The organism is Hymenobacter setariae (assembly GCF_007713685.1).
GTDB classification, from domain to species: domain Bacteria; phylum Bacteroidota; class Bacteroidia; order Cytophagales; family Hymenobacteraceae; genus Hymenobacter; species Hymenobacter setariae.
Genome location: NZ_VMRJ01000004.1, coordinates 57672 through 115342 on the forward strand (window position 1 = coordinate 57672; position 57671 = coordinate 115342).

Here is a 57671-nt window from a genome sequence, read left to right on the forward strand (position 1 = left end):
AGGCCACTGGCTTTCAGGGCTATGTAGCCCAAGAATTCATACCTAAGCAAACCGACAAGCTGGCGTCGCTGCGGCAGGCCGTGCGCCTTTGCGACGTGTAAGCGGTTAGGCACCACCTAGGACGAACTACCTCTCAGCCTGGGCCGGGCACTGTGCTGGGTCCAGGCTTTTTCCTTACTCCCCCATTCAGTAGCCTTATGAAACATCTCTTTCTTCCTGCCGCGCTGCTAGTCAGTGTCGCAGCCTACGCGCAAGGCAAACCCGAGGACACCGAAGTGTACGAGCCGGTGCCCAAAGTAGTAGCCGCCACCCCCAACCTGGCCCCACCGCCCGCCGATGCCATTGTGCTGTTCAACGGCAAGGACCTCAGCCAATGGGTAATGACCGAAGACCGCAACACGCCTGCCAAGTGGAAGGTAGGCGGCGGGATGTTTACGGTAGATAAAACCACCGGCAACATCGAAACCAAGCAATCCTTCACCAACTACCAGCTGCACCTAGAGTGGCGTGTACCGGCCAACATCACTGGCACGGGGCAGGCCCGCGGCAACAGCGGCCTTTTCCTGGCTTCGCTGGGCAAAGGAGACCTAGGGTACGAGCTACAGATTCTGGACTCGTACAACAACAAGACTTACGTAAATGGCATGGCGGGCAGCATTTACAAGCAGCGCGTGCCGCTGGCTAACCCCTGCCGCAAGCCCGGCGAGTGGCAGAGCTACGACGTAATTTGGCTGGCCCCCACCTTCAAGGCCGATGGCACAGTGGCCACGCCAGCCCGCGTTACGGTCATCTTCAACGGCATCGTGGTGCAAAACAACGTTGAACTGGCTGGCCCCACGCAGTACATTGGCCCGGCTGCCTACCGGCAGGCCCACGGCGCCTCGCCCATCAAGCTGCAGTCGCACGGCGACAAGAGCGAGCCTAATAGCTTCCGCAACATCTGGATACGCGAGCTGGAGGCCCGTCCCTAGGTTCTCATTCTGATTACTTAGGTACTTAGGTCAACAAAAAGCCCGCCTGCTACTGTAGCAGGCGGGCTTTTTGTTGTGACTATGACCTTAGCTTAATAGCCCGGGTTCTGAGTCAGGTTGGGGTTTACCGCCAACTGCTGATTCGGAATGGGGAAGATGAGGTACTTCGGGTCGCTGCTCGTGGGACCTTGCTCAATCGGCCCTAGGTAGGTGCCGAAGCGCACCATGTCCTGGCGGCGCCAGTTTTCTAGGTAGAGCTCGCGGCCGCGCTCGGCGTAAAGCGTGGGCAGGTCCACGTTGGCCAGAGCGCCAGCATTACGCGACGAGTGGGTGCGGATAGAGTTAACCAGCGCCGTGGGTGTATTGCCAAAGGAGCCGGCCGAGGTAGCCGTGCCGCCGCGCAGGATAGCTTCGGCTTTCATCAGCAATACATCAGTAAGGCGGAAGTGCACCATATCATTATCAATCGCGCTAGCCGAGTTGTTCGTGAAATCAGGCGGATACTTCATGGGGCGAATACCGGTAACCTCTAGGTTAGAGCCTGTTTCGATGATGCTCACCGCGCTGGTGAAAGCCAGCGGCGCGCCACTGCGGTCGGTGAGGGCAGCGTCGGTTTGTAAGTTATACTGCTGCCCAATGAGGAAGCCCACGTTTTGCCGGTTGCCGGGGTTAGCCGGGCCATTGGTGTAGCGGTACACCGTGCCACGCCGGATGTCATTTGCTCCGAACGTGTTGTAGAACGAAGGCAACGCGCACGGCCCGTTGTAGCCGCTGGGTACCATGTTGTAATGCGAAATAAAGCGCCAGAGGTCGTACTGCGCACCACTGCTCACGCCACCAACATTGAGCTCCGTAAAAATATTTTCGGTGCCGATATTCGTATTGTCAGGGGCAAAGTTGTCGAAGTAATTATTTGCCAACCGGTAGCGCCCGGTGTTAATAATTTGGTCGGCCAGGGTAATTACCTGGTTCATGTCAGTTGCCGCAAACGTAGGCGCCTGGCGGTTGGCATATACCCCCTTGTTGAGGTAGCACTTCATGAGCAGGCAACGGGCGGCATCCTTATTAGCGCGATACACTGGGGCATCGGGCAGGCTATTAATAACAGCCGTGACCTCGCTGATAACATAGTTCAGCGCATCGGTACCCTTACGCACTCGCGCGTTGTTCGAAACACCTTCTCCTGGGTCGCGATAGGGCACTTGGTCATAAAGGTCCAGTGTCCAATAGATAACAAAGGCGCGCAAAAACCGGGCTTCGGCCTGCTGCTGCGCGCTAGCCCCAAACTCAGGCCGAAGCATGTCGGTAGCCGCAAAAATTACGCCGCCTAGGTTAGCAAAAGCATCCCGCACTTGGGCATGGTTAGCATCCCACGTGTGCAAGTGCAACTGACGCCACACACCGTTGTCGTCCCAGTCGCCAGCCCGGGTGGGCATCAGGCGCTCATCAGTGGTGACTTCTGAGAGGGCAAAAACCTGAGTGGCACCTTGAAAGGGGCTACGCATGGCGTTATACACCCCATCAAGCAGGGTAGCAACATTACTACTGCTCAGCTGATTAGGCGAAACAGCTGCCTGAAATTCTTCGTCTATCTTGCAGCTATCAACTAAAGGAAGCAAGGCTAACAGGGCCGCCGCACCGAGTATCTTTTTCATATTAATAAGCAACTATGGGTGGGATTACAGAGAGAAATTGATGCCGAATGTGAAGGTGCGAGCTGTGGGGAAGCCCGTGTAGTCTATGCCCGCCGAAGGCACTACCCCAAAAGCCTTATTGGTATTCACTTCGGGGTCGAAACCGCGGTACTTAGTGATGACAAACAAGTTTTGTCCGATGGCGTAAATGCTAGCCCCTTTAAACGCTTTGCCTAGGTCGCCAAGCGCATAGGAGAGCGTCACGTTGGCGAGCTTCACGAAGCTGCCGCTTTCTAAGTAGCGTGTAGAGGGCGTTACAGCATTGGAAAGCGACTCCTTTATGCCCGATTGGTACTCGGCCAGCGCAATGTTTTTCCCCGAGCGAATCTGGCTTACGTTGAGCACACTGTTGAAAGTGTTGTTGTAAATCTGATTGCCAAATACACCGTTGAAGTTAGTTGTCAACGAAAGCTTAGCATAGCGGACAGTGGCGCTTAGGCCCGCAGTAGCAGTGGGGTTAGGCTTGCCTGCGTAGCCAGCGGGACCGAAATCGTTGTATAGACCAGTACTGGGATTTAGGCCAGGGTCTTGACGCAGGATGAAACTGTTGAGCGGCTGGCCGTTCTGGATAGTTTCAATCGTTACCCCCGACAGGCCTTGCCCGCTGAGTGTGCCAGTCTGTATGATTTGAGTAGCTGGCAAACCCGACACCTCGTTTTTGATGAATGTAACGTTGGCATTGAAGTTAAGTCCAACCTTTTCATTATCAATTGCATTAACGCCCAATTGAAGCTCTACGCCCTTGTTGACGATAAGCGCATCGCTCAGGTTATTCCAGATAACACTGCTACCACCTGGCGCTGCTGGGAATCCCGGAATGTTAGGGTACAGCAAATCGGTAGTACGCTTGTTAAAGTAGTCAGCCGTCAAGGTTAAGCGATTGTTGAACAGCGCAACGTCGATACCCGCATTGTACTGCTGGTCGGCCTGCCATTTCAGGTCGTCGTTGCGATTGGTGAGCTGGCCTGTGCCCTGCCCACCCGCCAAGAACACAAACTGGTCGCGCGAGGAGCCTGCCGGAAACTCCTGGTTACCGGTGCGGCCATAGCCCACCCGCAGCTTCAATTGGTTGAGCGATGCAAACTTATCTTTCAAAAAGCCCTCCTGGCTGATATCCCAGGCTGCTGATAGCGAGGGGAAATAGCCGTAGCGATAGTTGGCGCCAAACTTAGTGCTGCCATCGCGACGCAACGTGGCTGTCAGCAAGTAGCGGTCCTTATAGTTAAGAATAGCGCGGCCCAGGAACGACTGCAACTCAGTAACAGGGTCGGCAAACGATGAGATGTTTCGTCCCGAAGGATTCGAGAATTGCAGGTAATTGGTATAATCCAACCCATACGTACCGAAGCCAATCGGCGTACCGTTGGCCGATACCGGCCCCCGCCCGCTGATATTAGTGCCTGCGTAATTGAACTTGGTATACTCGTAGCCCAATACCGCGTTCAGGTTAAAATCTGCGCCCAGCTTCTTATTAAAATTGAGCGTATGGGTCATCTGCTGAGTTTGTAGCTCAGTAGTGCCGACGGCAGCATACCCCACCTGCTGGTAATCCGAAATATTGAGGCGCTGGTCGAACGACGTACGACGAATACCGGTGCTGTAATTAATAGCCAGCAAGGCACGGTACTCCAACCAGTCGGTGAACTTATAGTAGGGTGAAATGGAGGCTAGGGCCGTGCTTACACGTGCGTTATCGTTGGTGTACTGCGACATGGCCACCGGATTGATAACCGAGCTACCTAGACGCGACACAGGCTGCCCGTTAGCGCTGTAGAGCGAGTCGGTAGGGTTCCACTGCAAGGCCTGCCCGATGAGGCTGCCCCGGAAGTCACCATTGTTGGTGATGGGAGCCAGCTGTTCGCGCGTCTGGCTAGCTGTGATGTTTACATCAACTCCTAAACGCTTGCTTTCCAGAAACTTCAGGTTAGTTGCCAGGTTAGCACTAAACTTTTGGAAGCCTGACTTTTTAACAATACCCTTCTGGTCGAGGTAACCGAGCGAGAGGCGATAGCGGCCATTGTCGCCGCCGCCGCTCAGGGCGGCGTTGTAGTTTTGAATGGCGCCGGTTTGCAGAATGGCACCTAGAGCGTCGTTACTAAGCCCTCTGTCGTTGCTGGCTGGCGCTCCGTAGTAAGTTAGCGCTTGGCGGTACTGGTCGGCATTGAGCACCTTGATACGGCGCATGATATTGGAAAAACCACCCGACACACCAATATCCAGCCGGGGGTCACCCACTTTACCGCGCTTGGTAGTAATAAGAACTACACCATACGCCGCCCGCGAGCCATAAATAGCCGTAGCGGAGGCGTCCTTAAGCACCGTCAGCGACTCGATATCGGCTGGGTTTAAGAAGTTCAGAGGATTGCTGTCGGGGCTATCGCCAAAAGCGGTGCTCGAGCCTGGACGAGCCGAGCGGCCGTCGAGCGGTACCCCATCGACTACGTAGAGTGGCTGGCCAGTACCCGTAACGGCCGAGTTACCGCGGATTTTGATAGTCGAGGCGCCACCGGGCTGACCGCTATTCTGAGTTAGCTGCACCCCCGAGGTTCGGCCCTGCAAGAGCTGGTCAGGCGATGTGAAGGTGCCCTTGTTAAAATCCTTGGTACCTAGCGTACTGATAGCCCCGGTTAAGTCTTCCTTGCGGGCGGTACCGTAGCCCACTACTACTACGTCACCGAGCGCCTGGGCATCGTCCTTGAGCGTTACGCTTACTGCATCCTTACCTGTTATATCGACCTGCTGCGTGGCGTAACCCACAAAGGAGAACGACAGTTTGGTGGCATTTGCGGGCACTTGCAGTTGAAAGCCGCCATCTGGGCCGGTGCTGGTGCCGGTGGTGGTGCCGGGCACGAGCACCGTGACGCCGGGCAGGCCAGTGCCAGTGCCGTCGAGCACCTTACCTGTTACCTGGCGGGCAGTTTGCGCATAGCCAGCAATAGGCAGAAAGAGGGACAGCAGCAGCAGTTTACCGCTTAGAATCGGCCGGGGGGCCGGCTGCTCATAAGCATAATTACTTGAGTAACTGGTGTTACGCATGGGTAAAATATGAAAGGGTGGGAAAACAGAAACAACTACAAAGGAGGCCAAACTACCCACAAACGATTTCGGAAAACGTTTCCGGAAATGTGTGCGGCAATGGCTATTCTTGACTTGTTGAGCGTGAGTGCGGTAAAGGTATAGGTCGCAATGCTTTTCCTCGCTACTCCTGGCTAGGAAATACTTGAATTAGGTCGTCTATTTTTTAACTGCCAATCTGGCCAGTAACGATACCTAGGACGCAGGTGGCCTTCACTATTGACGTCGCAAAGTAGCTACATCTAATTAGCTTACTGCAGCTTAACTACCACCGCCTGCCAGGGCTGCAATGCTAGCTGGCTATCCATTTTTAGCGTTGGGTAGTTGTTGAGCCAAGAGGCACTAGTTGGTTTCAGGCCGTTAGGCAGGCTCCAGGTGCGCGCAGCAGATGAAAAATTGAGTACCACCAGCACTTTCTCAGCCCCTAGGGTGCGGGTGTAGGCGTAAATATGGGGGTTAGCTGCGTCGAGCAGCTGGTACTGCCCGTGCACCAGTACCGGGTGGTCTTTACGTAGCGCAATGGCCTGGCGAAAGTGATTTAATACCGAGCTAGAATCCTTCTCTTCGGCCGCTTGGTTGATGGCTACGTAGTTGGGGTTGACCTTTAGCCAGGGCGTACCGGTGGTGAAGCCCGCATTGGCGGTGGCATCCCACTGGAAAGGCGTGCGGCTGTTGTCGCGTGAGAAGCGGGCTAGCAAATGGAAGAACGCTGCTTGGTCGCCGCCCTGCTGCTTGAGCAGCTGGTAAGCATTGCGGGCGGCCACATCGCGGTAGTCGGCAATACCGTTGAAGGTGCTGTTGGTCATGCCCAGTTCATCACCGTTGTAGCAGTAGGGCGTGCCGCGCATGGTGAGCAGGAAGGTATTGAGCAGCTTGGCCGAAGCGGCGCGGAAAGCCGGGCGGTCGTCGCCAAACTTGCTCACCATGCGGGGCTGGTCGTGGTTGCCTAAGTCAATGGCTTGCCAGCCTTTCTGGGCAAAGGCGCTGTCCCAGTGCGTGAACACGCGCTTGAGGTCGGTGAGCTTGTAAGTGTCAGCGTCGCTGCCCACGCCGGTGCCTTCGAAGGTATACGTCATATCGAGCTCCTTGCGGGCGGGGTCCACGAAGAGCATGGCTTCGGTGGTGTTGCGGCCCGCGCCTTCGGCCACGCTCATCACGTTGTACTTGCTCAGCACCTCCTGGTTTATCTCTTTTAGGTAGTCGTGAAGGCGGGGACCGTGGTTGTAGGCATTGGTAAACGTGGCCTGTGTGACGCCGGGTATGGGCGGAAAGCTGGGGTCCTTAGCTACAAATTGGAAGGCATCCATGCGAAAGCCGTCGATGCCCTTATCGAGCCAGAAGCGCATAATATTATGCACTTCTTGTCGCAGCTTGGGATTATTCCAGTTCAGGTCGGGCTGCTTTTTAGAGAAGTAGTGCAGGTAGTAGCTCTTGGTGGGCGCGTCGTACTGCCAGGCGTCGTGCTTTACGTCGAAGGTGCTGAAGCGGGCCGGCGGCGTGCCTTTTTCGGCGGGCCACCAGTAATAATAGTCCCGGTAGGGGCTGGTGCGCGAGGCCCGCGCCGATTTAAACCAGGCGTGCTCGTCGCTGCTGTGGTTCACCACCAGGTCCATCACCAGCTTGATGCCGCGTGCATGCATGCCTTTGAGCAGCGCGTCGAAGTCTGCCATGGTGCCAAATTCCGGCATTATCTCGCGGTAGTCGCTGATGTCGTAGCCATTATCATCGTTAGGTGAGGCGTAGATGGGGTTCAGCCATACGGTACCCACGCCGATGCTTTTGAGGTAGTCGAGGCGTCGGACAATTCCTTTTAAGTCCCCTACCCCGTCGCCGTTGCTGTCCTGAAAGCTGCGTGGGTAGAGCTGGTACACCACCGTTTCCTTCCACCAGCCCGGCTTTTTGTCGAGCATAGCGGTGCTAGCGGGCTTGTTAGCCGCAGCCGGAGAATTGGCGCTTTCGGTTTTTGAAGTTTGGTTGCAGGCCGTCGTCAGGGCCATCAGTCCACCTAGCATCGCGTACTTATTCTTCATTACCTAGGGCAGTATAATCTATTGATGAACAGCCAGGAGTGCTTCGACCTGCGGCAACGATACGGCTGGGGTAGCGCCTTGGTAAGTGGCTACCAGCGAGCCCGCTGCGCAGGCAAAAGCCAGGCACTCGGCCGGCGCCTGGTCGGCCAGCCAGCCCTTGAGCAGCGCGGCCAAAAAGGCATCGCCGCTGCCAATAGTATCCTGCACGGTTACGCTGGGGCTGGCGCTATGGTAGAGCTGCTGCCCGGTCCAGAGCACGGCCCCATCGGCGCCCTTGGTCACGCACACGGCTTGCAGCTGAAAGTGCTCGGCTAGCCAGCGCAGGGCCGTTTCTTCGGCGGGGCTGCCCCCAAACCACCCCATGATTTCGGTCAGCTCGTGGTGGTTCATCTTCACGAGGTTGGCCTGGCGCAGCAGGTAAGTCACCACATCGCGCGAATAGTGCGGGGCGCGCAGGTTTACATCAAACACCTTGAAGGGCGCAGCGGGCAGCAGCCGATACAGCGTTTCGCGGGTGGTGGGGCTGCGGGCGGCTAGGCTGCCAAACACAAAGGCATCGGTGGCCTCTACCAGCGCACCTAGGGCGGGCTCGTACTGGATATAGTCCCAAGCTACGGGCTGTACTATTTTGTAAACAACCTCGTTGCGGTCGCCTACATTGGCCTCGACCACACCAGTCGGGTGGGTTTCGCCGCGCTGCACGTAGTGGGTGCTCAGGCCTTTGCCTTCCACAAACGCTACTAGCTGGGTCCCTAGGTCGTCGTGGCCCACGCGACTGATAAGCTGCGACACGAGCCCAAACTGGTGCAGGTGCACGGCCACATTGAGGGGCGCGCCGCCGGGCTGAGGGCCGCTGGGCAGCACATCCCACAGCATTTCTCCGAAGCAGGCAATAGGCATGAGGGGGTGGGAGTATGTAGTAAGGGTGAGGAGTAAGTCGCTGTCATTGCGAGCGCAGCGAAGCAATCGCACCTGTTAAGCTCGTCCTAATGGGCTTGCTTCGCGGCGCTCGCAATAACAACTGGTAGTTAGTGCATGACCAGCGTGCGCTCTACGCCTTCCAGGCTGGTGCCCTTGGTTTCGGGCATGAAGCGCCACACGAAAATCAATTGGAGCACCATCATGCCGCAGAAGATGGCGAAGGTGTGGCCGCCGCCGAGCTTATCGGCAAAGGCGGGGAAAGTGAAGGCGATGACCGTGGCCATGACCCAGTGCGTGGAGCTACCTAGGGCCTGCCCCTTGGCCCGCACCGCGTTGGGGAAAATCTCGGAGATGAAGACCCAGATAACGGCGCCCTGCGAGAAGGCGAAAAAGGCGATGTAGCCAAACAGCAGCCCCGGTACCAGCAGCGTACCAAACTGCTGCGTGTAGAAGGCCCGCGCCACCAGCCCTAGGGTAATGATGAGCCCAACTGAGCCCACAAACATGAGCGTGCGCCGCCCAAACCGGTCGATAACGTTGACGCCCAATAATGTAAAGATGAAATTGACCAGCCCGATGCCCGCCGACGACAGCAGCGCCGCCTCCTGGCCCTTGCCCGTCATTTCGAAGATGCGCGGGGCGTAGTAGATGATGGCGTTGATGCCCGACACCTGGTTGAAGAAGGCGAAGGCCACCGCTAGCAGTACCGGGGTGCGGTACTGCGGGCTCCAGAGCGACTCGCTTTGCTCGGCGGCGTGCGCTTGGCTGGCCAGGATGGCGGCCACGTCGTCGTCTACAGTATCGGGGTTGACGATGCGCAGCACCTCGCGGCCCTCCTCTACGCGGCCGTGCAGCAGCAGCCAGCGCGGGCTTTCGGGCACCCGGAATAAGAAGAGCAGAAACGCGATGGAAGGTACCGCCTGCACGCCTAGCATCAGGCGCCACGAGTTTTCGCCGACGCCAGCCAGCAGGTAGTTGGAGAGGTAGGCGACCAGAATGCCAAAGACAATGTTGAACTGGAACAAGCCCACTAGCTTGCCCCGTGACTTGGCGGGCGAAATCTCGGAAATGTAGAGCGGCGCCGTTACCGACGAAGCCCCTACCCCTAGGCCACCTAGGAAGCGGAATACCAGAAACGGCACCCAGCTCGGGGCCAGCGCCGCGCCCACCGCCGACACCAGGTAGAGCACCGCAATCCAGCGCAGCGTTTGGCGCCGACCTAGGCGGTCGCTCGGGATGCCGCCGAATATGGCCCCGAGCACGGTACCAATAAGGGCAATGGAAATGGTGAAACCGTGCTCGACCGCGCTCAGGTGCCAAAGTTGCTGGATGGCTTTTTCGGCGCCCGAGATAACGGCCGTATCAAAGCCGAACAGGAAGCCGCCCAGTGCCGTGACGATAGACCAGAAGAGTACTTTGCGCTGTGACATTGGGTGGGGAGAAGTGCGTATCGGAATCGATTGCAACAAATGTCCAGTGCCGCCGCCCAAGTCGCCGTACTTGATTATCCCAAATGCGTTAAAAATTAGTGCAATTCATTACACAGACACAATCAATTGATTTTCAGAATAAAATCAAATCCATATAAGACAGGATGCAGGTGCCACATTCATTTTTGATTCAGGCCGTTCAAAATTGAATCAAGTGCGCGCCGAGGTGTGCAAGGTCCGGAACTCAGTAGGCGACACTTGGTACTTAGCCTTGAAGGCGGTGGCGAAATAAGTGGGCGACGAGAAGCCGGTTTGGTAGGCTACCTCGGCCACGGTAGTGCCCGCTTGCAGCAGCAGCTGGCGGGCCTTGGTGAGGCGCAGGCTCTGGAGGTAGTCCGTAACGCCGGTGCCGAGCAGGGCCTTCACCTTACGGTAGAGCTGGGTGCGCGACAGCCCCAGGCGCTGGGCAATGTCATCAACCCCGAGGCCCGGCTCATCGAGGTGGGCCTCCATGATGGCGGTGAGGTCGGCCAGGAACTTCTGGTCGCCGCGCTGGGGCACCACCGTAGCGGTGTCCACGCTGAGCTGGCGGCGGAAGTGCTCGCGGAGTTGGTCGCGGTTGCGCAGCAGCGTGCGCAGGCTTTCGAGCAGGAAGGTGGGGTTGAAAGGCTTGGTGAGGTAGAGGTCAGCGCCCGCCTGCACGCCGGCCACCTGCTGCTCGGGCGCATTTCGGGCCGTGAGCAGCACCAACGGAATGTGTGAGGTGCGCCAATCGCCCTTAAGCTGGGTCACTACTTCCAATCCGCTCAGCTCGGGCAGGTTCACATCGCACACAATCACGTCGGGTAGGGTTTCGGCGGCCAGGCGCAGGCCTGCGGCGCCATCGGCCGCCGTACTCACCTGGAAGTGGGGTCGCAGCTTTTGCTCCAGAAACTGGCGCAGCTCGTCGTTGTCTTCAATGATGAGGGCCGTGACGTCGGTAGCGGCGAGCGCCGTTTCGGCCAGTAGCTCGGTGGGCTCGTCGGCCGACGGGTGGTGGTTGCTAGGTCCTACTGGCACGCCGTCGAGGAAGGTGGCCGGGCGGGCCAGCGGCAGCGTCACCTCAAAGGTGCTGCCGTAGCCGAGCTGGCTCTTAAACGACAGCTTGCCCTCATGCAGCCGCGTCAATCCCTCGGCTAGCGCCAGCCCCAGGCCCGAGCTGTTGGCCGAAGGCTGGCTGCCCTGGTAAAACCACTCGAGAATGTGAGCTTGGTCGTCGGCCGCGATGCCCCGGCCGTTGTCTTCTACACTGATACGCACGGTATCAGTGTCGGGCACGCGCTGCACACTTACCGTTATCTGGCCGCCGTCGGGGGTGTATTTAAAAGCGTTGGAGAGCAGGTTGAACAAGACCTTATCCAGGATGTCGCCATCAAACCAGAGCTTGATAACTGGCTCTGCGGGCAAAAACCGGAACGTGATGTTGCGCTGCCGGGCTATTTTCTCGAACACATCCATGATTTCGCGCACGAAGCCGACCAGGTTGCCTTTGGTAGCGCGCACGGCCATTTTGCCCACGTCGATTTTTCGAAAATCAAGCAGTTGATTCACCAACTGCAAGAGGCGCTGGGCGTTGCGGCGCACCAGCGTCAGGTCGTGGCGCTGGGCTGGCGTGAGGTCGGTGGCCGTGGTCAGTAGCTCCTCCACCGGCCCTAGGATGAGGGTGAGCGGCGTGCGCAGCTCGTGCGAGAAGTTGGTGAAAAAGCGCAGCTTGGCCTCGGTCGAGCGGCGGGCTTCCTCGGCCAGCTCGGCAATGCGATTACGCTGCGAGCTTATTTCGGCGTTTTGCCCTTCCAGCACCCGCCGAATGCGGCGGTTGAGGCGCGCCGAGCGCCAGGCCAGCGCCCCCAGCACCACCGCACCCAGCAGGCTGGCCAAGAGCAAATACACGGTGGTAGCTTGGCTGGCATAGCGCTGCTGCTGCTCCAGCAGGCGCCGCTGCTGCTGCTGAATGTCTTGCTGCTGCATCGCCAGCTGCTCGGTTTGGCTGCGCATGGCACCCACGTTGGTCGAGTCTATGACCATCGTACCAAGCAAGTTTTCCTTCTCGTAGGGCAGGTGGCGCAGGATGCGCAGCGCCGTGCGAATGGCCTGCTCGCCGCCGGTGGGGTACAGCAACGTGGCTTGCAAGGCGCCGTCGGCTACCAACTGCAAGCCGTTGCCGGGCCCCGCCAAGCCATCGACCCCGATGATGCGCAGCCGCGACCCTAGGCCGAGCTGCCGGGCTACCTGCTGGGCGGCCTGCGCCATCTGGTCGTTGTGCACGAATAGTAGGTTGGCCTCGGGGTGGGCGCGCAGCACAGCCGGCAGTTGCTGCCGCACCGAGGCCGGGCGCCAATCGCCCTGCATTTGGGCCACCAGCCGTAGCCCTGGGTAGGCCGCCAGTGCCTGCGCAAAGCCCCGGTGGCGCTCGGCGGCCGGCGACGAGCCGGGCGTACCCAGCACTTCTATTACGTTACCCTTCTGGCCGAGCAGCTGCGCCGCGTAGTGGCCGGCGGTGCGGCCCACTTCTAGGTTGTTGCCGCCCACGTAGGCCGTGTACAGGCGCGACGTGGTACGCCGGTCGAGGACGATAACGGGCGTACCCTGGCTATAGGCCGCTTCGGCTAGGTCAGTAAGCGGGCCCGACTGGTTCGGCGAGATGATGAGCAAATCGACGTGCTGACGCAGCAGCTCCTGCACTTGGCGCCGTTGCAAGTCACTGTCATTGTGAGCGTCCAGCATCTGAAACTGAACATTGGGATAGAAGCCTAGCTCCTTCTGCATACCCGCCAGCATGGCCCGGCGCCAGGCATCGCTGGTAGTGCACTGCGAAAAACCAATGCGGTACACGGGCTCTTGCGGAGCGGCGGCGCAGCCCGCCAGCCCAAGCAGCAACCAGGCAAAATGCCTTCTAAAAACGAGTCGGGATACGGTAATCAACGGGGTGGGAAAAGGTAGCAGCCGCGACCTAGGGTGATGCCCGGTCCGCGCCGTACCTATCGAAAGGTGGGCGCTAGCGGCTTATAAACGAGGCTCAAGGTAAGCGCAAAAGCCAGAGTTGGCCGCGGGCCAGGGCCGCCGTTGGCTGGCAGCAGCGCGCTGCCTTATCTTGCTGACCGCTGGGTGCCACTCGCTACCTAGGGCCCGGCTTGTTTTGCCTGCGGGGCTGGCGGCCGTATTGCTACCCCCGCGCCTACCATCTTCTTCTATGTTCCCACCCCTACTCTCCTGCCTCAAAGGGCGCCTTTGCGCTTGGCTACTCGCGCTAGCCGCTCCCCTCCCACTGGCCGCCCAGGCGCAAACGCCCGACCCTTGGCGCATCAGCGCTGACAAAATCGACCCTAGCAACTACTACGGCGTGACGGTGGCCAACGGCATGCTCGGCATTGTGTCGGCGCCAACGCCGTTTCAGGTCAAAAATGTGGTGCTGGCCGGCGCCTACGACCAGTACGGCCGCGGCCGGGTCAGCAACTTCTTGAACAGCTTCAACCTGCTGAACATGTACCTGGAGATAGGTGGCCACCGCCTCAACGCCCAGGATGCGACCAACTTCCGGCAGCAGCTCGACATGCAGCGGGCGTCGCTGACTACGACCTTCGATTATAAGGACCAGGCTACCATTAGCTACACGTATTACGCGCTGCGCCACCTGCCCTACACGGTGCTCATGGACGTGAGCATCACGGCTAAGAAGGACCTAGGTATCACCGCGGCTAGCGTGATGGAGGCACCCGACGCCCTGCGCGACGTGCAGAACTACTACAACGAGATTGACCGGCCGCACGTCACGCTCAGCCTACTCACGTCATCAGCCAAAAGCCCCACTGGCAAGCTGCTGATGTGCGCTAGCAACAGCTTCTTATTCAGCGAGCCGCACGGGCAGGAGCCGCGCATCATTCATGAGATGTGGGACAACAGCATGCACCTCATGAAATTCAGCAAGACGCTGCGCGCCGGCCAAACCTACGCTTACGCCGTGGCGGGCTCCAGCATCACGTCGGCCCACCACCCCGACCCGCTCAACGAGGCCGAGCGCCTCACCATTTTTGCTCGCCTTGAAGGCCGTCAGCGCCTACTCGACTTCCACACCAAGGCCTGGCAGGATTTGTGGCGCAGTGATATCCAGATATCCGGCGATGCGCAGGCCCAGCAAGATGTGCATAGTATGCTGTACCACCTCTACAGCTTTTCGCGGGCCGGTACCGACTATTCGCCCTCGCCGATGGGCCTTTCGGGCCTAGGCTATAATGGCCACGTGTTCTGGGACAGCGACTTGTGGATGTACCCGGCGCTGCTGGTGCTGCACCCCGACATTGCCAAGTCCTTGGTTGAGTACCGCTTTAACCGGCTAGAAATGGCCCGGCGCAATGCCTTTGCCCACGGCTATAAAGGCGCCATGTACCCCTGGGAAAGTGCCGACTCGGGCGTGGAAGAAACGCCTGTGTGGGCCCTGAGCGGCCCGTTTGAGCACCACATTTCGGCCGACGTGGGGCTGGCCGCTTGGCAGTATTACTGCGTGACGCAAGACAAGGAGTGGCTGCGCGAGAAAGGCTGGCCCATTCTCTCAGCTACCGCTGACTTTTGGGCTAGCCGCGTCGAGCGCAACGGCCCTGGTCACTACGACATTAAGAACGTGGTGGCGGCCGATGAGTGGGCCGAAAACGTAGACAACAACGCCTTTACCAACGCCGCCGCCCAGGCCAACCTACAAGCCGCTACCGCCGCTGCCAAAATCCTAGGTCGCCCAGCTAATGCCGACTGGGCCTTGGTCGCCCAAAATATTCCCATCCTAAAAATGGCTGATGGCGTGACCCAAGAGCACGCCACCTACCACGGCGAAGGCATCAAGCAGGGCGACGTGAACCTGCTGGCCTACCCGCTCAAGACCATCACCAACCCAGCCCAAATCAAGAAAGACCTCACCTACTACGAAACCCGCGTGCCCAACGAAGGCACGCCCGCCATGACGCAGGCCATCTTCGCGCTGCTCTACTCCCGGCTCGGCGACGGCGCCAAGGCCCAGCACTTCTTCCAGGATGCCTACACGCCCAACCTGCTACCGCCCTTCCGCGTCATCGCCGAAACCAAGGGCGGCACCAACCCCTACTTCGCCACCGGCGCGGGCGGCGTGCTGCAAGCCGTGCTCATGGGCTTCGGCGGGCTCGACATCACGCCCACGGGCATTGTGCAGCGCCAGAGCACGTTGCCCAGCGGCTGGCAGTCGGTGAAGATTACGGGTGTGGGGCCGCAGCGCAAGACGTATTCGGTAGGGAAGTAACGTCTGATTACCAAACGACTGTCATTACGAGCACAGCCAAGCAATTATACCTGAACAGACCTAGGGCGGAGTCGTTCAGGTATGATTGCTTCGCTGCGCTCGTAATAACAACGCCTTTTGTTAACTAATAAGCCAGTAGCTCACCCAACGCTACCCCAACTTTTTCAGCAGAGGGCAGCATCTGCTTTTCCAACTCCACATTGAGCGGAATGGCCGGCAGGCTGGCGGCGCCTAGGGTACGCACCGGCGCATCAAGGTCGAAGAAGCACTGGCTCTGAATGCGCCCGGCCAGGCTTTCAGCGAAACTGTTAAGCAGCGGTTCTTCGCTCAACACCAATACTTTGCCGTGGCGCCGCACGGCCGCCTGCACGCCCTCCCAGTCGAGCGGGTTGAGGGTGCGCAAATCCAGGATTTCGACTAAGCCAGGATGCTGGCGGCTGGCCGCGCGGGCCCAATGCACGCCCATGCCGTAGGTGATGACCACGCAGGTACCCCCGCGCTGCTGCTGCGCCGCATCGGCCGCTTGGGCCACTGCCGCCTGCCCTAGAGGGATGACGTAGCCCGCGGCGGGCTCAGTGGTTTTGGCGTCTTCGGTGCCGGGCACTTTGCTCCAATACAGGCCTTTGTGCTCTAGCAATACCACCGGATTGGGGTCGAGGAACGATGCCCGTAGCAGGCCTTTCATGTCGGCCGCATTGCTAGGGTACACCACCTTGATGCCCCGAATGGTAAGCAGCGTGCTCTCGACTGACCCCGAGTGGTAAGGACCGCCGCCGCCGTAGGCCCCCACCGGCACCCGAATGAGCGTCGGCACCGGAAATTTACCCATGCTCAGGTAGCAGCTCTTGCTGAGCTCCTCCACCAGCTGGTTGAGCGCCGGCCAGATGTAGTCGGCAAATTGAATCTCGACGATGGGCCGCGCGCCGACAGCCGCCATGCCCGCCGTGCTCCCCACGATATACGCTTCCTGAATGGGCGTATTGAACACGCGGTGGTCGCCGTATTTCTTAGCCAGCAGCGCCGCCTCCCGAAATACGCCGCCAAGCTCGCCCCCCACGTCCTGGCCGTAGAACAGCGCCTCGGGAAACTCGCGTAGAATGTCGTCTACCGCATGCAGCGCGGCATCGACCATAAGCACCTTGGCGGCGCCAGTGGGGGCGCGCTCACCGGTCTCGGCCACCACGGCAGGCGGCGCAAACTCGTGGTCGGCGTAGGTGGCCGGGTCGGGGTCGGGGGCACCTAGGGCCTCGGCCCAGTCTTGGCGCACGGTGGCGCGGGCCTGGGCGGCCAGGGCCGATAGTTCGGCCTCGGCCAGCCCTATGTGCAGCAGGCGGCGGTGCAGCCGGGGCAGCGGGTCCTGAGTCTGGTGTTCGAGCAGGTTATCGCCGCGGTACCACTCGCGGCGCACGCCGCTGGTGTGGTGGCCCAGCAACGGGCACTTAGCGTGTACGAGGGCCGGGCCTTGACGCTGGCGCACGTGGGCAAAGGCTTCCTCCAAGCCTTTGTAAGAAGAAATAAAGTCGGCCCCATCTACGCGCAGACGTAGCAGACCAGGGAAGCCGGCGGCAAACTCGTAGGCATCCATAGCCCGCATTTCGCGCCCGGTGGCCGAGATACCCCAGTCGTTGTCCTGCACCAGGTACACGATGGGCAAGCGGTGCAGCACGGCCATTTGTAGGGCTTCGGCTACTTCACCCTCGGTCATAGCTCCATCACCGATAGAGCACAGCACTAGTGAGTTATCAGACTTCGCAATGGCGAGGTGCTGGGCTAGCTTGTCAGTTGTGGTGGCAGCGGTCGGCGAGCCATTGCCAGCTTTGGCGGCCTCCCACTTCACGCGCTCTAGGTACTGAATGGCCTGTGCCATGCCGGTGGCCGGAATGGCCTGCATGCCCGTGGCCGAGCTTTGGTGCGGAATAACCGGCAAGCCCGGCCGCCGCAGTGAGGGGTGGCTGTAGTAAGTGCGCCCCCCACTAAAGGGGTCGTCTTTTTTGGCTAGCAGCTGCAGCATCAGCTCGTAGGGGCGCAGGCCCATACCTAGCAGCATGGCATCGTCGCGGTAATAAGGCGCGGCGTAGTCGATTTCGGTGAGCAAAAAGGCGGCCGCCAGCTGCACGGCTTCGTGGCCGCGGGCAGTGGCGTGCACGTAGCGCGAGGCCACCGTTTTTTGTTCTTCAAACAGCGCAGCCATCTCGGCGGCGGTGTGCATGAGCAGGTAGGCGCGGCGCAAAAGCGCCAGGGTAGCGGGGGCGGGAAGAGCGAGCGGGGAAACCCCAAAATCGGTAGGCATAGAGGCGGGGTAGATAGGGTACCAAAAGTACGCCTCAGGCTGCGCCCGCACCTAGGCGGGCGTACCTTTGCCGCTTGCGGCGGCGCCCACCTAGGCGCCGCGCCGCGTTGTTTTACTAGGGTTAGTTTGCCAGAATACACGTGTTGACCTCCTCTCCTTCTCGCGCCGACATCACGGCTTGGCTTCAAGATTTTCAACTTCGCCTGTGCCAACAGCTCGAAACGGCCGATGGCGGCGCCCGCTTTGGCCAGGACGACTGGCTGCGGCCCGGCGGCGGTGGCGGCCACTCGCGCGTTCTAGAACACGGCCGCATTTTGGAGAAAGGCGGCGTGGGCTTTTCGGCCGTGGAAGGTGAAATGAGCGAGGCCGCCGCCCGCCAGCTGCATATGCCCGACCCGCATTTCTACGCCACCGGCGTGAGCGTGGTGCTGCACCCGCGCAGCCCTAGGGTGCCCATCATTCACATGAACGTGCGCTACTTCGAGGCCGGCAACGGTGAGGCATGGTTTGGCGGGGGCATCGACCTCACCCCTATTTATGTAGATGAGGCGCAGGCCCGGCGCTTTCACCAGCAGCTAAAAGCCGCCTGCGACAAGCACAACCCCACGTACTACGCCCGCTTTCATAAGTGGGCCGACGACTACTTCTACTTGCCTCACCGCCAAGAAACACGGGGCGTCGGCGGCATTTTTTTCGACCGCCTCACGGTAGGTAAGGATGGTACGGCAGCTGAGCTATTCAGCTTTATGCAGGACGTAGCCGAGGTGTTTGGCCCCTTCTATACCCAGCTCATGCTCGAAAACCACGCTTTACCCTTCGGCGAGCGCGAAGAAGCCTGGCAAACGTTGCGCCGTAACCGCTACGCCGAGTTCAACCTAGCTTTCGACCGCGGCACCCGCTTCGGCCTCGAAACCGGCGGCCGCACCGAAAGCATCTTGATGAGCCTGCCGCCCCGCTGCGGCTGGAGCTACAACCCCGCCCCGCCCGCCCCCGGCTCGCCCGAGGCCACCACCCTAGGGTGGCTGCGCAAAGGCGTGGACTGGGTAGGCACAACCAGTACGAGCGCGTAACGCCATGACAGTCGCGAGCCTAACGCGCACCTTCTTCACAGACCTCGACCACCAGCTGCTGCTGGCCATTAACCACGCGCATACGCCAGCGCTCGACCGGTTCATGATATTCGTATCTGACCGCTACGTGTGGTTTCCGGCCTACGCACTTTTGATTCTCTGGCTGATAGACATTTTTCGGCGGCAGGCGTGGCAACTCTTGCTATTGCTCATTGGGGCAGTAGCCCTAGCCGATAGCATTGCGAGCAAGCTCTTCAAGCCGTTTTTTGCCCGGCTGCGGCCCTGCCACGCGCCCGGCTTGATGGGCCAGTTGCACTTGCCCGATGGTTGCGGCGGGCAGTTTGGCTTCCTGTCATCGCACGCAGCCAACTCGTTTGCGCTGGCCGTGTTTCTGCTGCTGGTGCTGCCGGGCCGCCGTTTTCGCGCCCTTCAAATAGTAGCTTTTCTATGGGCAGGGCTGCTATCATACAGCCGCATGTACCTAGGTGCCCACTATCCTAGCGACGTGCTAGGCGGGGCACTAATTGGTGCGGCGCTAGGGGTAGGTGCCACGTGGATATTTCGTCGTTGGGGTGGCGGTAGTCAAGCCCTTATGTAGTCTGCCAATTGCTTGGCTGTTCGGTATCTATTACTGAGCAGCACTATCTTTTTTGTCTAATTGCGCAAAAAACTTTAAAGCAATCAATAACGGGCTAGCTACCATCAGCAGTGTGCCTACTAAGCGCAGCACAACGAGAATACTGCTCGTTGTATAAGAATAACCGACTACTGCCTCACCCATTATACCACCTATTAATAACGCGAAGCCAGCTACGAAAAGCATAAAAAGCTTAGCGAAAGACGGTAGCCAGTTCATAGCGACAGATTTTAGGGTAGGCAAGCAATAATACTACGAGCACCTCTTACTTCCCCGGCTTGCGGTTGCCTGTGTGGCCGTCGCCGTGGTCGCCCTGACCGGGCTTGCTGGTTTTCTTGGCGTTGTGCTTGTCGTCGCGCGAGAGCGAATGATTCAAGTCAACAGAGCTTTCGATTTTACCATCCTTATCGCGACGTATGTAGCGTTTGTCACCGGGATTGGGCTCGATTAATTCGCGTTTGCTGGACATAAAAATAGGTAGGCTACCAGGATGTAACTGGCCACCTACCTACTCTACGCGCAAATTACCAATATGTTAGCTACCAGTACTAGCTAAAACGCCTTGAGCAGCTAACAACTTGGCTACGTACTTGCCCACAATGTCAAACTCCAGGTTTACCACCTCGCCTACTTGCAGTTGGTGAAAGCCCGTGTGCTCATAGGTATAAGGAATGATGGCTACCGAGAAAGCATCGGGCTCGCTGTCGAAACACGTGAGGCTCACGCCATTGATAGTTATTGAGCCTTTCTCTACTGTGAGGCGTTGCGGGCCGGGCTCGTGGCGGAAGCGGTAGAGCCAAGAGCCATTTTGGTCTTCCACAAGCACGCACTCGGCGGTGGCATCTACGTGGCCTTGCACAATGTGCCCATCAAAGCGCCCGCCCGCGGCCAGGCAGCGCTCTAGGTTGATGTGGCGGCCGGGCTGCCACTGCCCTAGGTTAGTTTTACGTAGCGTTTCGGCAATGGCCGTGACGGTGTGCGTGCCTGCCGCCACATCGAGAGCTACCACTGTGAGGCACACGCCATCGTGGGCCACGCTCTGGTCTATTTTCAACTCGCTCGCAAAAGGCGACTGTACTGTAAAGTGGCGGTTGGCCCCTTCATCGGCCACGCCTACTACGGTGCCTAGAGCTTCAATTATTCCTGTAAACATGAATCGCAGATGATAGCGGATTTAACGGATTGTGCAAATGTGCCTGCATCTGGCAGGCTGGTCTGCTCGGCATAGAGCAGGTATTAGACCTAATTAGATGTCATACCTACTAAGTGCCAAACACCCCACAAAGCCCGAAAGTTAACATTCTGTTCAGAGAGCAACTAGCTGCTCCAAGTAAGCCCCAAACCACCTAGCCAGCCTGCCTGGCAAGCGTATCTGCACAATCCGTTATCCGCGATTATTTGCCGCGCCCTTCCAGAATGATTTTCAGCGTATAAAGCATGACCCGGAAGTCCATGGCCAAGCTCATATTCTCGATGTAGAGGATGTCGAATTTTAGGCGCTCGACCATCTGTGATACCGTTTCGGCATAGCCGTACTTGACCTGGCCTAGTGAGGTAAGACCGGGGCGTACACGGTGCAAGTGGCGGTAGTGGGGCGCGGTTTTCACAATCTGCTCGATAAAAAACCGCCGCTCGGGGCGCGGGCCCACCAGGCTCATGTCGCCCTTGAGCACGTTCCAAAACTGTGGAAACTCATCGAGGCGCACCTTGCGCATGAAACGGCCCCACTTGGTAATGCGCGGGTCGTGGTCGGAACTGAGCGCCGGACCTAGGCGCTCAGAGTTCACGTACATCGACCGAAACTTGATGATGTAGAACGGCACTCCGTTTTTGCCGATGCGCTCTTGGCGATAGAAAACGGGCCCCGGCGAGGAAGCTTTCACCATTGCAGCCGTGAACAGATACAGCCACGAGCCCCCCACAATAAATACTGCGGAGGTTGCCACATCGAGCCCGCGCTTAACTGCCTGCTGCCATAGAGGTAGTAGGTCTTGCTTGATTTCGATGAGCGGCGTCCCGAACAAGTGATTGACTTTCACTGACCCTAGCAGCATCTGGTACAGGTCGGGCAGAATGCTGATGCGGGCCGGCACGCCCTCTAGCAAGGCTAGTATTTCCTGAATGCGCTGATGCTCGCTGGGCTCAATGGCAATGATAACTTGCTCGATTTGCAGGTCTTGCACCAGCGTGGGCAACTCGGCATAGGTGCCCTGAGCCGGCAGTTCGCTAGCCAGCTCGGGGTTGATAACCTCACCAATGGGCACGAAGCCCACCAGCCGCAGCCCTAGGTGCTTGCCGGTGCGCTGCAGCTCACGCGAGGTATTCAGCGCTAACGCATTAGACCCTACAAGCAAGGCTGGAAAGGAGATTTGCCCACCGCGCACTAGGTGCTGCACGCTACTCACCGCCCAGATATGTAGTATGGCCGTAAGCGTAAAATGCAATACGTAGTAAGCCGTAACTGTCTTATAGTATAGCTGGTAGCTATTTACTCCATCATCAAGCAGCAAGCCGAAGAAGATAACGACCACCCCAAGCGCCGAGATGCGGGCTAGGCGAATGATTTCAGAAAGGCGCGACTTGCGAAACACATCGCGGTAGAGCCCCAGGAGGGTGTAGAGCAGCGTCCAGAAGGTAGCTACTAGCAGGGCCGCCCCCGCAAACTCCGCGACCATGGCGCGGGTGAAATAAGCGGCCGTGACTTCGTGCAGCAAGTACTTGCGCAGCGGAAAGAAACCCGCCCAAGCCAACAGGGCCGCCCCAAAATCGGCAGCGACTAGCTTGCAGTACTGAAGGCGGCGGAGCAAGAGCAAAGGAGCGGGCAAGTCGTATTTTCGCAGCGTATGGCGCAAAAATAGGGCGCCGCCCCGCCAATAGCTCAACCTCTCCGCTTATCACTCCTCCGATTTCCCCCGACCGCGACACCTATCGCCACCGCGGCCAGCGCCGAGCGCTGGTGACGCTGCTACGCGAGCAGCGCGGCATTCGCGACGAACGCGTGCTAGCCGCGATGGCCGCCGTGCCACGCCATCTGTTCTTCGAGCCTGCCTTCGAAGCCCACGCCTACCAAGATAAAGCCTTCCCCATTGGGGAGGGCCAAACCATCTCGCAGCCCGCCACCGTGGCTACCCAAACCGAGCTGCTGGGCGTGCAGCCCGGCCAGCAGCTGCTCGAAATCGGCACAGGCTCGGGCTACCAGTATGCGGTGCTGTGTCAGCTCACCAGCCAGGTACAAAGCATTGAGTTCAACCCTGTGCTCTACGCACGGGGGCGGGCGCGCCTAGCCGCCCTAGGCCTGCCCACGGCGGGCCTGCACCTAGGCGATGGCTCGCTAGGTTGGCCAGCCGGTGCGCCCTACGACGGCATCTTGGTAACTGCTGGCGCCCCTGCGCTGCCCCCAGCCCTGCTGCGGCAGCTGCGCATAGGCGGGCGGCTAGTGGTGCCAGTGGGTGCTCAAGACCCCAGCCAGCAGCAGCTCCTGCGCATCACGCGCGAGGGGCCTGAGTCCTTTGTGCGGGAGGAATTTGGTGGGTGCCGGTTTGTGCCACTGCTGGGCGCCGCGGGGTGGAAATAACCGAAGGTGGTAGAAGGGTGCCTGGCCGACCTCTCGGTCGCGCCTTGGCAGCGGCCGTACCTTTGCACTAGTTGGCTTGCCTCGCTATACACCGCCGCTGCAATTCCAACTTTCTAATTTTTACTTTATAAGTACCCTCGAAGTGCGCAAGCAACGCCCCGTCGCCGACTCCTACGTCATCATGACTGAGTTGGTACTGCCCAACGATACCAACACCCTCAATAACCTGATGGGTGGCCGCATGATGCACCTCATGGACATTGCCGCTGCCATTGCCGCCCAAAAGCACTCCAATCGCATCGTCGTCACAGCCTCGGTTGATAACGTGTCGTTTCGCGACGCTATTCGCCTAGGTAGCGTTGTTACCCTGCAAGCGCAAGTAACGCGAGCCTTCAGCTCCAGCATGGAGGTGCACATCGACGTGTGGGCCGAAGACATTCCGAGCGGCACCAAGATGAAAACCAACGAGGCATTCTTCACCTTCGTGGCCGTCGACCAATCGGGGCGCCCCATCGATGTGCCCGAGGCCGTGCCCGAAACCGCCGACGAAATTGCCCTCTACGACGGGGCCCTGCGCCGCCGCCAGCTACGCCTCGTGCTGGCCGGCCGCATGAAGCCCACTGATGCCACCGAGCTAAAAGCGTTATTTGAACTAGCTTAATCTTAGGCACCTATGGCTGACGAGCAAGCCGGCACCCTAGCCTTTCTGCAAAATTTTTATACTGATATTACGCTCTACATGCCCTTCGAGGCGCACGAGCGTGAGCCTGCGCCTGCGCCTGCCGTAGCGAGCGCTCCGGCTGAGAGTAGTACGCCAGTGGCCGCAGCGCCGGCACCTAGGCCGGCCGTTGCCTCACAAGTGCCACCAGCTGCACCTGTGCCGCCAGCCGCACCAGTAGCTGTAGCTAAGCCAGTGCCACCAGTAGCGGCCCCAGTTGGCAAGTTGCCGTCGCTGTCGGGTACAGGGCTAAGCGCACCACCCACTACGCCACCCCCAGCACCCACTACGCCGCCACCCGCACCCGCTAGCCCCGCGGCAGCACCAGCCGTAGCGCCTTATCTGCTCACCGAATTCAGCACCCTAGGTGCTAATGCACAAGGAGTAGTGCTACTAGTACGCCTGCCCGCCGAGCGGTTCAATAAATTACCGCGCAACGTTTTCCTCAATAACTTGCTTAAAGCCATTGGCTTAGTTATGGCCGACGTAGTGCTTGTAAACGTGGAGGGTCCCTACCCCGTGGCTTTGCAAAACCTACGCAAGGAAATTGCCGCTACCCACATCCTAGCCTTTGGCAAAAACTTGCTCGATGTGGCCGTGCGCACCACGCAGATATACGAGCCCGTGCAGTTTCCCTCTGTGGGCCTGGCCTACCTGGCCGGCGCGGAGGTCGAAATGATAGAATACGACACCAGCCTCAAAAAGCGCCTTTGGGGCGGCTTGCAGCGCATGTTTTTAAATCAGTAAAACAAGCCCTAGGTATGAAAAAGGCCCGCTTCTACGTAGAAGCGGGCCTTTTTCATACCTAGGGCTCGGGGCACTTATTTCAGCACCTCGGCCAGTTTGGCTTGCAGCGCGGGGCCGCGCAGGTTTTTGGCAATGATTTTACCTTGTGGGTCAAGCAAAAACGACTGCGGAATAGCTTGAATGCCGTAGGCCGAGGCAGCGGCGCTGTTCCACTTTTGCAGGTCCGATACGTGGTTGGGCCAGGCTAAGCCGTCGGCCGCAATGGCCTGGGTCCAGCGAGCCTTGTCGTCGTCGAGCGACACGCTGTAAATCGTGAAGCCCTTGCCTTTGTCCTTATACTCATTATAGGCTTTCACCACGTTGGGGTTTTCGCCGCGGCAGGGGCCGCACCAGCTGGCCCAGAAGTCTACCAGCACGTACTTACCGCGCAGGCTTTTCAGCGAAAGCTTAGTGCCATCTGGCTTGGCCAAGTTGATTTCGGGTGCTGAGGTGCCGATAGCCGTGGCCCGCAGCGGCGCCAGCCGCTCGGTGAGCGCCGCCGTGAATGGCGAGTTGGGCTGCGCCGTGCGCTGTACCGTAGCGATGGAGTCAGCAAATTGAAACTCCTCATCGGGGCTCACGAAGCTGAGCACCGCAAAGCCCGCCGCTACCGACTTCGCATTGCGCCGAATAATAGCTTTGTTGCGGGCCGTCAGGTTATTCACCGCTGTTAGGTACTGGTTCTTGATGGTGTCGAGCGAATCGGTTTTACCGCTCTGACTGGCCAGTGTGTAGCGCTGCCCTAGGTTTTCGAGCTGCACCTTGCTGGCCAGGTTGCTGCGCGTAAGCTCCTGAATGACTTCTGAATCCTTAGAGCCTTTCACAGCATAGGTCGTCATCAGGTTCTTGGCGTCGCCATTCAGGGTAAGGCGGGTTTTATTGTCGAGTACCAGCAGCACCTGGTTAGGCTCGTCTACCTTCAGCTGGTACACGGCGGCCGAGGCCGGCTGCTCGCCTTTGAAAGTAAAGTTTCCCTGCGCGTCGGTTTTGGCCGTGCCACGCTCCACAAACTGGCTGCTGGTAAGCTCGGCCAAGTGGAGCGTAGTACCCGCCGGGGCATTCTTGAGCTGCCCACTTATTTCGTAGCCAGAGGCCGCACTGGCGTTCTGGCAGGCATTGGTGAGGCCAAGCAAGGCCACGGCAGCAAGGGTAAGATTCATAGAGGCAGTCATGGGGCAAAACAACGATAATAGCGCACCTAGGGCTGGTGCATTGCGGCTGAAAGCGCAGAAGGAGGCAGGTAGTTCCCGCTTAGCCATCCAGGCCCTTGCGCAGCAGCTGGTTGGCCAGCTTGGGGTCGGCCTTACCACCGGTCAGCTTCATTAGCTCACCCATAAACATGCCAGTGAGCGACTTTTTACCGGCTCGGTACTCAGCTACTTTGGCTGGGTTGGCGGCCAGCACCTGGTCCACCAAAGCTTGCAGTTCGCCCGCGTCGGCCTTCGTGAGTAGCCCTAGGGTCTCGGCTGCGCCCGTGGCGTTGGCAGTGGGGTGCTCGAGCAGATATGGAAACAGCTGCTTGGAGGCCACCGAGTAGTTGAGCTTGCCCGCATCAATCAGCTCGATGATGCCCGCCAACTGTGCTGGGTCGAGCGGGAAGTCAGCTAGCTCCAGCGCCCGCTCGTTGAGGTACGATTTCACGGGGCCCATTATCCAGTTGGCCGCAGCCTTGGCATTGGGCGTGAGGCGCGACAGCTCATCGAAGTACTGGGCCACTTCCTTCTGGTCAATCAGCACGTTGGCGTCGTAGTCGCTTAGGCCCAGTTCGCCCGTGAAGCGGGCATAGAGCTGCTGCGGCAGCGCCGGCAGGGCTGCCTGCACGCGGTGCAGCCACGCATCGTCCACTATCAGCGGCGGCAGGTCGGGCTCGGGGAAGTAGCGGTAGTCATTCAGCGTTTCTTTCGAGCGCTGTCCGCTGGTAGTGCCGCTAGTAGCATCGAAGCCGCGGGTTTCGGAGTCTACCTCGCCCCCATTCTCTAGGATTTCAACCTGGCGCTTTACCTCATACTCAATGGCCCGCTGCACATTGCGGAACGAGTTCATATTCTTGACCTCCACCTTCGTACCATACTCGGTGGCGCCCTTTTTCATCACGCTCACGTTGGCGTCGCAGCGTAAGGAGCCTTCCTCCATGTTACCGTCGCAGATTTCGAGGTACTGCACCAGCTTCTTGATTTCGGCTAGGTATGCGTAGGCTTCTTCTTCGGTGCGAATGTCGGGCTCACTCACAATCTCGATAAGCGGCACGCCCGCGCGGTTCAGGTCCACCAGGGTTTCGGTTTCGCCGGCTAGGTGCATGCTCTTGCCCGCGTCTTCCTCCATATGAATGCGCGTGATACCGATGCGCCGCGTGCTGCCATCAGCCAGCCGGATGTCAATGTGCCCGCCGTAGCAGATGGGCGTTTTGTCCTGTGTAATCTGATAGCCCTTGGGGAGGTCGGGATAGAAGTAGTTTTTGCGGGCAAACAGGTTTTCGCGCTGTATCTGGCAATTGGTAGCCAATCCCATTTTGATGGCAAAGTCCACGGCCGTGCGGTTCACGCGGGGTAGCGTGCCGGGGTGGCCTAGGGTGATTACCGATAGGTTGGTGTTGGGCAGCGACCCGTACTCGTTCTCATCCGACGAGTACATCTTGCTGTGCGTCAGCAGCTGGGCGTGTACTTCCAGGCCGATAACAGGCTGGTAATTCGCAATCGTGGCGTCGTCCATAAGTCTCTTAAGCTAAGAAGCCGCAAGTTAGTCCTGATTTAGTACCCAGCGAACCGGCGGCTATGCTAGTGTAAAACCACTGAACTCGATTAATGGCACAAAAAAAGTGGCCTGCTCGCTGGGAGCAGGCCACTTCTAAGTAGGCTACCTAGGCGCGTTTACTTGCGCTTGGCGGGGGCCTTTTTCACAGGCGCCTTGCGGCTGCGGGGCGAGCCGGTGCCAGTGGTTTTCTTGCCGGGCAGCGGCTTGCCAGTGGCTTTCAGCTCCGAAATGCTCGGGGCAGGGCCGTACTTGGCTTCGGCAGCGTTGGCTTCGCCGGTCAGGTAAGGGTCAAAGTCAACGCGGCGGTTTAAGGCCTGGCCAGCTTTGGTCTTGTTGTCGGCAATCGGCTTGGTTTCGCCATAGCCGCGTGACTCGATACGCTCGGCCGGAACGCCTTTGTCAACCATGTACTTGCGAGCGGCAGCAGCACGCTCGTAGCTCAGGCGCAGGTTGTAGTCGTCGTTGCCCACGTCGTCGGTGTGGCCAGCGATGCTGAGTGAGTAGTCGGGGTACTCGTTCATAATCTGCACCATCTGCTCCAGCTTGGGGAACGACGAAGGCTTCAGGGTAGCCTTGTTGAAGTCGAAGTTGATGTACTTGGTAGCCTCGTTGAGGACCTTCTTCTGCTCGGCCTTAATCTCGGGGCAGCCTTTGTTGCTGGCGGGGCCGGCACGGTCGGGGCAGCGGTCCTGGTAGTCGGGTACACCGTCACCGTCGCGGTCGAGCGGGCAGCCGTTAGCATCCACTTTCACACCAGCAGGGGTGTTGGGGCACTTGTCGAGATAGTCGGCCACGCCGTCACCGTCGCTATCAACGGGGCAGCCCGAAGCGTCTACTTTCACACCAGCGGGGGTGTTGGGGCACTTGTCGTCGTTGTCGGCTACGCCGTCATTGTCCGAGTCGGGGCAGCCTTGCAGACTAGCGAGGCCCTTCACGTCGGGGCACTTATCTTGGTAGTCAGCTACGCCATCACCATCGGTGTCTACAGGGCAGCCGTTTTCGTCCACTTTCACACCCTGCGGGGTGTCGGGGCACTTGTCTTTGCGGTCAGGCACACCGTCGCCGTCGGTGTCTTTGGCCTTACCAAAGTTCACGGTTACACCGGCCGAGTACTGCAGGTACTGGTCGTACTTATTAAACCACCCATTGCGTGGGCCGGCTATCCCATCTAAGCGAGCATCATCGGTAAACAAGATGTGCTGACCGGCTTGCACGAAAAAGTTAAAACCGGGCGTAATGCGGAAATTAAGACCTACTGCAGCCTGCGCATCAAACGCCCCGTAGTTGGTAGAACTAGGAGTCGTTGCGTTGTTGAGGTAGCGGTCGGTGTAGATGTAAGCGTAGCCCGGCTGCAACAAGATGTAGGGCTGAATGGCGGCATCCTCTTTTAGCGCCCAGCCGTTGTTCAGCTTTAGCTTGAAGCCTAGGCCAAACGAGCTAACGTTGGCGTAGAAGCGGTTGCCGTTGATAAACGTGTTGGGGTCGCTGGGGTAACGCAGTGTGGCTTGGTTGGCCGACAGGTTGATGTCGAGACCTTTGCTCAGGTAGCGGCTCAGGGTGAGGCCGCCCCCAAACGTAGGATAGCGGCGCATGAAATAGTTGTTGCCTAGGTCGCCCCGGTAGCGCAGAATGGTGGTGTAGCCACTGAGGCCCCATTTGCGGTCAGCCGACTGCGCTTGCACATTTGTTGCCCCCGCCAGTAGCCCTAGGCCAAGCACGGAAGCAGTGAATAACTGGTGTTTCATTGAGAAAGAAAAAAGGGTACTGATTGACAGACGTAGAGAAAATTGGTGTAGTGTCTTGGCAAAAAGCGAGGCAAAGGTACTAGCGTACGCTAACGCACGCCAAGATTTTGCACGTTTCAAGCTCTTCGTAAGCCCCGTTGGGCTTCTTCGCAGCTAGGTACTGGTGAGCCCCGTTTTTGGTTGCTCATAACTAGGCGCGACACCTCCTTATTTTCTCAGGCTGGCGGGTATATAGTCCCTTTCAAAACTGAATTGGCAGATAATAAGCGCTTTGCACTATCCGGCCATCGCGCCGGGCCGGTGCAAAGCGGCGCGTCAACTTGGCGATGGTAGCCAGCACTGCGCGGTCTAATGAAGGCAGCTCGCTCGACACGGCCACCCTAGGCGATTGAATAGCTCCCTGCTCATCAACCATAAAACTGAGGCAAACCGTGCGCCGCATTAGCAGCATCAGAGGCGTTACGTCGCGCGGCCAACGCAACGCATTGTTTATCTCCTTCGTTAGCTGCGCATGGCCGCCCGGGTAGAGTGGCAGCTGCTCGTAGGCGAAGTAGGCAACTGGCCGGCCCGCTTCGTCGAAGCACTGGCCCGGTAGCTCGGCCCCAGTTGCATATTCTGTGCGGCGCTTCAGCTGTCCATCGGGGTAGTAAAGCTCTAACTTTCCTTCGCGTTTTCCTTGTATGAAGGGCTGCCGGCTCTCCAACTGGCCGCTCTCGTACCAGGTAGTGGCCACGCCATGCACCTGCCCCATACCTAGGTCGGCGTAAGGCACGTATTCTTTAAGCAGACCCGAAGCGTAGTAAATGCGCACCAGCCCACGGGGCCCGGCCCAGCTTAGCGTTTCTACGCATAGGCCCGTCGAGTCGGTATGCGAAGTCACGCGGCGGCTCGCTTCCTCCGTCGTTTGCCGGGACTGCTCATAAGCCAGCGTATCGGTCACCGATTGGCCATGAGCCAGCTGGGCCAGCAGCCCGCAGATACCAGTATATAAGTAGCGCATCCGAAGCGAGTATCGTTAAGGCATGAACTTCATACAAAGCATTCTCAGCGCACTAGCGCCCGGTTCCGCGCGGCCGGTCAAGGTGCTGCAAGGCTAGCATTTGCTGCATATTCTTCTCGAGGCCCTCATTCGAGCCATCGAGGAAAATGACGTTGCCCTGGCCTTGCTCGGCAAAGTGCTTGATAGCTTCCGTCCACATCGAGAAGTAGACGAGTGAGGGGTCTAGGTTGTTGTCAGCCAGTTCTTGCACGGCGTGGGCCATACCCTTGGTTACCTCTTCCCGGAACAGTGCCACACCCTGCCCCCGCAGCTGAGCCGCGATTTTTTCGGCTTCTGCCGAAATCTTAATAGCGTTGCCCTCCGCTTCGGCCGCCTTGGTCTTGGTAATGAGTAGTGCTTGGCCCTCATTTTCGGCAGCTGCCTTTAGGTTGTTGCTAGCCACCACCTTAGCCATCGAACGCATGATTTCCTCATCAAAGGCAATATCGTTCAGTTGCAAATCGATAAGGTGATAGCCCCAGCTTTCGAGGGTTTCGTCGAGCTGGTCTTTCACGTGCAGCACGATTTCGCCACGCAGGCTGAGTACTGCCGCCTGGCGCTGCGTAGCCACAAAGGCCCGAATACTACCCTCCACGGTGCGCACCAGGGCCTGCATCAGGCTGCGCTCGTCCACAAATTTGAAGGCCACGCGCTTGATGGCTTCTTCACTTTGGTCGAACACCGCGTACACCAGCATGGCCTTGAAGTTGACGTTGGCCTGGTCAATCGTAATAGCCTGAAATTCTAGCTCCAACGAGCGATTCTGAATCGAGATGCGCTTGTAAACGTTCTCGATAAAGGGCAGCTTAAAATTCAGGCCCGGCACCATAATACGCCGGTATTTCCCGAAAATGGTAACAACCGCCACCGTGCCCTGCGGCACAATAACGTAGCTTAAAAAAGCCGTGAGCAGGAGCAACCCCAGGAAAATAAGGGAGAAGGACATGGCAGTAACGAAAAAGGGTTTACGCGGCTGCTAGTTAAGAACAAAACGTAGTTGTGCAGCGGCTTCTAGGCTACTTTATCGTGTTAGCCGCACGTTCATTACAGACGGCTCCTACCTCGCTCACCAAAAAAGCCCACCGGATACTATCCGGCGGGCTTTTTAATAGAACTATATCCAGCAATACTTGCTACAGGCCTGCAGCCACCAAGGCTTCGGCCTTGCCGATGGCGGCACCTAGGCCGCCCACGTTTTTGCCACCGGCGGTGGCGAAGAACGGCTGCCCACCGCCGCCGCCCTGAATTTCCTTGGCCAACTCACGCACCAGCGTGCTGGCGTTGAGCTTGCCGGCGCGGGCAATTTCGTCGTCCAGCATCACAGCTAGTTGCGGCTTGCCATCAATGTCAGCACCTAGGACGGCCACCAAGTTAGTTACCTGCTGGCGCAGGTCATAGGCTAGCTTCTTGAGGTCGTCGGCGCTGGTTGCCTGCACCTGAACAGCTAAGAAATGCACGCCATTTAGGTCCTTTACCTGATTGACTAACTGTGCCTTCTGTTGGTTGAGGCTTTGCTGAGCAAATTGCTCAATCTGCTTGCGCAGGGCCGCAATTTCTTCCGTCTGCTTTTCGAGAGTAGGCAGCAGGTGCTGCGGGTTACCAAGGGTTTCGCGCACTTGGTTTAGCAGGTCGATTTGCTGGTCCACAAAGGCCTCGGCCGCGCCAGCCGTTACGGCTTCGATGCGGCGTACGCCCGCGCCAACGGCGCTTTCGCTGGTGATTTTGAAATAACCAATGGCGCCCGTGTTCGGCACGTGCAGGCCGCCGCAAAGCTCTACCGAGTAGTCTTTGTCAAAGGTGATAACGCGCACAAAATCACCGTACTTCTCCCCAAACAAGGCCATGGCCCCTAGGTTCTTGGCCTCGGCAATAGGCACGTTGCGACGCTCATCCAACGGAATCTGCTGGCGGATGCGCTCGTTTACAATGGTTTCGATTTCACGCAGCTGGGCATCGGTCACTTTGGTGAAGTGCGAGAAGTCGAAGCGTAGCAGCTTCTCATTTACCAAGGAGCCTTTTTGCTGCACGTGCTCGCCGAGCACGCGGCGCAGCGCGGCTTGCAGCAAGTGCGTGGCCGTGTGGTTGTTCTTAATCAGCCCACGCCGCGCGGCATCGGGCCGGGCACGGAACTCTGCCCCTAGGTCCTGCGGCAGGTCCAGGGTGGTGTGGATGATGAGGTCGTTTTCCTTTTTCGTGTCGATGACGCGCACCTTATCGAAGGCACTTTCCAGAAAGCCGGTGTCGCCAATCTGGCCGCCGCTCTCAGCATAGAATGGCGTCTGGTCGAGCACCAGTTGGTACTCGGTTTTGCCTTTTTTATCCACCTTGCGGTAGCGCAGCAGGTGGGCGGTGGCCTCGTCTTGGTCGTAGCCCACAAATACGTTGGGCGCGTCGGTATCGAGCACTGTCACCCAGTCGCTCTGCTCGGTTTCCTGGGCGTTGCGGCTGCGGTTTTTCTGAGCTTCGAGGGCCTTCTTGAAGCCTTCTTCGTCCACCGTCAATCCTTTTTCACGGGCAATAAGAGCAGTGAGGTCAAGCGGGAAGCCGAAAGTATCGCTCAACTCAAACGCCGTTTGGCCATCAATCATGCCGCCGTTAGCACGAGCAGCTTCTTCGAGCGCATCAAGGCGACGCAGGCCGGTTTCGAGGGTTTTGAGGAACGCAATTTCCTCTTCCTCAATCACCCGCGTCACGAAGGCCTGCTGGGCTTTCAGCTCGGGGAAGATGCCGGCCATTTGGTCGGCCAGCACTGGCACGAGCTTATATAGGAAAGGCTGCTTTTGGTTTAGCGATGAAAAAGCGTAGCGCACGGCGCGGCGCAAGATGCGCCGAATGACGTAGCCAGCCTTCACATTGCTAGGCAGTTGGCCATCGGCAATGGTGAAAGCAATGGCGCGGATATGGTCGGCCAGCACTCGGATAGCAATATCGGTGCGCTCGTTTTCGGTGGCGGGCTGGTCGTTTACCGTAGCGGGTGAGGTGCCGTGGTACTGCACGCCAGCTTCCTTAGCGATAAACTGGATAAGCGGCTGAAAGACATCGGTATCGTAGTTCGATTTTACGCCCGATACGGCCATCATCAGGCGCTCGAAACCCATACCGGTGTCCACGCTCTGGGCGGGCAGCTTGATAAGCGACTTGTCGGCCAGGCGCTGAAACTCCATGAATACGTTGTTCCACACCTCTACCACTTGCGGGTGGTCGGCGTTCACCAACTCGCGGCCCGACTTCTGGACTATTTCACTTTCATCACGCAGGTCGATGTGAATTTCGGTACACGGGCCGCACGGGCCCGTATCGCCCATCTCCCAAAAGTTGTCCTTCTTGTTGCCGGGCAAAATGCGGTCGTCGGTGGTGTACTGCCGCCACAGGTCTTGCGTCTCGCTGTCAGGACCTAGGCCGTCGCCCTTATCACCTTCGAAGTAAGTCACATACAGCCGGTCTTTAGGCAGTTTGTACACCTCCGTCAGCAGTTCCCAGGCCCAGGCAATAGCGTCCTTCTTGAAGTAATCGCCAAAGCTCCAGTTGCCGAGCATCTCGAACATGGTGTGGTGGTAGGTATCGTAGCCTACCTCTTCTAGGTCGTTGTGCTTGCCACTGACGCGCAGACACTTCTGCGTATCGACCACGCGCTTGAACGGCGCAGGTTTGTTACCTAGGAAGTAGTCTTTGAACGGCGCCATGCCGCTATTGATAAACAGTAGCGTGGGGTCGTCTTTAACTACGAGCGGGGCCGAGGGCACGATGTGGTGGCCTTTGCTGGCAAAGAAATCGAGAAACTGCTGGCGAACGTGGCTGGCGGTTGGGAGCGACATGGCAGAAGAGCGCCCGGCAGCGGCCGGGGCATAATTAGGCTTGAAGAGGATTTGTGGCTACTTTTCGGCGGCCGAAACCGCCGGGCATCCCTTTTGCAAAGGTAGCGGCTCTCTTTTATTGATTTTGAAATACCTGCCGGGCCTAGGCCCGCGTTAGTGGCTTATGCCTTATAAAGAACGCGACATTACCAAACAGTACTTCACCATTGGCGAAGTGGCCGAGCAGTTCGGCGTGGCTACCTCGCTCATCCGTTTTTGGGAAACGGAGTTTGATGAGCTGCGCCCGCGCAAGAGCAAAAAGGGCAACCGCTTATTTACCCAGGCCGACGTCGATACGTTTCGCACTATTTATCACTTGGTTAAAGAGCGCGGCTACACTATTCCTGGTGCCCGCGAGATGCTGAAGCAGAAGGGCGGCCAGCTCAAGGATAAGATTGACGTGATTCAGTCTTTAGAGAAGGTACGCGGCTTTTTGGTGAGCTTAAAAAAGGAGATTGACGGAGCGGGGAAGGCAGATTTACAGTAACTAGCAGCTGCAATTGGCGAGCTTAGTTAACTTTACATCATCTCGACCGCAGAACTAGCTGCGCTCGGGCACGAAGCATAAAGCTTCGCGCTACATGCCTACCGACGACCTCTACCACGAACTCGCCCTCACCCTCCTTCCCGGCATTGGCCCGCAGCTCACGCGGCAGCTAATGAGCTATGGCTCGTCGGCCAAAAATGTGTTTAACCTGCCACCCGGCAAGCTGCGGCGCATTCCGGGAGTGGGCGACGCTACCATCAAAATCCTGACCGGACCCGAGCGGGGCAAGGCGCTGGCGCAGGCCGAAGCCAGCTTGCGCAAGGCCGAAAAAGAGGGTGTAGAAATTCTGTTTTACACCAGTAAGCGGTATCCTTCGCGCCTCAAGCTTATTCCCGACGCGCCGGTACTGCTCTACTACCAGGGCCCAGCCGACCTAAATGCGCCCAAAACGCTGGCCCTGGTAGGCACCCGCCAGGCCACCGAGTACGGCCGCGAGCAAACCGAGCGCCTGCTTAAGGGCGTGCTGCCGCACCAGCCCCTCATTATCAGCGGCCTGGCCTACGGCATCGATATCATGGCGCACCGCGCCGCCTTGCAGGAAGGGCTGCTAACAGTGGGCGTAATGGCTACTGGGCTCGATATCATCTACCCCGCCGCGCACCGCAAAACGGCCGAGAAAATGCGTGAAACGGGCGGTTTGCTTACCGAATTTCCCTTCGGCACACAGCCCGACCGTTACAATTTTCCGCAGCGCAATCGCATTATTGCGGGCCTTGCCGATGGCACGGTGGTGGTCGAAGCGGCGGCCAAGGGCGGCGCCCTCATCACCGCCGAGCTAGCCCTGAGTTACGACCGCGACGTACTAGCCGTGCCCGGCCCCTTAGGTGCCCCATCTTCGGAAGGCTGCAACGCTCTCATCAAGAGCCACAAGGCTGCGCTTTACCAAGAGCCCAAGGACCTAGAGCAGCTCCTGAACTGGGACGCCGCACTGCACCTGCCCGGCAAGTTTCAGTTGCCTCCCTCCTACTCGGCTGCCGACTTCACCGCCGACGAGTTTGCGCTCATTTCGGTGCTGATGGCTAGCAAGGAAGCCCAAATGGACGACTTGGCCTGGAAGGCGCAACTTCCTATTCACCTAGTGGCCTCACTACTGCTAGGGCTGGAATTCCGGAGCGTGGTGCGGGCACTGCCAGGCAAGAAATTCGTGCTTGTCTAGACCACAGATTCAAGCAGGCTGGTCGGAATGGTCGGACTTTGTGGACATTATTTACCTTTGGGCCTTTTTGTCTAAAATAGCATACCTAGTAAGGCTTACTGACGTCTTGCACCTCCTGTATGAGCCAATCTAAACGATTTCTCGCTGGGCTGCTGGTTACCACTTTCCTTGTAGCGGCAGGCTTCGCTTACTACCAGGCGCAGGCGCAACAAACGGCTACTCTAGCCCGCGTCACAGCGCTGGAAACCCGCTTGATAGCCAGCAACAAACAGCGGGCACTAGCCACTAAGAACACGTTGGCCAGCCTAGCTACTATTGTTGATAAAAATTACAACCAAGCCGCCGATGTGGCGGTGCTTCAGCAGGCCAAGGAAATTCAGGGTCGAACAAAGGCCCTGATTGATACGATACACCAATTGCGACAATCTTGGCAAGCTGGTCAGCGCCCAGAACTACAGCAACTTCCTGCACAGCTAGGTCAGTATGCGCTTTTTATCAGGGATTTCGTTCCTAGTGAGTCCACGCAATTGGCCTCTACTGCCGGCTGGCTAAGTGGCTTTGATGGTACGACCGCCCCGGCGCCCGTTGCATTAGCCGTGCTAACCAAACTCGAAACACAGACGCGGCAGCTAGAAGCACGAGCCCTACAAATCCAGGCTGAGAAAGTGGGCTCTAAGTGCTGCTTTTGCTTCGACAGAATCGGGGCGGCGGCAATACCGCTAGCTACAACAGTAGCTCCGGGCGCAGTTTACCAAGCCCAGCTTATGCTGCTGCAAGCTGCTTCGACTAGGCGCATGCACTTCAGCGCCAACGGCCAGGAAATACCTATTGACCCCGGTACTGGTCAGGCACTGGTGCATTTCGACGTGCCCGCCGCTCGCCCCGGCCAGCCCGATACTGTGCGGGCCGAATGGCACGGTCGCGCACAGCTGCCGTGGGCGGCCGGCGACACTACGCTGGAAATCACTGTGCCTTATCTCATCGTTAAGCCTCGCCAACGCTAATGCGCCGCCTTTTTCTTTTGGTGTTGTTAATAGGTGTAGTCAGTTGGGCCGCATTACGCCACTATGCCCAGCAAAACCAACTGTATCAGCAACTAGAGCAGCTGACAACAGTGCTCACTGCTGAGAATAACTTGGCTAGCCGCATTGCCGATGATGCCATAAGATATATGGAGGAAGCGGCTGCCAAAGACCGTAACCGACCGGCTGATATGGCACTCGTGCACCGTGCCCAAGCACTGCAAACCCGCGCTAAGCAACTAATAGAGGCGCTACGGAACACCGGCGACCGCTTGCATCGCGCCACTGGCAATACAGAAGCGCAGCCTTTGCAGCACCTAGGTGCCCCCATCGGCGCGGGGCTGAGTCACGACGCACCACAGCGGCAGGCGCTAGCGCGGCAGTTGGCTGCCTACACCGATACGCTGCGACGACTCGGTTTGCTTGAAGCCAAGACAGCACCACTGCTCTTGCCGGCCCTTGAGCCAGATACTCCAGTGATAGAGGCCCTAGCTGACCTTACCCGACTAGAAAGTGAGCTTTTGGCCCGCCACACGTACGCACTGCAACACATAAGCAACAAAGTAGGCGCGCGGCGCTGGCTAACACAGCCACTAGCAATTGCCACCGCCGAATCTAACGTAGTCGCCCCCGGTAGCACTTATCGCGCTCGATTAGGGGTAGCAAACTATTTTTCGGCTAATGAGCTAAGCATGCAGATGACCTGCAATGGGAGGCCCATCCCCCTCACGCCAGCTGGCACGGGGCTGGTGCGTTTCCACGCCCCCGCCCGCCCCGGCCCCGCCACCTGGTCAGGCACCATCCGAGTCAGTTCTAATGTCCGTGATTCTACGTTTAGAGTCACGGTGCCTTACCGCGTAGCTCGTCGCTAATCATTTATGCTATTATTTAATAACAACTTAGTATCTACTGCCAGCTTGCCCCTACCTAACCGTGGCTTGGCTTTCAGTGATGGTTTTTTTGAAACGCTAGTTTTTCGCGGTGCGCAACTGTGCCTAGCTGCCGACCACGCCGCCCGTATGCAGCAGGCAGCAGCGGCGCTCTACCTTACGCTGCCCGCACCGCTTGCCAGTGCAGAAGCCTTAACTACGACCCTAGGCCGCTTGGCCGCAGCCAACCACCTACCTGCCGCCCGCCTGCGCGTGCAGCTATGGCGTAGCGGCGGCGGGCGCTACACCCCACCCACCGACACGGCCGAGTGGCTGGCCACCGCCGAGCCATTCGTGCCCGACGACTCGCCCATCTCTAAAGCCCATTTTGCCCACGAAACGCAGTCTATTTACTCGCCGCTCAGCTTTTGCAAGGGTCCACAGGCGTGGCTTTATGTACGCGCCGCCCACGAGCGGCAGCAGCGCGGGCTCGATGAAATTCTTTTATGCAACAGCGCTGGGCAGGTAGCCGAGGCAGGCGCAGCAGCCATTTTTTGGCTCAAGGACAGCACCTTATATACCCCCGCCTTGGCTAGCGGCTGCGTAGCCGGGGTGCGCCGGGCCGATATCCTACGGCGAGCGGCCGCCCTAGGTATCCATTGCCAGGAAGGATTGTTTTTGCCAAGCGACTTACTAGCAGCGGATGCCGTTTTCACGGCTAACGTCGCTGCGGTGCGAGCCGTGCAGCAAGTGGGCCACGTCATTTTCGCCGAGCCGAGCCCAGCGCTATTGGCTAGCCTGCGGGGCTAGCGGCTACTCCATCTGGTAGCTGGCCGATACGGTGACTGTGTCGGCTTTTATTTTGGCTACCTGAAACTTAGCTGCCCAGAAAATGCGGAGGGTTTCGGCCTCGAGCGAGGTGGTTGCGGCTGCCACCTCGGTTGAAGTTGGCGGCGTTGCTAGCAGCGAAGCTACTTGGCGGCGCACCACCTGCGCGGCATTTACTTTACCGTTAGGGCCCACCGTCAGCCGCACGTAGATGCGACCCACTACACCAGCTTTCACAGCCGGCTCCGGGTATTTAAGATACTGGCTCATAAAACGATAAAATTTACTAGCTCGTTCTCGGCCGTTAGCTTCATCGTGCCAGAAGCGTGGCAAAATTGGCGATACAACCGCATCAACTTTTGGGGGCGGCGGGGGCTGCCGGTGCGGAAATGTAATCAGATGCCCGGGCGCGGCATAAACGCCTTCGCCAGTCTGGGCGCAGGCAGGAGCGGCGGCCAGTAACCAGCTGCCCCCTAAACCCATCAAAAAAACTCGTAGCGATTGCCTCATGCTGGCCCTTATACGGTGGTACGGCCTGCAGGGCTGAAGCACCTAGGTGTGAGTGGAAATTGTGGCTTCTATGGGCCCTAGGCCAGTGGCAGGCTTAGGCTCGTAGCGAGCTTGTTTGGCTTGGTGCACTACTTGTAAGCGTTGCCACTGCTCATAGTACTCACGCAAGTCAGCTTCAGTCACTTGGTTTTTGGCCAAAACAACTTTTCTGGGCCCTTGGCCCAAGTGCAATGCGGTAAGCGTGATAAGCGCCCGATGCAACGTGGAAAGCAGCGAAATACCCAAAATAGAAGTAGACTAGTTCTCCCTGATAAAAAAGACAATCCCGATGCCAAACTCACTACAGATACGAATATCCGGTAGTTAGGTCTACATGAAAAAGTACTTTTTTGAGAAAACCTGCTCTCATTTTTAGAAAATCTCCCTTTTTCTACACCGCAACTGGCGCTTTAATAGCTGGCCAGGGGTCGTAATCCTCCAGCTTAAAATCTTCATATCGAAAACCAAAAATATCCTGCACGTCAGGATTTAGGTGCATTGTGGGCAGCGAGCGGGGCGCGCGTTCCAATTGCAAGCGCGCTTGCTCGAGGTGGTTGCTGTAGAGGTGGGTGTCGCCGCCGGTCCAGATAAACTCGCCGGGCTGCAAGCCTGTCACTTGCGCCACCATGAGGGTGAGCAAGGCGTAGCTGGCGATGTTGAAAGGCACACCCAAGAATACGTCGGCCGAGCGCTGGTAGAGCTGACACGAGAGCCGGCCATCGGCTACATAAAACTGAAACAGGGCATGACAGGCGGGCAGCTTCATGCTGGGCAGGTCGGCCACGTTCCAGGCGCTCACCACCATGCGGCGAGAGTCGGGCTGGGTTTTGAGCTGCTGAATAATCTGCGAAATTTGGTCGATGTGGCCGCCGTGGCCATCGGGCCAGCTGCGCCACTGGTAGCCGTACACGGGCCCTAGGTCACCGTTTTCGTCGGCCCACTCGTCCCAGATTTTTACACCGTGCTCTTTGAGATAGGCGATGTTAGTGCTGCCCTGCAAGAACCAAAGCAACTCGTGAATGATGCTCTTGAGATGCACCTTCTTGGTGGTAACGAGCGGAAAACCCTCGGCTAGGTCGAACCGCATCTGAGGTCCAAAAATGGACAGCGTACCAGTACCAGTGCGGTCGGTTTTCTGGTTGCCTTGTTCGAGAATCTGACGGAGGAGGTCGTGGTATTGGCGCATAATAACGGCAACCTATTTTATCACAAAACAGAGCAGCCAGATTCAAAACTACAAAAAAGCCACTCCATATAGGAGTGGCTTCTAGGGACAGAGTCTTAAACTGCCTTATGATACAGGCACTTCCTGCCCTTTTGTTTCATACCGCTGCACTGCGGTTCGGATTCGGGAAGCCAGTTCATAGAGATTATCTAACGATGTAATATCTACTCGCTCGCCACCTTCCACATCGAATACAGTCACGAATTTTTTGCTGCCATTAAAATGCAGGCGGCAGATTGGCTTGCGGTTGTTGTCATCTAGCAAAATGCCGCAATAGGATTGCACGTCACGCATTACTACCCGGCTCACTGCTACTGACTTTCGTAGGATAGCTCGCACAATCATGAAGCCCTCCGTTTCTTCAACAGTTGTTTCAATCTCCTTATCGCTTGTCTCGGGTAGCGGAGCTGTAGGTACAGCTTCTGAAACAGGAGCAGCGGGAATTTCTTGAGACAAAACGCTACTAGTTGTGTCCAGCATGGCCGACCGGAGACGCATGGTAATCTTATCGTTCAGAAACTGATGAAACGAGCGATGCACCAGCACGCTAAACTGCTCCTTTAGCTTAGGCGTGAGCGTGCCATCATAAATCTGTTTTGAGATGAAGTGTATAAAGTCAGCAGAAGGCTGGTTGAATTGCTCTTCAAAATACTTTTTGAAAGCGCGCATGTACTTCAAATTGTAGGCAGCAAAAAGCATGTCCTCCATTTTGAAATCCAGCTTATTTAACTTCTTTATCTCTGAGACGTCGTTTTCTTGAAAATTAAACAGGTCAAACTCCATAAATGGACGTTCATCCATTTTATTCGGTTGCTCTAGGTCGGTAAAAAGCTTGTAATGAATACCATTGGTCAGGATGGCGATTCGAGCTTCCGTTACGTGGAAGTAACGAAATAATTGGCTAGCGTGATTGATATTTAAGTCGCTGCCAACGTGTTTGCACTCAAACAGAATGATAGGTTTGCCATCGCGCATAATGGCATAGTCTATCTTCTCGCCTTTTTTAGTACCGATATCGCAAATGAATTCAGGCACAACCTCTGTTGGGTCGAATACATTGTAGCCAAGAGCATTGATGAAAGGCATTACGAGCGCCGCCTTAGTAGCTTCTTCCGTTTGGATATGCGAAAGCTGCTTTTGAGCACGCGAGGCTAGATTAGCAAGTTAGTCAATAAGCTCCATAGGCTGATAGTGAGAGTGTAAAAGAATAGCGAAATGTACTATAGTTTTTAGAATAAACTAATAGATAAGTACCCATATACCAAAAAGAAAGGCCACCCTTTAAGGATGGCCTTTCTTTTTGGTATTTATCCTGTATTTATAAGGACTTCGTAGCTGACTTAGCCGAAGCCGTGGCTGGAGTAGCAGCCTTCATAGCCGCCATTTTGGCGCGGCAGCAGGCGGGCATACCAGCCATGCTAGCACTAGCGGTCATGCCTTTTTCACACTTGGCGGCAGCGGCGCCGGTGCAGTTGTCTTTTTTACTTTTAGCGGCAGGCTTGGTACCGTCGTTGGCAAAAGCAGTAGCGGTCGAAACCACCAGGGCAAGGGCGAGCAATGACTTTTTCATGGAAACGAAAGCTAAAGATGAACAGTTGAAGCTATTTGTTACTTCTAAAGTACGCGCTTTTTTGCATATCCACTACTCGGGCTGCGCGTTACTGCTACGCTTCGGCAAGCAGCCGCTATCGGCTTGAGTTACTGTTCTTCGCTTTCGCGGACTTGCAGCGTCCGCGCCACCTGTATTTATGCCCCTTCGTCGCCTTGCGCACCTCACGCTGCTGGTGCTAGCCCTGCTCACGGGGCTGGCCGGCTACTACGCCAGTCAGCTGCGTTTCAACTACAATTTCAACGACTTCTACCCGGCCGGCGACCCTGACCTCGACTATTACCAGGGCTACACCCAGCGCTTCGGCAACGACAACGACTACCTGCTGCTAGGCCTCGAAGCGCCGGCTGGCCAAACGGTATTTGCGCCGCGGTTTCTGGCCCAGGTTGATAGCCTCACGCGGGAGGCGCGGGGGCTGCCGCACGTGCTCAGCGTCACCTCCCCCACTACCCTCACCAACCCGGTGGTCGAGGGCTTTGGCTTTTATAACCTACCCTACCTGCACCCCGATGTGCCAGCCAGCCGGGCCCAGGACTCGACGCTGATTTTTCGGACGCCGGGGCTGGTGGGCAACGTCTTTAGCCGCGATGCGCGGGCCGTGGCGCTGGTGTTTCAGCTCACGCCTGACCTAGAGAAGCCGCCCGGCGACTCGCTGCTGGCCTCGCTGCGCCAAGGCCTGGCGCGGGCCGGGCTGCCCGCAGAGCGGGCGCACTTTGCGGGGCGACTGGTGGCGCAGTCGGTGTTTGTGGACCGGCTACAATGGGAACTGGTGGTGTTTATGAGCCTCTCGGTGCTGCTTGTGACGGGGCTGCTCTGGCTCACGTTCCGCACGTGGTGGGGCGTGCTACTGCCGCTGGTGGTAGTCCTAGGGGCCATTTTGTGGGGCCTAGGGGTAATGGGCGCCTGTGGCATCAGCATCGACCTGATGACGGCCTTGCTGCCACTAATGCTGTTTGTGGTGGGCATGTCCGATACCATTCATATTATCAGCCGCTACGTGAGCGAGCTAGGCTATGGCGCGGGCAAGAAAGACGCGCTCCGCATTACGATTAAGGAATCGGGCTTCGGCTCGGGGTTGTCGGCGCTCACTACCAGCATTGGTTTTTTTACGCTGATGACCAGCACCATCCGGCCCATTCACAACTTTGGGCTGTTTACGGGCATCGCGGTGCTGCTGGCGTTTGTGCTCAGCTTTACGCTGCTGCCAGCCATGCTGGTGCTGCTCAACAAGCCTGCCCTGCGCGAGCCGCGCAAGCACGGCCACGACTGGGACGGCGTGCTTGGCCGCCTCTTCAGCGGAGTGCTGCGGCAGCGGCGCCTGATATACGTGGTGAGTGCGCTGGTGCTGGCGGCCAGCATTGGGCTGAGCACGCGGGTCCGCATCAACTCCTCGCTGCTCGATGACTTGTCGAAGAACGACCCCGTGCGGCAGGATTTCGCGTTTTTTGATACGCACTTTGCGGGCGTGCGGCCCTTTGAGCTAGAGCTAAAGCCGGTGGGCAACCGCACGATTTACGACCCCGCTGTGCTACGAGAGATTGAGCAGATTGAGGGCTACTTAGGGCACACCTACGGCCTTCAATTTCAGGCGTCGCCGGCCACGCTAGTGAAGGCCACGCGTAAGGCCTTGCACGGCGGCGAGCTCGCCGAATACCGCTTGCCCGCCGACTCGACCGAGCTTAAACCGCTGGTGGCCAAGCTTATGCTATTACGTAAAAAGCCTGAGTTTCGGGCTCTGGCTCTGCCCGATGGCTCGGCCGGGCGCCTCACCGGCCGTATGGCCGATGTGGGTAGCGTCCGGGCCGATGAGCTGAACCGCAACCTGCGCCACTACCTGCGTACCCAGCTTGATACCACGGTGCTGCGCACCCGCCTCACGGGCTCGTCCAATCTCATTGATAAGAACAATGAGAACCTGACCCTGAACATGATACAGGGTATGGCCATCGATATCGCGATGGTCACGCTTATCGTACTGCTACTATTCCGCTCGGTACGCATGACGCTAGTGGTGCTCGTTCCCAACCTACTGCCCATCCTGGTAGTAGCGGGCGTGATGGGCCTAGCCGGCGTGAATATGAAGGTGAGCACGAGCATCATCTTTACCATCGCCTTTGGCATCGCGGTCGATGATACCATACACTTTATCAGCAAGCTGCGCCTCACCCTAGGGCATGAGCCCAACATATTTAAGGCCGTGCGCCGCACCTACCTGCTGGCGGGCAAGGCGGTTATCGTCACGTCGCTGATATTGGTGGGCGGTTTCTGCACGCTGCTCTTCTCATCGTTTGACGGCACGTTCTACGTGGGGCTGCTCATTGGGCTCACGCTGCTTTTTGGGGTGGTGGCCGAACTGACGCTGCTGCCGCTGCTCATCCTAGGTGTCTATAAAAAACGTGGCAGCAAGCTAGCCGCCGCGCCCGACGCGGTGCCCGAACGCGTGTAGCAGCTCTAGTGTAGCGCGGACTTTCAGTCCGCGAATAAATACGTTGCCTAGGCGCGTGCAGGAGCACTAGTGAGGCTACATGGCTTACCTGATTTACTCGCCAAGCTTATTTCTTAACTAGACGACACGCAAAGACATTGTCCTGCGGAGTTGGCCGAAGTATTTCTACCGCACCCTTAGCTGGAGCGATAGAGATTCTTCAGCCAACTCCGCAGGACAATGTTTTTTTTAAGCGCTCCCTTCTAAGGAATGGACTACTTCCTTTTGCCCATTACTAATTTCAATAGCTTAACAAGGAAGCAAACTTTATTTTTAGCAAAACTAATTTTGTTAGTAAAAGTATAAGCTCCGTAATGCACCTTTGCAGCAGAGAAACGACTGCTTCTCCGCCTATCCAACCTTTCTGAGCTATGTCGGAAACAACTTTTGCCTATGCCCAACCTTCGGCCCTGACTACTGGGGCCGAAGGCCAAGCGCTTCAACTCGCTGCCTACGCCGAAAATGCCCATATAAGCGGTGCAGCCTGCTTTTTCAGGGGCCAACTGCGTGATTCTTGGCTAACCGCCCGTGGACTAACCACGTTAGCCAAGGTCGTAGCCTCGCGCTTTGTGTCCCAAGCGGCGGTGTTGCGCGACCCCATCGTGACAGCCGGCGCTGGGCAGTTGCGCTTCGAGGCGTTTTCGTCGTGCAATGGCGTGTACGCCCGCCTCGACCTAGGGCCCACCGCCCTCGACGGTGAATTTGTGCAGAGCGGCACTACCAACGTCGATTTCAACGAGCCGATGGTAAACGCCCTCAGCCGCATCGGCCGCACCGAGCCGGTGCGCCTGAGCGTGGGCCAGCAAGAAGTGATCCTAGAGCGCGCCGCCGGCCACGTAACGGAGCGCAAAGTGACCCTGCCCGAGCGCTGGGTGAAGGGCCTGACCGCCGCGCAGGGCTACCTGGCCCAGATGGATGAAAAGCTGCGCCTCACCCGTACCCAGGCCGCCCAGCTGCTGCACGCCCTGCCCGCCGGCACCATCAAAACCGATATGTATATGCTGCTGCGGGGCCCTAGGGTGGTTTTTGCGCCCATGGGCGGACCAAGCTCGGTACTGGTGGGCGGCGCGCACCGGCTGCGCCTGCTCGATGGCCTGCTGCCCCTGAGCCAGGGCGCCCGCGTGTACGCTACGCCCGATGACCAAGCCTCGGCCATTGTACTGGACCTAGGCGGCGGGCACGAGTTTTTGCTAGCGCTGTCGGCTGGCGTCAACCGCGGGTTTTCAGGCGAGGGCACGCAGCTGGGTGCCATGCTCGACGAGCTACCGGCCGAGTGGCTGGCGGGTGCCAACAACCTGTTTCGGGGCAATGAAGTGTTTAACCCGACCCTCTTCGGCCTGGAGCACGACCTCGCGCCGGCCACTGTGGAGCGGCTGTGCGCCAGCCTCTCGGCCATGGGGCTGCTAGGCTTCGACCTGAGCACCAACCAATATTTCTACCGCCGCCTTCCCTTCAAAACCGACCGCATCCTGCGCCTCAACCCACGCCTTAAAAGCGCCCGCACCCTGCTCGACACGGCCGACGACGTGCAGCTGATGAGCCTAGGTAGCGGCGGCCGCACCGAGGCCCGCGTGCGCGGCACCGGCGTGTGGCACACCGTGCTGGTGGGTGGCGCCGAGCCACCACGCTGCACCTGCCAATGGTACAGCAGCCACCAAGGGGAGCGCGGCGTGTGCAAGCACGTGCTCGCGGCCCAGCTACGCTTTGAAGCAAAGCAAGCGGCCTAGATACAATAAGTTACGCAACCCTTTCACAGATAGTGCCATGACGAAGGTGGAGATTTTTGAGCGGCTGATTCGCCAGCATGGGCTGGCCGCGCTGGTGCCCTTCTTGCTACAGCTTACAAAGGAAGACATTGTGCCTATTCGGCAGAAGACTAAGGAGCTACAACGCGAGCTAGACCGCATTGTCGAAATCAGGCCGAACGCTTGGGGCAGCGCCGTGACGCCGGAGCAGAGCCGAATGCTGTTTTTGGCGAGCCTGCGCACGTACTCGCGCAAGGAGGCGATGAGCAACCAATTCTTTATCTGGGGCTTGCGCAACAGCGTTCGAGACAATGCGGCCGCTTTTTGGCAGGTGCTAGAGTGCGCCCGCCCCGCCTGGCTAACCGACTGGCTGCTACTACGCTCCGAAGCCAACGCCTGGGTAACAATTGAATACGCGCTGCTGCGCGAGCTGGAGCAGCGTGGCTTTATCGAGTTTCAGCCCCGGCTGTTTGCGCTGGCGGTGCCGGGGCTACTGAGCGACCTAGGGCAGGAATTCAACAGCCAGGATGTGCAGCCCAGCAACGCGCTGGCAGTGATTGCCGAGCGCCTGCGCCAGGACACAACGCTGCTGGAAAGGGACTTACCGCTGCTCTTCGACTTCGTTACGGGCGTAGATGGGGCGCGGGCGCATGTGCAAAAACAACGGCCTTCCAACTGGCACAACCTGCTGCCAAATTTCAGTTGGCCGGAGTGGAATGCGCAGAACCCAGCCCAAATCGTGACCTGGCAGCAGGTGCTGCGGCACTTGGCCGAGTCGGGCCACCTCGACCGGGCCGACCTGCTCACGCGCTGCCTGCTGGCTTTGCGCCGCGATTTCCGCCGCCCGCTGCTAGCGTGGTTTAAAGAGCTGTTTCTGAGCCTAAATCCAACGCTAGCCGAGCGCTTGGCGCGGCAAGCCGACCTAGTGGAGCTGCTGGCACATTCGCATCCGTTGGTCGTCAATTTTGCGATTGAGCAGCTCAAAAATGTGTGGCTGGAGCCGGGTTTCAACCTGGCTCCCTTGCTACTTTACGCCGATAACATCGTCACGCGACCCGACCTTAAAACGGGTCTTAAAAACCTGCTGAGCGGCCTAGGTAAGTTGTCCCAGCGGCAGGCCGCCCAGGCCCCCGCCGTGGCGCTGGTACTGGCCGCCGCCCTGGCCCACGCCGACAGTGCCGTGCAAGAGCGCGCCGCCAAAAGCCTGGCTAGTCTGTTGCAAGCCAAGAAACCAGTGCTCACGGCCGAAGCGCAAGCGGCTACCCATGCCGCTATCCAGGACCAAGCCGAACTACTGGCCGCGCCGGCCCGCCTGGTACTGGCCCCGTGGCTGGTAGCACCAACGGCTCTGGACCGGCCCAGCGTGCGCTACGCGCCGGTCACTCATTTTGTGCCAGATATTTCGGCTAACACGGCCATTGCACCGGTGGCCGATTGGCACGAGCTGCTGTTCTTGACGGGCGAAGTACTGCGCTACGATGTGCCCGCCGCGTTTGAGCGCTGGCTCGATGGCCTGCTGCGCCTGCAGGGGCAGCTACCGGCAGGATACGCGGAGCAGTTGCGCCCCTACCTGGTGCAGACGCTGCCTTTTTTGAAAGGTAAAACGGAGGCCCAGACGGAAACCATCCTGGCTGACAACCATGCCGGCGGCTACTGGGGTTTATCGCAGGCCTTGCTGCTAGGTTGGGCGCAGGGCTTCCGCACGCTGCGCGTACCGAGCGTGCACGTACAGGTCGACCACGATAATTCGGACCCACTGGTGCTGGTAGAGCGACAGCGCCTGGCCGCAGCCGAGCGGCACCTGCACGCTCGCACCGGGCTGCCGTTGCTCAGTACTCCCACCCACGAGCCGTACTGGATAGACCCTATACAGCTAATGGAAAGGTTATTATGTTACCAAGCTGCGCAACGGCTGCCCGATGCTGCCGACCTAGCAGTGGCCCTGGCTCGCACGGCCTACGCCGCCAGTTCGCCCGAGGTGTCGGCCCTAGCGGCGCAGCTTCAGCACGAGGGCCTGCGCGAGTTGCTAGGTTGGTTTTTATCGGAAGAAGATGCCGAGCCAGGTCTTACTTCGCCGGCCCGCAAGTCGGTGTTACAGCGCGTGGCGGCGGGCTTGCGTAGCCTGCTGCCGGGTGAAGATACTGCTGGCTACACGCTGGCTGAGGCCTTGCCATGGCTGTGGGCCGTGGCCGCTCGCACTAAGTTTCCGGAGCGCGAATTTGCAGAATGGCCCACCCTACTGGGGGCCGACTACCCCGGCGTGCGCGCCCTCTGGGCTGCGGCGTGGGAGTTGAAAGTAGAAACCACCAAGCACGTAGCCTACTGGCAACCCGGCAAGCCCGAAACCACCCTTCGCACCATAAAACTAGACTTTGCCAGCCAGTACACCAGCCAAGGCGCCCCATCGCCCCTGTTGCTTTACTCGCTACACGCCCGCTTTCGGGGTATGGCGCAGGCGCACTGGCAGTTGGGGTCAGTTATACGGTCGCTCTCCTCGCTGGTGCCGCACAACCTAAGCTCGCTACACTGGCACGTGGTGCGCTCGGCAGCCTGGACCGACCGGCTCGAAACCACAGAGCGCAATATTCTGCTGGCGGCGCTGCCCACGCTGCTAGACGAGGGGCCAGTATTCGCCGAGTCAACTACGATGCTACTGGCGGTCAGCCTTCTGCACCACACGCCTACTTGCCGGGCGCTGGCCCTAGAAGCCCTGCTCAGCGCCTGTGCTACGAGTCGCCTGCGGCCCGAGGTGCTGGGCAGCCTACTCGGCCGCCTGTTAGCCGCTGAATACGCGCCCTTGGCCCGCCTCGCCGACCTCCTGCCGCAGGCACAGGCCGTTTCGCCCGAAACGGATGATGCCCTAGCACAGACCCTCGATGCGCTGCTGCCCAAGCTACCCGCCGCCCCGCCCCGCAACTTGCGCAAGCTGCTGGAGCTTTACGCCGACCTTGTGGCTCGCACGGGTCGGCCAGTGCCCCCCGCTGTGCAGGGCCGCCTAGGTGAGTGGCGGGCCGCTGCCGCGCTTAAAAAGGTCCTCGATAACTTGCTGCCTTCCCCTATTACCTTGGCTACTTTTCACTAATTATTATGGCCCTGCTCACCATTCTAGACGAAACTGCCAGCGGCAGTATTATCAGCCGCCTTGAAGTAGAGATAACCCAGGAAATGCTCACCGTGCGCGAGCTGATAGCGCGGCGCGTGCACGACGAAGTAGCAGCCTACAACGCCCGGCAGACCGGCATGTTTCAAGGCTTGGTGCAGCCCACCGAGTCGGAGCGGGTGCTCAACGGCTACCGCCTGCGCCCCGCCAAGCTCATTGATGCCGAGCAGCAGACCTACCGCGCCCTCGAAGCCTTTCAAAACAATGGCTTTTTCCTGCTTGTGAACGACCGCTAGGCCGAGAGCCTCGACGAGGAAGTATGGCTCGGGGCCGGCGCCACGGCCAGCTTCGTGAAGCTGACGCCGCTGGTGGGCGGTTGAAGTGTAAGGCGTTGCCTTAAAACAGTTAGCTTATTTCTTCTATGGCTAAGTCCTCCAAGTTTCGATTAGCTGCGCTGCCCGCCGATGCCAGCCCGGCCAGTGTGGAGATGCAGCCGGTGCTGCAACAGCTTATTCAGGAAGCTGGCGCTACGGCCAACTGGCACAGCGCCGTTACTGAGCTGCCGGTGTACCAGGCCGCCCGAGCGGCCGATGCCGCCTACCGGGGCCGCCTGGCGCTAGCCGCCGTAGTAGCCTTGCGCGCCAACGAAGGCCGCATTCGCACCACCTGCCTGCGGCTGCTCGAAGGACTTAGCCGCATGACGCTGGAGTTGAGCGAGGCTGAGTTTATCGAGCTTTTGCAGTCCTACGGGTTGGTATTTGATGCACCCGCTACAGGCGGCTCGGCGGCTCCCAATCTCTCTATCGTCCGCGATGCGCTGGTTTTTCCGGTGGGCCTCACCCTAGGCCAGCTCGAAAAGGCCGCGAAGAAACGGGGCCTAGGCGCGCCCCTAGTAACTTATCTGCACCAATTTTTGGCCGCCACCGAGCGTGAGGCCACGGGCTACCGAGCCAGCGATATCGTGAAGCTGCATCATCGCCTCCAAGCTATCTTGGGCCTAGGCGATGCGGACAGCCGGCCGGTTGTCACCTTTCCGGCTAGCGAGCCTTTTGGGCAGGCACTCAACGCATTTGCAGCCAGCCTTCCTGATGCGGATGTCGCCACCCTACCCTGGCTGCGGCTGCTTCAGCTATGGACCAAAGCCAGCGGCGGCCAGCCCACCGCCAAGTTTCGCAAGGAGCTGGATGCCGCTGCCGAAGCCGTAGGCCCGGCCGCCGTGCGCCAGCAAAGCGCCCAGTGGCTGGCCCTGCTTGCAACTATGCCGGTGGTCGAAACTTCTCAAACTATTGATTACGGCCACGGCAATACACGCACCTACATCAGCTACCTCTACTTGCAGGAGGCCAACGTGGCAGTGGCCAAGGGCTTAGTCTGGACGGTAGCCCCGCTGGCCGATGACGAGGTGCGGCACCACTTGGCCGAATTAGCGGTGAAGTGCTATCGCAAGATTCCGGGTCAGGGGCCGGTAACGGTGGCCCTAGGTAATGCCTGCCTGTTGGCACTGTCGCAAAACGGCCTGCCCGGCGTGTCGGCCCTGGCGCGGGTGCGGCCCAAAATCAAGCAGACCAACACGCAGGAGCTGATTGCCGGCTACATCACTAGCGCCTCGCAAGCCCTGGGAGTAAGTCCGGCCGAAATTGAGGATATGGCCATGCCTGACTTTGGCCTGACCAATGGCCAACTAACAGAAACCCTAGGTGACTACACCGCCACCCTCACGCTAGCTGATGGCAAAGCAGACGTACAGTGGGTCAAAGCTGACAAGCCCCTCAAAACCGCTCCCACCGCTCTTAAGGCCACCCACGCCGACGAGCTCAAAGAGCTGAAAAACGCTCAGGCGCAGGCCCAGCAAACCTACACTGCTCAGCGCGACCGCCTCGACCGCACGTTCGTGGATGAGCGCCGCATTGCGTGGTCGTGGTTTGAGCAAAACTATTTCAACCACGGCCTGATGAGCTTGTTAGCCCGCCCGCTCATCTGGCGGCTGCACCAGCCCAATGGCTCGTTTGAGGATGCGCTGTGGGTAGGCGATGCCTGGCGCAACGTGCGCGGCCAGCCCGTGCTTGCCCCCACAGCCGATACGCAGCTGCAACTCTGGCATCCGGTGCTGGCAACTCCAGCCGAGGTGCTGGCCTGGCGCGAGTTGCTCGAACGCCACCAGCTGCGCCAGCCCCTCAAGCAGGCCTTCCGAGAGGTCTACCTGCTCACGCCGCCCGAGGAGCACACCCGCACCTACTCCAACCGCATGGCCGCGCACGTGCTCAAGCAGCACCAATTCAACTCCCTGGCCAAGCTACGGGGCTGGAAATACAGCCTCCTAGGTGCCTACGACAAGGGCTACGAGTCGGACAAGGCCACACTAGCGCTGCCTACCCAGCAGCTACGCGCCGAGTTTTGGGTGAGCGAGGTAAACGCCGACGATGCCTGGAACGACACCGGCATCTACCTCTACATCAGCACCGACCAGGTACGCTTTCTGCGCGGCGAAGAAGTGGTGCCGCTGACCGAAATCCCGGCGCTGACCTTCTCCGAAGTGACGCGCGACGTGGACCTGTTTGTGGGCGTGGCTAGCGTGGGCAACGACCCGCTCTGGCGCGACAACGGCGGCCTAGTGCAGTACCGCGACTACTGGCAGCACTATAGCTTTGGCGAACTGGGTGAAGTTGCCAAAAACCGCAAGCTGGCCTTGGAGCGCCTGGTGCCTCGTCTCAAAATCGGCAAGGTGAGCGAGCTAACCGACCGGTTTCTGGTTGTGCGTGGCAAGCTGCGCACCTACAAAATCCACCTAGGCAGCGGCAACATCCTAATGGAGCCCAACGACCAGTACCTCTGCATCGTGCCCGACCGCTCGGCCAAAAACACGGGTACGGCTGATGTATTCCTACCCTTCGAGGGCGATGCCGTACTGTCCATCATCCTCAGCAAAGCCCTCCTTCTGATGGACGACAACAAGATTACTGACGACACAATAGTGCGGCAAATCAAATAGTCGACTAAACTTGGCACCTTCGACCTAAAACGTGTCTGGGATTTGCATAAAATATCCTCTTCACTGTCCGTACTATTGAGCTTGCTGGCTCCTCTCCAGCTTCTTCCGTAGGCCTAAGTGAAGCGGTCAAAATGCATTGGCAAGCTTCCGCAGGACCGAAATCAAAATAAGACTTAAGGCCTTACCTTATATATGCCGCAAATAGCATTGTTCATTCTTTTATCTTTCAACACCTTATGCTTTCTATTGTTTACTATAGACAAACGCAAAGCACAGCGAGGGCAGCGGCGCATTTCTGAAAAAACTTTGCACCTGGCTACGTTACCGGGCGCAGCGGTCGGTGCCTGGGCAGCCATTCTGCTACTACACCACAAGAATCGGAAGCCGGCGTTTTGGGGCGTGACCTTACTGCTTACGTTGGTACAAGGAGCGTTCTTTTATGTAGTAGTACTGCCGCATCTTCGGGGGTAGGGCCAGCCGCCTTCATAACTGCTACCTTGCTAGCACTAGTACTGCCTTGAGTACGCACTTGCGCCACAGCGCTACCTAGGGGACTTTTTGTTGACTTGTCAACTGAATTAGTTCGGCGGGTTAGAGCTCGCCTCATTACGAACTGGGCCGGCCGCTACTTTTACCAAAAAACACTTATGCCCTTCCGTTTTTCTATCCTGGCCACGCGGCTAGCCTTCGTCTTGCTGCTGACCACGCCCAGCCTGTTTTTAACTGCCTGCGGCAATAGTGAGAACACCGTGGCCGCCAACGTAGACTACACCAAAGCCGATGAGGCGCTCATCCAAAAGTATCTAGCAGATAATAAGATAACGACCGCCCAACGGCAGCCCTCAGGCCTGTACTACGTGCCTACCAAGGCCGCGCCTACCGGTACGTCCGCGGTTGCCGGCAAAACGGTATCAGTACTATACACTGGCGAATTGCTCGACGGCACCGTCTTCGATGCGTCGGCCAAGCATGGCAATGAACCCTTCAGCTTCGTGCTGGGCGAGGGCAAGGTTATTTCGGGCTGGGACCAAGGTATCGCTTTGATGCACAAGGGTGAAAAAGGCGTCTTACTGCTGCCCTCGGCGCTTGGCTACGGCCCTGATGGCGCGGGTTCCGACATTCCGCCCAATGCCGTGCTGCGCTTCGAGGTCGAACTGCTAGACGTGCAATAGGCTCGCCCCACCATAAAACGGCCTTCGATGTCTGCTCCCGAAACTAGCATTACCACCGCATTTCAACCTTCGCCGCAGTTCTTCCCGCTGGGCGATGCGGCCGTGGTTGTGCAGTTTGGCGAGAGCATCAGCTTGGCTACGCACTTGGCTATTCAGTCGCTTAATGACTACCTAGGGCAGCAGCCCTTTGCTGGACTGCGCGAATGCGTGCCCGCCTTTACAACCCTCACAGTGTACTACGACCCCTGGCTGGTGAGCGAGCAGGGCCACTACCTACCCTACGAGCGGGTGTGTGCGGTTTTGCAACAGCGGCTATTGTCGGCACCCCCTGCCCCGATAGTTATCTACCACACCGTCGAGATTCCCGTGTGCTACGGCGGCGACCTAGGGCCCGATTTAGCGGCCGTGGCCCAATATACCGGGCTCATGCCGGCCGAGGTCATTGCCCGTCATTCGGCCCCGGAGTACTTAGTGTATATGCTAGGCTTCGCACCTGGCTTCCCCTACCTAGGGAGGCTGGACGCGCGCCTCGCTACCCCGCGCCGGGCTGAGCCTCGCACGCTAGTGCCAGCTGGCGCGGTCGGCATTGCGGGCGCGCAAACAGGCATTTACTCACTGCCCACGCCGGGCGGCTGGCAGCTCATCGGGCGCACGCCCTTGCGCTTATTTGACCCCGCGGCCAACCCGCCCACACTGCTGCGCGCCGGGCAGCACCTGCGCTTCGTGCCCATCAGCGAAACCGAATTTCACTGCCTGTCGCATGAGCCTTAGCGTCGTTCGCCCCGGCCTACTCACAACGGTGCAAGACCTTGGCCGGCTTGGCTACCAGCACCTAGGCGTGGTACTGAGCGGCGCGCTTGATGCTGTGGCCCTACGCGTAGCCAACCTGCTAGTAGGCAACCCCCAAAATGCCGCTGGCCTCGAAATCACGCTTCTTGGCCCTATTATTCGCTTCGAAACCGACTCCCTCATTGCCCTCACCGGAGCCGACCTCTCGCCCACCCTAGATGGCCAGCCCGCGCCGCTGCACCGGCCGGTGGCCGTGTGGGCGGGCACAGTGCTGGCGTTTGGCGCGGCGCGAGCGGGCTGCCGCGCCTACTTGGCTGTGGCGGGCGGCCTGGCTGTGCCGCAGGTGCTGGGCAGCCGCGCTACCTACCTGCGCGCTGGCCTAGGGGGCTGGCACGGCCGCGCCCTGCGGGCCGGCGACGAGCTGCCAGTAGGCACGTTTTCGCCGGTTGCCCAGCAACTATGGCAGCTACTTGCACCGGCCAGCTGGTCCGCGCCTTGGGTTGCTGCCCGCTGGCTGGCCAGCCCGGCACTATGCCCAACGCCGCATGCACAGCCGGTTATTCGGGCAGTGCGCGGGCCCGAATATGAGCAGTTTACCGAAGCCAGCCAGCGCGCCTTCTGGCATGAGCCGTTCGTTATAACCCCCGCCGCTGACCGCATGGGCTACCGCCTGCAAGGCCCGGCGCTGACACGCGACACGGCCCCCGAATTATTGTCGAGCGCCGTCACCTTTGGCACGATGCAGGTGCCGCCGGGTGGCCAGCCCATCGTGCTCTTAGCCGACGCCCAAACCACCGGCGGATATCCTCGCCTAGCCCAGGTTATCACCGCCGATTTTGGGGCGCTGGCGCAGGCCGCGCCGGGGCAGGCGCTACGCTTTCAAGAAGTGTCGCTAGCCGAGGCGCAGGCGCTGTACCTTGCGCAAGAACGGCGGCTGCAAGAGTTGCGGCAGGCTATCGAATGGAAATTAGATAGCTTATCGGCTTCTGTTTAGAGTCATGCTAACCGCAGGAAATCATCTTGCTTGCTATTGCCAACAAACCGCATTACTGTACCACGCGAGATGCTTCCCTGCGTACAAATGACAGCTATAAAAGGATTACTGTATGACCCCATCCCCTACCGTTGACCTGAACTGCGACATGGGCGAAAGCTTCGGCGCCTGGACGCTGGGCAACGATGCCGCCCTGATGCCCTACCTCACGTCGGCCAATATTGCCTGCGGCTTCCACGCCGGCGACCCGGCCGTGATGCGCCAGACCGTGTGCCTGGCCCTGCAACACAACATAGCCATTGGCGTGCATCCGGGCCTGCCCGACTTGGCGGGTTTTGGGCGGCGTAATATGGATATCTCAGCCGATGAAGCCTTTGAGATGGTGGTGTACCAACTCGGCGCCCTAGGGGCCGTGGCCCGGGCCGAGGGCGGCGTGCTGCACCATGTGAAGCCCCACGGCGCGCTCTACAACATGGCCGCCACCAATGCCGCGCTGGCCCAAGCCATTGCCGAGGCCGTGTACAAGGTGCAGCCCGAGTTGGTGCTCTACGGCTTGGCCGGCTCCGAATTGACTAAGGCCGGCGAGAAAATCGGCCTGCGCACTGCTCACGAAGTATTTGCCGACCGCACCTACCAGGCCAACGGCACGCTCACTCCCCGCCGCCAGCCCGACGCCCTCATTACCAGCGCCGACGCAGCCATTGCGCAGGTCTTGCGCATGGTACAGGGCGGTTGGGTACGCACGCAGCAGGGCCAAGAAATCGCCATCAAAGCCGACACTATCTGCCTGCACGGCGATGGCGCCCACGCCCTAGAGTTCGCGCAGCAGCTCAGCCAAGCTCTGCGCGAAGCGGGGGTAAAACTGGCCCGCCCGGCCGCCGCCAAATGAGGCCCCTCAAAGTAAGGTGGTTCGGAGGAGCCAGCCTAGGGGCGGCATTTTTGATGGCTAACTCGTCTATCGGGCCGGGCTTTCTGACCCAGACGACCGTTTTTACCCAGCAGCTGCTCACCAGCTTCGGGTTCGTCATTCTGGTGTCGGTGGTGCTCGATGTGGGCGCGCAGCTCAATACCTGGCGTATTCTCACGGTGAGCGAGTTGCGGGCACAGGACCTGGCCAACAAGCTACTGCCGGGTCTCGGCTACGCGCTGGCGACGCTGGTCATCCTAGGTGGCTTTGCCTTCAACATTGGCAACATCGCGGGCTGCGGCCTGGGGCTGAACGTGCTCACGGGCCTGTCGTTTGAGCAGGGCGCGGTTATCAGCTGCGTAGTGGCGCTGGTGCTGTTTTGGGTGCGCGAGGTGGGCCAGATGCTCGACGGCTTCACCAAGATTTTGGGCACCGTCAAAATTTTGCTGACCCTAGGTATTGCCATCAGCGCGCACCCGCCGCTGGGCGAGGCGCTGCACCACACGCTGCTGCCGGCCAAGCTCAGCGCGGCGGCCATCGTCACGATAGTGGGTGGCACGGTGGGCGGCTACATCACGTTTTCGGGGGCGCACCGGCTGCTCGATGCGGGCATCAAAGGCCCCGGCAGCGTGGCAGAAGTCAACCGCAGCGCCGTGAGCGGCATCGTCATTTCGACCATCATGCGGTTTGTGCTGTTTTTGGCCATCGTGGGGGTGCTCACCCACGGCGCCACGCTCGACAAGGACAACCCCGCGGCGGGCGTATTCCGGGCCGCGGCGGGCGAGGTCGGCTTTCGGGTGTTCGGCGTCATTTTGTGGAGCGCGGCCATCTCGTCGGTGGTGGGCGCGGCCTACACGTCGGTGTCGTTTTTCAAGACCTTTCACCCGGTGTTTGCGCGCTATGAGCGAGTGTGTATCTCGGTGTTCATCATTCTATCCACCAGCATTTTCGTGCTCGTCGGCAAGCCTACGCAGCTGCTGGTTTTTGCCGGCGCCATCAATGGCCTGATACTGCCCATCGCGCTGGCCGTGGTGCTCATTGCCGCTACCAGCCGCCGCCTCATGGGCACCTACCACCACCCCCGCTGGATGCTGGCCGCCGGTTGGGTCGTGGTTTTTATCATGGGCGGACTGAGCGTGCCGGTACTTGTGGAGCAGGTGGGGAATTTAGTGCGGTGAAGAAGTATTAACTAATCCTAGGCTAAAGTAGCTTCTAGTTGCCGCAGCTTAGCTGGCATAATACCCCCCGTGGCGTACAAAACATTGTGGTGGTCGACACAAAGTAGCCACTCATATTTTTTTAGATATGAGGTAAATCTCATCCAGCAGACAACACTCGCTTATTATTTGCTGGATGGCTTCAACGCAACCTTCGTAAAGCCAAAACTTCGTGCTTTCATTGACCGTGTTGTTCAGCATCAGCCATACAGTTTCCTGCTTGTCTACAAGTTGTGTTAATAAGAAATCAGGTAATACTCCCGGCCGATGCCATGCCTGCGTTTCCAGCTTGAAATGCTCCCATAACCACGTTGGACGTGCTTTTGGACTGCTCAGCTTACAAAAAGTGTAGTAAATCCGCTCTTCAATACCCTCCCATTCACGCAACCCTAGTGGTCGAAATTGATTTTCTGACAATGCCAACTGCTGCCGTACCTGCTCAACCTCAGTACGCAGTGACAAGGCACTTTCCCAGCGAGTTTTGGCTCGTAGCATGCGTGATTAAATAGTGGTCGATGTTCCTATCCCACACCGCAGCAGCAGCGCCGCGTGGTGCGGTGCGCGGCGCAATATCTCCTCGTTGC

The 57671-nt window shown here is 58.7% G+C and carries 49 protein-coding genes (2 of these 49 cut by a window edge); 24 read left to right on the plus strand and 25 right to left on the minus strand.

All coding sequences use genetic code 11. The features are described 5' to 3' along the window. Both FNT36_RS15145 and FNT36_RS15150 read left to right on the plus strand, forming a co-directional pair. A protein-coding gene (locus tag FNT36_RS15145) for a hydroxypyruvate isomerase family protein (protein WP_144849429.1) crosses the window boundary here: on the plus strand, nucleotides 1-101 show its 3' portion. Its footprint begins 793 nt before the window's first position; only the last 101 of its 894 coding nucleotides appear in the window; its start codon lies off the left edge, out of view; the stop codon is at nucleotides 99-101. A 96-nt stretch (nucleotides 102-197) separates the two neighbouring features. Next, nucleotides 198-971: a 3-keto-disaccharide hydrolase gene (locus FNT36_RS15150; protein ID WP_144849431.1), complete on the plus strand. Its 774-nt coding sequence runs from the start codon at nucleotides 198-200 to the stop codon at nucleotides 969-971. Between the two features lie 92 nt (nucleotides 972-1063). On the opposite strand, the gene FNT36_RS15155 is transcribed toward FNT36_RS15150, so the two are convergent. The 6 genes from FNT36_RS15155 to FNT36_RS15180 form a co-directional block, all read right to left on the minus strand. Next, entirely contained in the window at nucleotides 1064-2626 is a 1563-nt protein-coding gene (locus tag FNT36_RS15155) for a RagB/SusD family nutrient uptake outer membrane protein (RefSeq protein WP_144849433.1), read from the minus strand. 24 nt (nucleotides 2627-2650) lie between these two features. Continuing rightward, entirely contained in the window at nucleotides 2651-5701 is a 3051-nt protein-coding gene (locus tag FNT36_RS15160) for a SusC/RagA family TonB-linked outer membrane protein (RefSeq protein ID WP_144849434.1), read from the minus strand. A 290-nt stretch (nucleotides 5702-5991) separates the two neighbouring features. Then, on the minus strand, nucleotides 5992-7770 hold the full coding sequence (locus tag FNT36_RS15165; RefSeq protein WP_233635949.1) for a glycoside hydrolase family 13 protein: 1779 nt from the start codon (nucleotides 7768-7770) through the stop codon (nucleotides 5992-5994). Between the two features lie 18 nt (nucleotides 7771-7788). Continuing rightward, on the minus strand, nucleotides 7789-8670 hold the full coding sequence (locus FNT36_RS15170) for a carbohydrate kinase family protein (protein WP_233635950.1): 882 nt from the start codon (nucleotides 8668-8670) through the stop codon (nucleotides 7789-7791). Between the two features lie 128 nt (nucleotides 8671-8798). After that, the gene (locus tag FNT36_RS15175; RefSeq protein ID WP_144849436.1) at nucleotides 8799-10121 is read right to left on the minus strand and encodes a sugar porter family MFS transporter; all 1323 of its coding nucleotides are present in this window, start codon (nucleotides 10119-10121) and stop codon (nucleotides 8799-8801) included. A gap of 210 nt (nucleotides 10122-10331) precedes the next feature. After that, complete coding sequence (locus FNT36_RS15180) at nucleotides 10332-13082, minus strand: substrate-binding domain-containing protein (RefSeq protein ID WP_144849438.1); 2751 nt, start codon at nucleotides 13080-13082, stop codon at nucleotides 10332-10334. 268 nt (nucleotides 13083-13350) lie between these two features. Between FNT36_RS15180 and FNT36_RS15185 the strand changes: the two genes are divergently transcribed. Continuing rightward, nucleotides 13351-15420 carry a glycoside hydrolase family 65 protein gene (locus FNT36_RS15185; protein ID WP_144849440.1) on the plus strand — a complete coding sequence of 690 codons (2070 nt, stop codon included), beginning with the start codon at nucleotides 13351-13353 and terminating at the stop codon, nucleotides 15418-15420. Nucleotides 15421-15544: 124 nt separating this feature from the next. Here the strand turns inward: FNT36_RS15185 and FNT36_RS15190 are convergent, their stop codons facing one another. Next, nucleotides 15545-17710, minus strand: coding sequence for an alpha-ketoacid dehydrogenase subunit alpha/beta (locus tag FNT36_RS15190; protein WP_144849442.1), 2166 nt, complete (start codon nucleotides 17708-17710; stop codon nucleotides 15545-15547). 134 nt (nucleotides 17711-17844) lie between these two features. Between FNT36_RS15190 and hemF the strand changes: the two genes are divergently transcribed. Both hemF and FNT36_RS15200 read left to right on the plus strand, forming a co-directional pair. Further along, a complete protein-coding gene (gene hemF, locus FNT36_RS15195) occupies nucleotides 17845-18780 on the plus strand; it encodes an oxygen-dependent coproporphyrinogen oxidase (protein ID WP_394348948.1) in 936 nt (311 codons plus the stop codon). Nucleotides 18781-18784: 4 nt separating this feature from the next. After that, a complete protein-coding gene (locus tag FNT36_RS15200; RefSeq protein WP_144849444.1) occupies nucleotides 18785-19378 on the plus strand; it encodes a phosphatase PAP2 family protein in 594 nt (197 codons plus the stop codon). A 30-nt stretch (nucleotides 19379-19408) separates the two neighbouring features. Here FNT36_RS15200 and FNT36_RS15205 read toward each other — a convergent pair whose 3' ends face one another. From FNT36_RS15205 to FNT36_RS15220, 4 genes are all read right to left on the minus strand, one after another. Beyond that, nucleotides 19409-19603 carry a hypothetical protein gene (locus tag FNT36_RS15205; RefSeq protein WP_233635951.1) on the minus strand — a complete coding sequence of 65 codons (195 nt, stop codon included), beginning with the start codon at nucleotides 19601-19603 and terminating at the stop codon, nucleotides 19409-19411. A 79-nt stretch (nucleotides 19604-19682) separates the two neighbouring features. Next, nucleotides 19683-19886 (minus strand): hypothetical protein, encoded by a 204-nt coding sequence (locus FNT36_RS15210; RefSeq protein WP_144849448.1) that lies wholly within the window; start codon nucleotides 19884-19886, stop codon nucleotides 19683-19685. Nucleotides 19887-19952: 66 nt separating this feature from the next. Further along, nucleotides 19953-20570 (minus strand): riboflavin synthase, encoded by a 618-nt coding sequence (locus tag FNT36_RS15215; protein WP_144849450.1) that lies wholly within the window; start codon nucleotides 20568-20570, stop codon nucleotides 19953-19955. A 241-nt stretch (nucleotides 20571-20811) separates the two neighbouring features. Continuing rightward, complete coding sequence (locus tag FNT36_RS15220; protein WP_144849452.1) at nucleotides 20812-22224, minus strand: sugar transferase; 1413 nt, start codon at nucleotides 22222-22224, stop codon at nucleotides 20812-20814. A 98-nt stretch (nucleotides 22225-22322) separates the two neighbouring features. Between FNT36_RS15220 and FNT36_RS15225 the strand changes: the two genes are divergently transcribed. The 3 genes from FNT36_RS15225 (at nucleotide 22323) to FNT36_RS15235 (ending at nucleotide 24456) form a co-directional block, all read left to right on the plus strand. After that, nucleotides 22323-22991: a protein-L-isoaspartate(D-aspartate) O-methyltransferase gene (locus tag FNT36_RS15225; protein ID WP_144849454.1), complete on the plus strand. Its 669-nt coding sequence runs from the start codon at nucleotides 22323-22325 to the stop codon at nucleotides 22989-22991. A 181-nt stretch (nucleotides 22992-23172) separates the two neighbouring features. Next, on the plus strand, nucleotides 23173-23652 hold the full coding sequence (locus FNT36_RS15230; RefSeq protein ID WP_144850759.1) for an acyl-CoA thioesterase: 480 nt from the start codon (nucleotides 23173-23175) through the stop codon (nucleotides 23650-23652). Between the two features lie 12 nt (nucleotides 23653-23664). Further along, nucleotides 23665-24456 (plus strand): hypothetical protein, encoded by a 792-nt coding sequence (locus FNT36_RS15235; RefSeq protein ID WP_144849456.1) that lies wholly within the window; start codon nucleotides 23665-23667, stop codon nucleotides 24454-24456. A 74-nt stretch (nucleotides 24457-24530) separates the two neighbouring features. Here the strand turns inward: FNT36_RS15235 and FNT36_RS15240 are convergent, their stop codons facing one another. From FNT36_RS15240 to alaS, 6 genes are all read right to left on the minus strand, one after another. After that, nucleotides 24531-25655: a TlpA disulfide reductase family protein gene (locus FNT36_RS15240; RefSeq protein WP_233635953.1), complete on the minus strand. Its 1125-nt coding sequence runs from the start codon at nucleotides 25653-25655 to the stop codon at nucleotides 24531-24533. Between the two features lie 91 nt (nucleotides 25656-25746). After that, nucleotides 25747-27204: an Asp-tRNA(Asn)/Glu-tRNA(Gln) amidotransferase subunit GatB gene (gatB, locus tag FNT36_RS15245; RefSeq protein WP_144849460.1), complete on the minus strand. Its 1458-nt coding sequence runs from the start codon at nucleotides 27202-27204 to the stop codon at nucleotides 25747-25749. 158 nt (nucleotides 27205-27362) lie between these two features. After that, entirely contained in the window at nucleotides 27363-28991 is a 1629-nt protein-coding gene (locus FNT36_RS25930) for an OmpA family protein (protein WP_144849462.1), read from the minus strand. 241 nt (nucleotides 28992-29232) lie between these two features. Continuing rightward, the gene (locus tag FNT36_RS15255) at nucleotides 29233-29991 is read right to left on the minus strand and encodes an energy transducer TonB (protein ID WP_144849463.1); all 759 of its coding nucleotides are present in this window, start codon (nucleotides 29989-29991) and stop codon (nucleotides 29233-29235) included. A 52-nt stretch (nucleotides 29992-30043) separates the two neighbouring features. Continuing rightward, nucleotides 30044-30976, minus strand: coding sequence for an SPFH domain-containing protein (locus FNT36_RS15260; RefSeq protein WP_144849465.1), 933 nt, complete (start codon nucleotides 30974-30976; stop codon nucleotides 30044-30046). A 187-nt stretch (nucleotides 30977-31163) separates the two neighbouring features. After that, nucleotides 31164-33845 (minus strand): alanine--tRNA ligase, encoded by a 2682-nt coding sequence (alaS, locus tag FNT36_RS15265; RefSeq protein WP_144849468.1) that lies wholly within the window; start codon nucleotides 33843-33845, stop codon nucleotides 31164-31166. A gap of 163 nt (nucleotides 33846-34008) precedes the next feature. Here alaS and FNT36_RS15270 point away from each other — a divergent pair, with 163 nt between their 5' ends. The 5 genes from FNT36_RS15270 (at nucleotide 34009) to FNT36_RS15290 (ending at nucleotide 38288) form a co-directional block, all read left to right on the plus strand. Then, nucleotides 34009-34371, plus strand: a complete 363-nt coding sequence (locus tag FNT36_RS15270) for a MerR family transcriptional regulator (RefSeq protein WP_144849470.1) — start codon at nucleotides 34009-34011, stop codon at nucleotides 34369-34371. 94 nt (nucleotides 34372-34465) lie between these two features. Further along, nucleotides 34466-35587, plus strand: coding sequence for a DNA-processing protein DprA (dprA, locus tag FNT36_RS15275; RefSeq protein WP_144849472.1), 1122 nt, complete (start codon nucleotides 34466-34468; stop codon nucleotides 35585-35587). 119 nt (nucleotides 35588-35706) lie between these two features. Continuing rightward, nucleotides 35707-36591 (plus strand): hypothetical protein, encoded by an 885-nt coding sequence (locus tag FNT36_RS15280; protein ID WP_144849474.1) that lies wholly within the window; start codon nucleotides 35707-35709, stop codon nucleotides 36589-36591. A 20-nt stretch (nucleotides 36592-36611) separates the two neighbouring features. Beyond that, nucleotides 36612-37481, plus strand: a complete 870-nt coding sequence (locus FNT36_RS15285; RefSeq protein ID WP_394348949.1) for a hypothetical protein — start codon at nucleotides 36612-36614, stop codon at nucleotides 37479-37481. A gap of 6 nt (nucleotides 37482-37487) precedes the next feature. Continuing rightward, nucleotides 37488-38288, plus strand: coding sequence for an aminotransferase class IV (locus FNT36_RS15290; protein ID WP_144849478.1), 801 nt, complete (start codon nucleotides 37488-37490; stop codon nucleotides 38286-38288). 3 nt (nucleotides 38289-38291) lie between these two features. Here the strand turns inward: FNT36_RS15290 and FNT36_RS25550 are convergent, their stop codons facing one another. The 5 genes from FNT36_RS25550 to FNT36_RS15310 all read right to left on the minus strand — a co-directional run bounded on the left by FNT36_RS25550 (nucleotide 38292) and on the right by FNT36_RS15310 (nucleotide 41650). Then, the gene (locus FNT36_RS25550) at nucleotides 38292-38576 is read right to left on the minus strand and encodes an energy transducer TonB (protein WP_233635955.1); all 285 of its coding nucleotides are present in this window, start codon (nucleotides 38574-38576) and stop codon (nucleotides 38292-38294) included. A 282-nt stretch (nucleotides 38577-38858) separates the two neighbouring features. Continuing rightward, a complete protein-coding gene (locus FNT36_RS25555) occupies nucleotides 38859-39014 on the minus strand; it encodes a hypothetical protein (protein ID WP_233635956.1) in 156 nt (51 codons plus the stop codon). Between the two features lie 232 nt (nucleotides 39015-39246). Then, the gene (locus FNT36_RS15300; RefSeq protein WP_144849482.1) at nucleotides 39247-40041 is read right to left on the minus strand and encodes a thymidylate synthase; all 795 of its coding nucleotides are present in this window, start codon (nucleotides 40039-40041) and stop codon (nucleotides 39247-39249) included. Nucleotides 40042-40146: 105 nt separating this feature from the next. Then, nucleotides 40147-41202 carry a type I restriction endonuclease gene (locus tag FNT36_RS15305; protein ID WP_262712180.1) on the minus strand — a complete coding sequence of 352 codons (1056 nt, stop codon included), beginning with the start codon at nucleotides 41200-41202 and terminating at the stop codon, nucleotides 40147-40149. Nucleotides 41203-41398: 196 nt separating this feature from the next. Then, nucleotides 41399-41650, minus strand: coding sequence for a hypothetical protein (locus FNT36_RS15310; protein ID WP_144849484.1), 252 nt, complete (start codon nucleotides 41648-41650; stop codon nucleotides 41399-41401). A 178-nt stretch (nucleotides 41651-41828) separates the two neighbouring features. On the opposite strand from FNT36_RS15310, the gene FNT36_RS15315 reads away from it, so the two are divergent. The 11 genes from FNT36_RS15315 to FNT36_RS15365 all read left to right on the plus strand — a co-directional run bounded on the left by FNT36_RS15315 (nucleotide 41829) and on the right by FNT36_RS15365 (nucleotide 57048). Beyond that, on the plus strand, nucleotides 41829-44135 hold the full coding sequence (locus FNT36_RS15315) for an efflux RND transporter permease subunit (RefSeq protein WP_144849486.1): 2307 nt from the start codon (nucleotides 41829-41831) through the stop codon (nucleotides 44133-44135). A 410-nt stretch (nucleotides 44136-44545) separates the two neighbouring features. After that, a complete protein-coding gene (locus FNT36_RS15320) occupies nucleotides 44546-45901 on the plus strand; it encodes an SWIM zinc finger family protein (RefSeq protein WP_144849488.1) in 1356 nt (451 codons plus the stop codon). A gap of 37 nt (nucleotides 45902-45938) precedes the next feature. After that, on the plus strand, nucleotides 45939-49001 hold the full coding sequence (locus FNT36_RS15325) for a DUF6493 family protein (RefSeq protein ID WP_144849490.1): 3063 nt from the start codon (nucleotides 45939-45941) through the stop codon (nucleotides 48999-49001). A 5-nt stretch (nucleotides 49002-49006) separates the two neighbouring features. Then, nucleotides 49007-49315 carry a hypothetical protein gene (locus FNT36_RS15330; RefSeq protein WP_233635958.1) on the plus strand — a complete coding sequence of 103 codons (309 nt, stop codon included), beginning with the start codon at nucleotides 49007-49009 and terminating at the stop codon, nucleotides 49313-49315. Between the two features lie 125 nt (nucleotides 49316-49440). Then, nucleotides 49441-52008: a DUF4132 domain-containing protein gene (locus tag FNT36_RS15335; protein WP_144849492.1), complete on the plus strand. Its 2568-nt coding sequence runs from the start codon at nucleotides 49441-49443 to the stop codon at nucleotides 52006-52008. A gap of 192 nt (nucleotides 52009-52200) precedes the next feature. Then, entirely contained in the window at nucleotides 52201-52479 is a 279-nt protein-coding gene (locus FNT36_RS25990; protein WP_144849494.1) for a DUF1294 domain-containing protein, read from the plus strand. Between the two features lie 176 nt (nucleotides 52480-52655). Further along, nucleotides 52656-53180, plus strand: a complete 525-nt coding sequence (locus tag FNT36_RS15345; protein ID WP_144849496.1) for an FKBP-type peptidyl-prolyl cis-trans isomerase — start codon at nucleotides 52656-52658, stop codon at nucleotides 53178-53180. A gap of 27 nt (nucleotides 53181-53207) precedes the next feature. Continuing rightward, entirely contained in the window at nucleotides 53208-53951 is a 744-nt protein-coding gene (gene pxpB / locus FNT36_RS15350) for a 5-oxoprolinase subunit PxpB (RefSeq protein ID WP_144849498.1), read from the plus strand. Continuing rightward, entirely contained in the window at nucleotides 53941-54963 is a 1023-nt protein-coding gene (locus FNT36_RS15355) for a 5-oxoprolinase subunit C family protein (protein WP_144849500.1), read from the plus strand. The genes pxpB and FNT36_RS15355 overlap by 11 nt, the downstream gene beginning before the upstream one ends. A gap of 112 nt (nucleotides 54964-55075) precedes the next feature. Further along, a complete protein-coding gene (locus tag FNT36_RS15360) occupies nucleotides 55076-55852 on the plus strand; it encodes a LamB/YcsF family protein (RefSeq protein WP_144849502.1) in 777 nt (258 codons plus the stop codon). 53 nt (nucleotides 55853-55905) lie between these two features. Then, entirely contained in the window at nucleotides 55906-57048 is a 1143-nt protein-coding gene (locus FNT36_RS15365; RefSeq protein WP_233635959.1) for an NRAMP family divalent metal transporter, read from the plus strand. A 17-nt stretch (nucleotides 57049-57065) separates the two neighbouring features. Here FNT36_RS15365 and FNT36_RS25995 read toward each other — a convergent pair whose 3' ends face one another. The 3 genes in view from FNT36_RS25995 to FNT36_RS15375 are tightly spaced (at most 6 nt apart) and all read right to left on the minus strand, a layout consistent with a single transcriptional unit that may run on beyond the window. Next, the gene (locus tag FNT36_RS25995) at nucleotides 57066-57191 is read right to left on the minus strand and encodes a DUF6756 family protein (RefSeq protein ID WP_394348944.1); all 126 of its coding nucleotides are present in this window, start codon (nucleotides 57189-57191) and stop codon (nucleotides 57066-57068) included. Further along, a complete protein-coding gene (locus tag FNT36_RS15370; RefSeq protein WP_144849506.1) occupies nucleotides 57160-57582 on the minus strand; it encodes a DUF6756 family protein in 423 nt (140 codons plus the stop codon). Before FNT36_RS15370 ends, FNT36_RS25995 begins: the two co-directional genes overlap by 32 nt. A gap of 6 nt (nucleotides 57583-57588) precedes the next feature. Then, on the minus strand, nucleotides 57589-57671 hold the final stretch of the coding sequence (locus tag FNT36_RS15375) for a DEAD/DEAH box helicase (RefSeq protein WP_144849508.1). Its footprint extends 3445 nt past the window's final position; 83 of the gene's 3528 nt are visible here — the last part of the coding sequence; its start codon lies off the right edge, out of view — the gene reads right to left on this strand; it ends in the stop codon at nucleotides 57589-57591.

Coding starts and splice junctions, on each gene's coding strand:
- FNT36_RS15175 (WP_144849436.1), bottom strand. CDS start 10,121: ATGTCACAGCGCAAAGTACTCTTCTGGTCTATCGTCACGGCACTGGGC.
- FNT36_RS15190 (WP_144849442.1), bottom strand. CDS start 17,710: ATGCCTACCGATTTTGGGGTTTCCCCGCTCGCTCTTCCCGCCCCCGCT.
- FNT36_RS25550 (WP_233635955.1), bottom strand. CDS start 38,576: ATGAGCCAGTATCTTAAATACCCGGAGCCGGCTGTGAAAGCTGGTGTA.
- FNT36_RS15320 (WP_144849488.1), top strand. CDS start 44,546: ATGTCGGAAACAACTTTTGCCTATGCCCAACCTTCGGCCCTGACTACT.
- FNT36_RS15185 (WP_144849440.1), top strand. CDS start 13,351: ATGTTCCCACCCCTACTCTCCTGCCTCAAAGGGCGCCTTTGCGCTTGG.
- FNT36_RS15160 (WP_144849434.1), bottom strand. CDS start 5,701: ATGCGTAACACCAGTTACTCAAGTAATTATGCTTATGAGCAGCCGGCC.
- dprA (WP_144849472.1), top strand. CDS start 34,466: ATGCCTACCGACGACCTCTACCACGAACTCGCCCTCACCCTCCTTCCC.
- FNT36_RS15300 (WP_144849482.1), bottom strand. CDS start 40,041: ATGCGCCAATACCACGACCTCCTCCGTCAGATTCTCGAACAAGGCAAC.
- FNT36_RS15165 (WP_233635949.1), bottom strand. CDS start 7,770: ATGAAGAATAAGTACGCGATGCTAGGTGGACTGATGGCCCTGACGACG.
- pxpB (WP_144849498.1), top strand. CDS start 53,208: ATGTCTGCTCCCGAAACTAGCATTACCACCGCATTTCAACCTTCGCCG.
- FNT36_RS15360 (WP_144849502.1), top strand. CDS start 55,076: ATGACCCCATCCCCTACCGTTGACCTGAACTGCGACATGGGCGAAAGC.
- FNT36_RS15335 (WP_144849492.1), top strand. CDS start 49,441: ATGGCTAAGTCCTCCAAGTTTCGATTAGCTGCGCTGCCCGCCGATGCC.
- FNT36_RS15330 (WP_233635958.1), top strand. CDS start 49,007: ATGGCCCTGCTCACCATTCTAGACGAAACTGCCAGCGGCAGTATTATC.
- FNT36_RS25990 (WP_144849494.1), top strand. CDS start 52,201: ATGCCGCAAATAGCATTGTTCATTCTTTTATCTTTCAACACCTTATGC.
- FNT36_RS15240 (WP_233635953.1), bottom strand. CDS start 25,655: ATGAATCTTACCCTTGCTGCCGTGGCCTTGCTTGGCCTCACCAATGCC.
- FNT36_RS25995 (WP_394348944.1), bottom strand. CDS start 57,191: ATGAGATTTACCTCATATCTAAAAAAATATGAGTGGCTACTTTGTGTC.
- FNT36_RS15230 (WP_144850759.1), top strand. CDS start 23,173: ATGACTGAGTTGGTACTGCCCAACGATACCAACACCCTCAATAACCTG.
- FNT36_RS15280 (WP_144849474.1), top strand. CDS start 35,707: ATGAGCCAATCTAAACGATTTCTCGCTGGGCTGCTGGTTACCACTTTC.
- FNT36_RS15315 (WP_144849486.1), top strand. CDS start 41,829: ATGCCCCTTCGTCGCCTTGCGCACCTCACGCTGCTGGTGCTAGCCCTG.
- FNT36_RS25930 (WP_144849462.1), bottom strand. CDS start 28,991: ATGAAACACCAGTTATTCACTGCTTCCGTGCTTGGCCTAGGGCTACTG.
- FNT36_RS15310 (WP_144849484.1), bottom strand. CDS start 41,650: ATGAAAAAGTCATTGCTCGCCCTTGCCCTGGTGGTTTCGACCGCTACT.
- FNT36_RS15365 (WP_233635959.1), top strand. CDS start 55,906: ATGGCTAACTCGTCTATCGGGCCGGGCTTTCTGACCCAGACGACCGTT.
- FNT36_RS15200 (WP_144849444.1), top strand. CDS start 18,785: ATGACAGTCGCGAGCCTAACGCGCACCTTCTTCACAGACCTCGACCAC.
- FNT36_RS15290 (WP_144849478.1), top strand. CDS start 37,488: ATGCTATTATTTAATAACAACTTAGTATCTACTGCCAGCTTGCCCCTA.
- FNT36_RS15205 (WP_233635951.1), bottom strand. CDS start 19,603: ATGCTTTTCGTAGCTGGCTTCGCGTTATTAATAGGTGGTATAATGGGT.
- alaS (WP_144849468.1), bottom strand. CDS start 33,845: ATGTCGCTCCCAACCGCCAGCCACGTTCGCCAGCAGTTTCTCGATTTC.
- FNT36_RS15260 (WP_144849465.1), bottom strand. CDS start 30,976: ATGTCCTTCTCCCTTATTTTCCTGGGGTTGCTCCTGCTCACGGCTTTT.
- FNT36_RS15255 (WP_144849463.1), bottom strand. CDS start 29,991: ATGCGCTACTTATATACTGGTATCTGCGGGCTGCTGGCCCAGCTGGCT.
- FNT36_RS15370 (WP_144849506.1), bottom strand. CDS start 57,582: ATGCTACGAGCCAAAACTCGCTGGGAAAGTGCCTTGTCACTGCGTACT.
- FNT36_RS15155 (WP_144849433.1), bottom strand. CDS start 2,626: ATGAAAAAGATACTCGGTGCGGCGGCCCTGTTAGCCTTGCTTCCTTTA.
- FNT36_RS15345 (WP_144849496.1), top strand. CDS start 52,656: ATGCCCTTCCGTTTTTCTATCCTGGCCACGCGGCTAGCCTTCGTCTTG.
- gatB (WP_144849460.1), bottom strand. CDS start 27,204: ATGGACGACGCCACGATTGCGAATTACCAGCCTGTTATCGGCCTGGAA.
- FNT36_RS15325 (WP_144849490.1), top strand. CDS start 45,939: ATGACGAAGGTGGAGATTTTTGAGCGGCTGATTCGCCAGCATGGGCTG.
- FNT36_RS15235 (WP_144849456.1), top strand. CDS start 23,665: ATGGCTGACGAGCAAGCCGGCACCCTAGCCTTTCTGCAAAATTTTTAT.
- FNT36_RS15215 (WP_144849450.1), bottom strand. CDS start 20,570: ATGTTTACAGGAATAATTGAAGCTCTAGGCACCGTAGTAGGCGTGGCC.
- FNT36_RS15170 (WP_233635950.1), bottom strand. CDS start 8,670: ATGCCTATTGCCTGCTTCGGAGAAATGCTGTGGGATGTGCTGCCCAGC.
- FNT36_RS15210 (WP_144849448.1), bottom strand. CDS start 19,886: ATGTCCAGCAAACGCGAATTAATCGAGCCCAATCCCGGTGACAAACGC.
- FNT36_RS15270 (WP_144849470.1), top strand. CDS start 34,009: ATGCCTTATAAAGAACGCGACATTACCAAACAGTACTTCACCATTGGC.
- FNT36_RS15355 (WP_144849500.1), top strand. CDS start 53,941: ATGAGCCTTAGCGTCGTTCGCCCCGGCCTACTCACAACGGTGCAAGAC.
- FNT36_RS15150 (WP_144849431.1), top strand. CDS start 198: ATGAAACATCTCTTTCTTCCTGCCGCGCTGCTAGTCAGTGTCGCAGCC.